This is a genomic window from Litorimonas sp., assembly GCA_029936425.1.
In the GTDB taxonomy this organism is placed as follows: Bacteria; Pseudomonadota; Alphaproteobacteria; order Caulobacterales; family Maricaulaceae; genus Litorimonas.
Window position 1 is genome coordinate 1 of sequence record JAPYSU010000017.1, and the last position, 57,409, is coordinate 57,409.

Genomic DNA, 57,409 nt, shown 5'->3' on the forward strand with positions numbered 1-57,409 from the left:
CAAGGCCGCTGCGATATAAACCGCCGCCGCGGGGTTTGTCCCTTGCGAAACATTACCAATTTCGGTCTCCGGCAAGGATACCGACCCCGCGGGCTGTCCACTTTATCTGGAAACCGTGAAAAAGGCTTGGCCCTCGATGGCAAGCGGGAAGGAACGCTTGGGCGATGCACAATTCAATTTTTCCTGTCATTCCGCACAAGGCCGATAGGCCGCAGATGCGGAAGGTCGAGAGGTTGCGAGCTAACTTACCGGAGGCATTCAGCCTCTCGACCTTCCGGGTTCGCTTCGCGCCCCGGAATGACAGGGATAAAGGGAAAGCTCCCACCCTGTCATACCGACGCGACCCTTGGGTCGCCCAGTAACGTGCCTTGTCGGTTCAACGCAGAACGTCTTTTGCGTATTCAGTGGCCAAGCTTAAGGAACGGCACCGGGCAGGCGTTGCCTGCGTCGGTGTGACAAAGTTGAAAAGTCTGCTCCCTATCTTGAGCGAGGGTTCCATCATAAACCTGAAACAAAAAACCCGACCATGAGGCCGGGTTTGGAAGTCTTGTTTTGCGCCCAAGCTGAGCCTGAGCCGCGTCCGGTTAGACCGCTAGATCATTTCGTCTTCTTTGAAGAGCTCTTCTTTATCGACCTTCTTGTCTTTGACTTCAGCCTTGTCGATAATCAGATCAACGACCTTCTCTTCGTAGATTGGGGCGCGAAGCTGCGCAATCGCATTCGGGTTTTTCTGATAAAATTCAACAACTTGCTGTTCTTGTCCCGGATATTGACGCGCTTCGGCGATCATGGCCTGCTGAAGCTCTTCATTGGTGATTTGAACTTCGGCTTTCTGGCCCATTTCAGCCAGCACCAGACCCAAGCGCACGCGGCGTTCGGCAATTTTGCGGTAATCTTTTTCAAGTTCCTTATCGGACTTCTTGGCGTCGTCTTCGTCCAGCTGCCCGGCTTCTTTTTCGGCCTTTACCTGGTTCCAGATGTTTTCAAACTCGGCTTCCACCATGTTTGGAGGAAGGTCGAAGCTGTGCTTTTTGTCGAGCTCGTCAAGAATGGCGCGCTTGAGCTTCATACGAGACTGCATGTCGAGTTCGGACTCATACTGCTTTTTGACGGCGTCCTTGAGTGCGTCCAGATCATCAAGACCAAAGTTCTTGGCAAAATCATCGTCAATCTCTGCATCTTTCGCGCCCTGGACTTCGTGGACTTTTGTCGCAAAGACAGCTTCTTTACCTGCCAAATCAGCGGCCTGATATTCTTTGGGGAACGTGACTTTTACGTCCAGCTCGTCGCCAGCCTTGGCGCCGATGAGCTGTTCTTCAAATCCGGGAATAAAGCTACCGGAGCCGATGACCAATTGGTGACCTTCCATGGCGCCGCCATCAAAAGCTTCGCCGTCAATTGTTCCGACGAAGTCGATCAGGACCGCATCGTCTTTTTTGGCTTTGGCCGTTTTGGCTTTTTTCTTGTAAGTCTTCTGACCTTTGCCCAGTTCGGCCAGACGCTCTTCCACGTCGGCATCGGTGGATTCATATTTCAGACGGGTAAATTTCAAAGTGGACGGATCAACCGGCTCGAAATCGGGAATCGATTCGACCGTCAGTTGATATTCCAGATCCGCATTACCTTTGGTAACATCTTCGCCATTGGCCCGAAGATCGATTTTTGGCTGACCGGCCGGGCGGATTTTGTTGTCATTGATCGCTTGCTGGGACGTCTCATTGACGGTCTCTTCGACGATGTCTTTCATGATGGACTGACCGAACATCTTTCTGATGTGAGAGGTCGGCACCTTGCCGGGACGGAAACCTTTGAGAGAGACTTGCGGCTGCATTTCCTTGATTTTGGCATCCAGCTTGGCGGAAAGGTCCTCTTTGGGAACTGTCACCGCATAGGTGTAGCTAAGGCCTTCGGTTTTTACTTCTTTGATTTGCATGACGGACATCCATCCTGTGTCAATGTCGGGTGCGGGTCCGCCGGCCATAAGGCACATAGCTTCGCCGCCCCGGGTCAGGGGTTAAAATTTCGCGCCTTATGTCACGGAGACTCGCATCTTGCAATGGCAGCTTATGCTTGAAACCAGCTTATTTTCAGCGTTAGAAGAAAGAGCATTCATAGGCTTTCTTAAACTCCGACCAGTAGAGACTGTATAAAGATGGAACCCAGCTGGCTGTTATATCTCGGCATTGCCGCAGGCCCCTTTGTACAGGAAGATGCGGCTGTTCTGGCCGCTGCCACACTTTCGGCCTCAAAACCCCAGCATTTTCCGGAAATTTTCTTTGTGATTCTAATTGGCCTAATCTTGTCTGACGTGTGGAAATACTGGATAGGGTGGGCCGCCCTGAAAAACCCCCATGCCAGAGCCTTTGCTGAAAAAAAACATGTCGCGAACTTGCAGGACAAGGTGCAACGTCATCTCTTTTTTACATTATTGGGCGCTCGCTTTTTACCTTTGGCTCGGGTTCCCGCTTATGTCGCCTGCGGGTATTTCAGTGTCTCCTATTTGAGATACTGTCTTTATATAGCATTTACAGCCACATTATATTCAATCGTTGTTTTCACGCTCTGCCATTATCTTGGCAAAGCCGTCGGGGACAAGCTAGAAGTCATAATGCCTTTAGCTGCCCTCACTCTGATTACAGTTTTCGGCACGGTTATATGGTGGCGACACCGTAAAGGTGATCGGGCAATTGACCCGCTGAAAGAATAAAGAAGGAGTGCTTGCCGGCCTAACTTTTCGACTCTTGATAAGACCGGGATTCTGTTGCCAACCAATCTGCAACATCTGAAAGCGCTTCTTGATTGGCGATAGAAATTGCCTCGACGATTGAGGAGACCGTTGCCGCCTTCGTTCTCTTTGTTTTAACGGTCTCGAATGTGCCTATAAAAGACCGATCCGACGCATCCGCAAATGTTGCTAGATATCGGACGACAGCTTTGGGCGCAGAATTCGGCCCCTGGTCAAACTGAGCTTCGAAATTCTTGATCGAGAGCTGAACGCGCGTGTCTGTTCGGGCACCTGATGACGGCAGAACCCCAATAATATCCGGCCTTGCAGACAAGACTTCAATAAAGGAGTTTTGCACCAGAATTGGGGTAATTTCAGACCATTTCGCCTGAGAGGCGGAGGCAAGACGCTGTCCATCTGGAGAAACGACAACATCCCGGTTTTGAAACACGATAGGGGCACTCGGCCTATCAATACGAATTACAACAGCATCGAGATCATTGGTGACAGATTCGGACATTGCCGGCAGACGATAAATTGTATCTGCAGGAGCAGGTTCCGGTAAAATCGAACAGGCGCTCATAAACACCGCCGCAGAAAGACCGATAATAGCCGAAGCAGAATATCTGAAAGAATTTATCATTGAGGAATATCCACTGTTTCACGCTCTGACCCAACAATGAATTGGGACGGGTTTTGCTCTAAACCATCGGCAACACGTCCAAGAGTTTCGACAAGACGGCGGATGGCATCGACTGTTTCTTCAAGGTCTGTCAGACCAGAATTTGACAGTCGGTTAATGGCATCTCGAGTATCCACAACCAACTCATTACTTTCAATAGCCAGGCTATCGTAGGAGGCCAGAGCGGTATCCAAATTATCAAGGCTTTGTTCTGTTCGGGCCAACAACTCTTTTACATCTTTATCGACTACACCTTTAAGAGAATTGGACGTGCCCGTTATACTCTCAGCCGTAACCGCGATTCTGTCTGCAGCCTGAGCAACGGAGGCAAACATGCCGTTTATCTGTTCCATATCGAGTTCTGAAGTATTCAAATCCGCTGTAATTCTTTGAATATTTTCGAGGATTTGGTGGAAGTCCTCAACCGCGTCTTCCGAAAGCACCACATTTACAGCATTCAGAGCTCGACCCGCGCTTTCAATCACAGATCCGCCTCCATCGAGGAAGGTATCCAGTTGACTCATCTGGCCTTCAATCCGCTTCGGACCTTTCCCTGGCAAATCTTTCAAAAGTGGAAATTCTTCTCCCCCCGAAAAAATTTGGATATAACTCAGGCCCGTCAATCCGAGAGGCTCAAGCCGGGCATAGCTTTTCGTATCAACTGGCGTATCCGCGATCACCTGAATTTCTGCAAGAACCGTATTGGTATCCTTCGGGTCAAGACGCAGGCCAAGTACCTCCCCGACCTTAAGTCCATTAAACCGGACTTCACTGCCCTGAGACAGCCCTCTGACAGGTCCGCTAAAACTGACCTCATATTCATCAAATTGTTGGTCAAATTGCGCATTTGAAAGCCACGCCATAAACGCCAAGGCAGCGATCATGGAAAGCAGAACAAAAAGTCCAATCAGAGCATAATGGGCTTTATTTTCCATATTCAGTCAGCCGCTTTCATTATTGATTTACCGCCTGCCGCCATCGCTGCGCGGGAACGGGGTCCGCCGAAATATTCCTTTACCCAAGGATGGTCGTATCGTTGAACCTCTTCAAGCTTATCGGCAATCGCAATATGTTTATCAACCAAAACTGCCACACGGTCACAGATCGCATAGAGACTGTCCAAATCGTGTGTGACCATCAGAACCGTCAAATTCATCGCATCCCGGAGGCCCAGAATTAGTTCATCAAAGGCGTGAGCGCCTATCGGGTCCAGTCCTGCGGTTGGCTCGTCCAGAAACAAAAGAGACGGATCCAGGGCAAGAGAACGGGCCAGACCCGCCCTTTTTCTCATCCCTCCGGACAGATCAGAGGGGTAAAGCTTGGCCGCTTCAGGCGGGAGACCAACCATATGTATTTTCATGTCAGCCAACTCGCACATAAACTCCTCTGAAAGGTCTGTATGCTCACGCATAGGCACGATAATATTCTGCCGGACGGATAATGAGGAGAAAAGCGCCCCTCCCTGAAATAGGACGCCTATCTCGTTATTAATGGCTCTGCGGTCTTCCAATGACAATTTTTTCCGGTCTTTCCCAAAATATCTGACAACTCCGCCGTCAGGGTCTTTCAGTCCCAACATAGTATTCATCAGAACAGACTTACCTGTACCTGACCCCCCCACAAGCCCGACAATCTCTCCCCGATTGATACGAAAGTCGAGATTCTCGTGGATGACGTTTGTTCCGAACTGCGTCAGTATTCCCCTCGCCTCCATGGGCGGAGCTTGCGTGTCAATTTGCGTCTTCATCAAACACCCAACTGATAAAACAGAATTGCAAACATAGCGTCCACGGCAATCACAGCAAAAATTGCCTGAACCACGCTAGTCGTGGTTCTGGCTCCGAGAGATTCAACGCTTCCCGTAACAGCCAGGCCCTGACGGCAGCCGATAATTGCAATGATAAGTCCAAAGATAGGCGTTTTGACAAGCCCAACTCCGAATTGCGTTAAATCTATGGCTTCACGAAACCTGCCCATAAACATGATGGGCGAAATATCCGTTCCGCCAGTCCAAGCCACCAACATACCGCCGAAAATACCGCTCATCATGGCGAGAAAGGTCAAAATAGGGGTGGCAACAATACAGGCAATTGCTCTGGGCACGACGAGGGTTTCATACGTATCCAGACCTATGACCGTCATGGCATCAATTTCCTGACGCATTTTCATGGCCCCAATTTGCGCCGTAAAAGCGGAATCTGATCGCCCCGCCAGCAATATAGCCGTGATAATAGGGGCGAGCTCCCGAAGCACAGAAAAACCGACTAAATCAACCATGAAGACGCTGGCCCCAAAAGACGCGAGCAAATTCGCGCCCATATAAGCGATAACAGCTCCGATAAAGAAACTCAGCACCATCACGATCGGCGCCGCATCCAGACCTATCTCTTCAATAAGAGCGACAACTGACTTCCAGCGAATTTTAGTCGGCGTTAAGATAAGACGCCCGGTCACAGAGAAAAAATGGCCGATAAAAGCCAATGTTTCCCAAACTTCTTTTCCAAACCGTTCCGTTGCGACGCCAAGCCTTATTAACGTGTCATACCATTGCCTCGTTTGATGCGGCGGGGCGCCGCGGATAGCTTCACAGGCTGCCTTCATCAGGGTCAACTGCCCTTTCGTGCCTTTCTCAATTTTCCAGCTCAGTCTTTTTTCATCCTGACCTTCCAGAAATCTTGCCAATAGATAGGCTCCGGACGTGTCGAGCTCAGTCATTTCCGAGAAGTCGTAACGAATATCTTTAAAATCTTTCGATGGCGACCGAACGGATAGGCTCTCATACAGCTTTTTGGCGTTTTCAAACGTCCAATCCCCACGTGCTTTCACAAGCAGTGTTTGGCCCTGCTCTGTAAGTGTGTATTGTTCGGTTTCAGACATCCGAAACAAGGTGCAAACAAGCGGCGCCCCCGTCAAGCAAAGGTTCAGTTTTGCGGCAATTATCTGTGAGAAAAGTATCGTGGCCTGTGAAAGGAGCGTTTACCATTTCACGCTCTAGCCTGACGAAGATACCAACGGTCTGGGTAGAGATATCTGAAAATAGTCAGATTGGGCGTGCGGAATGCCGCCCTTATGAACGCTATGGCGACACGGTGGAAAGCGTGATGCAGCAGATTGAGTCACTCCGAGGTGACATAGAATCTGGATTGAAAGTTGAAGAACTTCAATCACTTATTGCGCCTGGACCGGCGCGCAATGCGCTCGACTGCGCGCTATGGGACCTTACCTCCAAACAATACGGTCAATCTGTCAGCAACCTTTTGGGCCTTCCAAAGCCAAAACCGCGCACTACGGCTTATACGCTTTCTCTACAATCGCCGTCCGAGATGGCAGACGCCGCCCGTAAAGCCGAGGATTACCCCGTGCTAAAAGTCAAAGTGGATGGGCACTCCGCGGTAGATTGTGTTCGGGCGGTCCTGAACACTCGTCCTGACGCTTCCCTTATTATCGATGCGAATGAGGGTCTGAGTCGCAGCGGTGTGGACGCTCTGATCCAAGCCATCCCCAATGAGGCTATTTTAATGCTGGAGCAGCCAGTTTCTTCCAAGGTTGATGTGACCCGACCCTTCTCTTCTATTCCCGTCATTTGCGCAGATGAAAGCCTTCATAGCCAGCAGGAAATATCGATTTCAGACTTAGAAAAGCTCCGTGAACAGGGTTACCGAGCGATAAATGTAAAATTGGATAAATGCGGAGGTCTCACCGCCGCTTTGAATTTGATGAAACTGGCAAAACAGATGGATTTTCAGATTATGGCAGGATGCATGGTCGGTTCCTCTATCGCTATGGCGCCTATGCTGATACTGGAGAGTTTTGCCGATATTCTGGATTTGGACGGGCCGCTGCTCTTGGCGGAAGATTGCGTCAACGGCCTTCGCTATGAAGGTCCAAAGGTATTCCCGCCCCCTTCGGAACTTTGGGGTTAGACTTCAGGCTTAGGGTATTGTGAATGGAATTAATGAACAGTCTAACCAACAACATTCTGTTCGTCTGCTATAGCGTCAGACCGGACTCTGTCTCCAAATGCATCCGTCGCTTGTCGTAAGAAGTCGACGCTAGCCGAAAATTGCAAATATTCTGGGTTGTCATTCCCTTGTTCTTTAAAGCTCAACGCTTGAGCAAAGGTTTTCTGAGCCTCATTCGACGCGATCAGGGATTTCTCCAAACTCACCAGCTCCTTTCGTAAGGAAGTATCCCCCGGAGCCATCGCCAGATAAATCTCTGCAGCTTGCCGTGTCTGATCAACATAACCTCTGGCCATCGCCATATCGGCCTCCAAAGCCTCCAGGGATGCAACCGACTTTGCGTAATTTACATCTTCATTAAGAGGCTTATTCTCTAACCCCTTTAGGAGTGTTTGCGCTGCCGAGCGCATTTTACTGCGGGAGTCTTTTGCAACGAACCCACGATTGGTAAAAACGGAATATAGTTTAGCCGCCGCCCGTTCGACCACATTGACGTCTATTGAACGGGTTTCTTTTCCGGAATTGGCAGAGGCCATATCCGTCATATCAACAGTTGCACAGGCTGAAACCAACACACAGGTCGAAACCGCTAAAGCACGACAGGCTATATATTTATGCGAAGAAAAATCGCGCATATAGAGGTCCCAATATCCCCAGCACATTTGTGCTGATTTCTAATTTTATTGCCCTACGCTCAACAGTCTATCTGGAGGCTATTCGTCCATCTATGCCCAGAAAGTTGTTAAGAATTACATACGGCGCTAAGGACGCCGCTGCAATAAACAAATAACAGTCCTTCCAAGAATTAACCTATTAAGCCGCGGATATAGGCCATAATCGACGTAACCATCACAAAACCGACAAATATCGGCGCGACCCAGCGGCAAAGGAAAAATATAATATTTCCTAGCGTCTCGCCTTCCCCTTTTATTTGCTCATGTACAATACGTGAGTCCATTCTCCAGCCGACGAACAACACGATGAGGAAGCCTGCCAAAGGCAACATGACCTTACCCGTAAACCCATCAATCGCATCCAGGGCTGGGGTTGATCCCCCGTCTCCAACGCCAAAAACAGAGATCAAACCAATCAGGATCATCAACCCGCCAACTACCCAGGCCGCTTTAGATTTAGACATGTTGAATTTTTCACTCGCGTAAGCTGCAGATGGCTCTAGTAGCGAAACGGAGGAAGTAATTGCCGCGAAGAACGCCAGGAAGAAGAACGCAGCTCCCACAACTGGCCCAATGACTCCCATCGCTTCAAAAGCATTTGGAAGGGTTATGAAGAGGAGTGCCGGGCCCGCGCTTTCTGACAGACCAGACCCGAAGACGATCGGGAAAATCGCCAAACCAGCAATCAACGCAACCAGTGAGTCCATGATAGCGACTGTCGCAGCCGCTTTGGGTAGGGAAACGTCATTTGGTATGTAAGACCCGTAGGTGATCATAATCGCGCTGCCCACACTCACGGAGAAGAATGCCTGCCCAAGCGCAGCGTTCGCCACACTGCCGACATTGAAAACCTCAGAAAGCTCCGGGTTCTTTGTCATCATTTCATTCCAATCAGGGACATAAAGAAACTCAAGAGCAGCCGCCGTACCTCCATCGCTTAGATTGGTAACTAGCGCGAAAACAGCCAAACACGCCAAAAGTACGAAAAAGGCCGGCATCAGCATTTTAGCGGCCCACTCAATTCCTTCGTTAACGCCCCGGCTGACAAGCCAGATTGTGATCAAAGCAAATGCCAAAAACCACGGCAGAACAGCAATCGGATTACTTATAAAATCAATAAATCTCGCAGCTACGTCATCCGGGGACATTCCTGCAAAATCGTTCAATAAAAAGAAGAAGATGTACCTGAGAACCCAGCCCGCGATAACGCAGTAAAATGTCACAATAAAGAAGCCGGCCAACATGCCGACCCAGCCTGCACCACGCCAATTGCGACTACGGCCCGATCGTTGTGCAACGTCGTCAACCGACCCAACGGCATTGGCCACATTGCCAGAACGGCCGACCATATATTCGCTCATCAAAACCGGAATGCAGACAAAAAGAACGGCGAGCACATATATCAGAATGAATGCTCCCCCACCATTTGTCCCTGCTTCAGAAGAAAATCGCCAAAGGTTCCCAAGGCCGACTGAAGAGCCAACGGCCGCCATAATAAATGCAAAACGTGAAGACCACTGAGCCTTGCCCGGAGCCGCAATTGAAGCCATTTGAAATCCCTTCTGTGTTCCCTATTGATGTCGCTTCTTATGAGCGCATTCAAATATGATGCTGTGATTAAGGAAATCCGTCCTGTGGTCAAGCGAAGAGCGTGAAAGAAGAGGCTTAATTCACATTTTTAACACTAAAATCAGTCAGATAAACGTCGTTAAATCAAAGCCGGCTGCGGGGTAGCTCGCTATTACGGTGTAAATGCGCTGACAAAATCAAACCGAAGCCGGCCATTACGGCCATAACGACTGTGCCCCCATATGAGATCAGCGGAAGGGGTACGCCAACCACGGGAAGCAACCCCATTACCATACCGAGATTGATGAAAATATAGAGTGTAAATGTCGTAGTCAGTCCGAGTATCAACAACTTTGCGAAACTAGATTTACATTTCATAGCCAGATAAATGCAAAGACCAATGACGGCTATATAAAGCGCGATCGTCATAAGACTTCCGATCAGGCCGAACTCCTCCCCTATCACGGTAAAAACAAAATCCGTTCGGTTCTCTGGGACATAATCCCCTTGCCTTTGGGTGCCATGCATGAAGCCTTTTCCCGATATCCCGCCGCTCCCCAGCGCTATTTTGGACTGCGTGATGTGATAACTTGCCCCGCTTGGGTCCCGGGAGGGATCGAGGAAAGTCCAGATCCGGTCCCTCTGATATTCTTTCAATCCGAATTGAAAAAATAAAGGCAAGCCCACAGCCATTATCAAAGAAGCGAAACCAATAACGCGCCAACTTACCCCCGCTAAAAAAACGATAGCGACACCTGTCGCCCCAAGAAGAAGAGTCGTTCCTAAATCAGGTTGATGAAGAATGAGAACCATTGGAACCGCAATAAGAAGCAGCGCTCCGGTTAGGCCGGAAATATGTGAAACCCGCCAGCGGGAGAGATCATGGTAATAGCGCGCCAAAGCCATAACGATGGCAAGCTTCATGATTTCCGAAGGCTGAATCCTCATAATGCCCAAATCGAGCCAACGCTGGGATCCGTTTACACTGACGCCCATAAATTCCACACCAATCAAGAGGATAAGAGCCCCGAAATAAGCAGGATAAGAAAGGGTATACCAGACTTTGACATCTATGAGCGCTATGACCAAAAGGAGTAAACCCGCAAGTCCGATCCTTATGGCGTGCTGTGCAGCGCCTTGCGTCCAGACACCATCCGTGGCGGCAAAAATCATTGCCACTCCAATGGCTCCAATAATGGCAATCAGCACGGGTAGAAGCCAGTTCAGTTCATATAGCTTGGCCCTCAGGCTCAATTTAGATGAGTCGAGTGGGAGAAGACCGACCATTTAGAGCGCCGCAGCCTCTTTCTTAGGTTTCGGGCCCATTCCGTCACGGCGAAGAGCCTCAGAAAGCACATTCCGCGTTATGTCCGCGGCTCTCCCTGCACCGGAGCCGCCATGTTCAACAATGGTGGCAACAGCAAATCGGGGCTTTTCATAAGGCGCGAAACCCACAAAAATAGAATGATCTCGAAGCTCCCATGGAACGACATTATTCTTCCGAACGCCTGTAGCCCGTTCACTGGCGGAAATCCCCCTGACCTGACCCGTACCGGTTTTGCCGGCCATTTCAATTCCGCCTAATTGAAGACTGTCATATCTATAGGCCGTTCCGCCCGGTTCCTCACATACGGCGTGCATAGCGTCTCTGACGAAAGCCAGATTTGCGGGATCAATGTCGAGAGCCTTGAAAGGCGGTATGCCCTGCCCGATGATAAGCGAAGGCTCCACTGCGAGTTTTGCATTTGCCAATCGCGCCGCCATGACCGAGAGTTGTAAAGGTGTTGCCAGAACAAAGCCTTGCCCGATAGAGGCATTCAGCGTGTCGCCCATCCGCCAACCCGACCCCAAACGGGCCTGTTTCCAAGCGCCGTCCGGAACAATTCCGGAATTACTCCCGCTAATCCCGATGTCATACGTTTGGCCAAGGCCAAGGCGGCGCGCCATATCCGCAATACGGTCAATCCCAATAATTTGTGAAATTTCGTAAAAATAGGTGTCACAGGAATTTTTGAGACCGTCACGCATATTCATTGCGCCGTGCCCCTGCCGTTTCCAGCAATGGAAGTTACGGTTTCCAAGGCGCATTTTCCCGACGCAGAAAACCGGTCTTTTCGGATCGATAAGCCCGCTCTCTAATGCTGCTAACATCACCGCCATTTTGAATGTAGAAGCAGGCGGGTAACCTCCGCCGATAACCTTATTGAATTGCGGTCGTTTTGGATCGCTATTCATACGATCCATATCCGCCTGGGTGAGTCCGTTCACAAATAAATTGCCGTCAAAACTCGGCATGGATAGAAGGGTTCGCAGCTCTCCCGTCATGCAATCCATGACTGAAATGCCGCCGGAATCATCTTGAAACTGCTCTGCCGAAAACTTTTGAAGCTGGGCATCCAGGGTTAGGTAGACATCTTTGCCAGGCGTTGCCGCCTCTTTCGGATCCGGCCACTCCCTGACAATTCGCCCGACGGCGTTCACTTCTACCTTCAATTTGCCCGATGCGCCGCGCAACTGCTTTTCGACAGCAGCCTCAACCCCCGTCTTGCCAATTCGAAAAGTAGGTTGGCGCAAAAGTGGATCTTTGTCTTCGGCAACGTCTTTTTCTCCGGCGCGGCCGATATAGCCTAAAGTATGGGCAAAAATCCCTTCATTCGGGTAGGCCCGACCTTCAGCCACTTCGGGAACAATTCCTGGAAGGTCATGCATTCTCATATTCAGCGCCGCGAACGCTTTCCAATCAACATTGTCTTGGATGGTAATAGAAACAAATTTTGGATTGTTTTTGATGTCCTGATGAATACGTTTTAAATTCTTAGGGTCGAGGTCAATAACCTCGCCCACATGTTTTAAAACCTTGTCAATATCATCAGAGCGTTCCGGAATGAGCACCACTCTATAATTGGGTTCGTTGACCGCCAATGGTTCACTATAGCGATCCAATATGCGGCCGCGGCTTGGCAGGATGATATTGTAATTGAAACGGTTGTTTTCCGAGAGGGCAATATAGTTTTCTGCCTTGCGAACCTGCAAATCATAAAGCCTTGCCCCCAAGACGCCAAACATAGCCAGACCGCCTGCGCCTAGAAATAATGTGCGGCGGGTTAAGACAGCTTCGGACTCCGCTTGCTCAGCGGCGCTGTTTTTATGTGTAAGTTTGGATTTACGCGCCATTATAGCGCCTCTTCCCTTCGACTAAACCAGGACTGCATTCTATTTCGTAAAATCCAAAACAGGGGAAAGGCAAGCGTCGCCAGCAGCGCGGGCTGTAAAATGGCGCCCCAATATGGCCAATCCTTGAAAATAATCCGGCCACTTAACGTTAATACGAGGGCGGCTATTAACATTGCCCCAACCCAGAGCCGCAGCCCTTTGCCAAAAGTCAGAGGTTTCAGCCGTTCAAACGGGCGAAATAAAAATATGACAAGCAAATAAGTCAGGGCCCACTGACCGGGAACGCCCATATGTAGCCAGTCCTGAGCGAGACCGAGTAAAAAAATAGCAATGACTGAGCGGATTGGCGGAGCGCCATGCGGCCAAAGGGCGATAACCAGAAGCGGCAACCAGGACAGGGAAATGTTGAACTTCATAATGTTGACGTTCAAAGTCCCCAGAAGCGTCAGTAAAAGCGCCGCGAAAAGAGCCTGAAAAAACTGTCCCTGCCGAAGCCCCGATTGTGAGCCCAAAAATGTCATCAATTGGCTTCCTCTGGGGTCGACGTAGCCGAGGATTGTGATTGAGCCGTCTCAGATGGCTCGGCGTCTTCGATCCGGCGCCTCTCCGGAGCAAGAACCTCATCATTATCCAGTTCAACAGTCGGGCTTTCGACGGCAACCGGTGTTTCTATGGGTGAAAACAGAGCGACCCAAACCCAGTCCAGAGGCTTGTTAAGCCCGGACAGTTCCGCCTTTAGTTCGCCGTCAGAAGCTTCGACAACATTTCCGACAACGAGTCCTCGAGGCAAACGACCATCATCTCCTGACGTCAGGATTAGATCTCCAACCTGCCAATCCATGCCCACATCAATAAATAAGAGCTTTGGAAAATCCGTATTATCCCCAGCCAGAACAGCGACAGCCTGACTGCGTTCACTCATGACAGGGATGCGGCTGTTCAAATCATCCAATCGCAACACCCGGGAAGAATCTGATCCAACGAGAATGACATGACCCACGAGTCCTTCCGGCGCCATTACCGCTTGTCCAATTTCTACACCGTCTTTCTGTCCGACATTAAGCAGAAGGGCCCGCACAAAAGGGCCCTTCAAATCATTAACGGCTCGAGCAACAAGCTTACGAAGCGGAATTTCCGTACGATTTTTTGAACCCAATATCTGCTCATAGCGCTGCATTTTCGTTTCTATGACAGCATAGCCTGCGATTTTCTCTCTTAGTTCCTGTAATTCTATTCGAAGAGCTTTGTTTTCTTCAAACGCCCTCTGGCGATCAGCGAGGGAGTAAAAGAAATTTTCGGTCGCCCGAATAGGTTGAGAGACAAGTGATGTCAGGGGCGATACAATCTCATCAGATTGGGATTGAACAGCTTGGCGTAGACGCGCGTCCCGTCCCTGAGTGGCCATCAATGTAATAGAGATTATAATTCCGACAAGAAGCACCCAGTAGACAGCGGCGCTGTCATGGCTATCAAAATGAGAATAGGATGTGCGAGGCATTGCCCGCCTCCTTTCCTCTTATCCCATCGCCGGGATTTCGATGTACTAGACTCCGCTGGACAGTACGCTCTTCCATTTTTTCAAATTCTCAACGACTGTACCGGAGCCTCTAACCACACAGGAGAGCGGATCATCCGCTATCGAGACTGGTAACCCTGTCCGGGATCGCAATTCCGTATCCAGATTTCGTAGCAACGCCCCGCCGCCAGTTAGCATGATACCTTTGTCAACAATATCAGCCGCTAGCTCAGGAGGCGTAGATTCGAGTGCCATTTTAACAGCTTCTACAATCTGTTCTACAGGCTCAGCCAGGCTTTCCGCAATCATCGCTTCGGTCACGCGGATTTCCCGCGGAACGCCGTTCATCAAATCACGGCCCTTAATCTGGACAGTCATACCTTCATTGTCAGCCGGCATTGTAGCTGAACCAATTTCTTTTTTCACGCGCTCAGCAGACATTTCACCGAGTAGCAGGTTGGTTGTGCGGCGAACATATTGAATGATCGCATCATCCATTTTATCGCCGCCAACTCGCACAGAACGTGAGTAGACAATGCCGTCCAAAGACAGGACTGCAACTTCGGTCGTGCCGCCGCCAATATCCACGACCATGGACCCGGATGGCTCATGGATAGGAAGACCCGCACCAAGCGCTGCAGCCATTGGTTCTTCAATCAAGTACACACGTTTAGCGCCAGCCTGTTCGGCAGACTGGTGAATGGCACGACGTTCCACAGCGGTCGCGCCGGACGGTACGCAGATGACGACATGCGGACGACGACGGATCAAACCGCCCTTATTCACTTTACGAATAAAATGACCAATCATTTCCTCGGCCACTTCAAAATCGGCAATCACACCATCTTTCATTGGACGGATAGCTTCGATATGGCCCGGCGTCCGGCCCAGCATGTTTCGGGCCTCGTCGCCTACAGCGTGAACCACCTTGCGGCCATTTCGAATCGAAAAAGCAACCACAGACGGTTCGTTTAGAACAACATCGCGTCCCTTGGCATAAATCAGCGTGTTGGCTGTACCAAGATCGATAGCAATATCAGATGAAAATGCGCCGAGTAGTGACGAAAACATTTTAGGCCTTTGATTTTATGTGTTCCAAACTTTAAATTGTTGCTTTCAAATCTGTAGGCTCAGATTCAATTTACAGGCGATATATCAAGTCGGAATCATTCCCTTATCCGGCGTTAATGGGAAGTCGCGCAATTAATTGCAAGTGGAACCTCTCCAGATTGGGCGCAAACACTGAATTAATTTTAGTTAAAGATAGAAATCCATGCCTAATAAGTCGAAAGATAGCCTGCAGCCGTGAAAAGCTTGCGGTGCTCGGCGATAGCAAAACTATCTGTCATCCCTGCAATATGGTCACAAATTATCCGGGCTGTCTCAGGCGTATTTGAACCATTACATTGCCGCCTCAGCTCTGTTGGAAGGATGTCCGGGTCATTTATAAATAGCTCGAAGAGTTCTGAGACGACCCGACTAGCCTGTCCCATCATGCGGTTCACCTTGTAATGCCGATATAAATTTTCGTACAAAAATTTACGGAGCGGAGCCTCCTTGGCTCTAAAATCATCAGAAAAAGCGACAATAGGCCGATCCAGCTCTCGTATATCCTGAGCGCTTTGCGGATTGTGCTCGGCCAGCCTTGCCCTTGTTTCGGTAAGCACATCAGAAACCATATACCCAATCAGGTCTCTTACCGCCTCATGAATCATTCTGTCTTCTGAAATACCCGGATAGCGTTTTCGGACATCTGCGAAGGCTTCGCCCAGTAAAGGAACTTGCTCAACTTCCTCCACACTCAATAGGCCGGCGCGTAATCCATCATCAATATCATGATTATTATAAGCAATGTCATCTGCAAGCGCCGCGACTTGGGCTTCGGGGCCAGCAAAAGTTTCGAGCTCCAAACCCTGCCAATTGTCGAGCGCCTTTAAAGCCCAAGGGAGTTTATCTTCATCCCCGTCCTTGAGGATGAGCGGCCCGTTATGTTTGGCAATCCCTTCGAGCGTTTCCCAGGTCAGGTTCAGTCCATCAAATTCCGCATAGCGCCCTTCCAGATGTTCAACTATTCTAAGCGTCTGAGCATTGTGATCAAAACCGCCATAAGGCTCCATGGCTTTGGCCAAAGCATGCTCTCCGGAATGTCCGAAAGGCGGATGGCCCATATCATGCGCCAAAGACAAGCATTCTGCGAGATCCTCATCCAGCCCTAATACCCGCGCAATGGATCGGGCAATCTGGGAGACCTCGAGAGAGTGGGTCAGGCGCGTTCGGTAATAATCCCCCTCGTGAGCGACAAAAACCTGTGTTTTTCCTTTGAGCCGGCGAAAAGCGCTGGAGTGAATAATTCTATCCTTATCGCGCTGAAAAGGGCTTCGTTCTGAGTTTGAAGGCTGTGAAATCCGTCTTCCCCGCGCTTTGGCGGGATCAGAAGCAAAAACGGCTCGTGTCTGGCGATAGGGTGAAAAATTCAAAACGGGTTCGGCAGACACAAAAATCTCACTTGGTTAGTAGTCAGTGCTATGACTAGTCAGAACGGCAATTACCGCCTATATAGAAGCCATGACTGAAATTACCACACCAGTTTCTCAATCTGTCTCTATGTCCGCTTCGGCTGCGGCTCAAATCAAGACAATTATGGAAAAACAAGGCACCGATAGATATTTGCGCGTTGCCGTAGAAGGCGGCGGCTGCTCGGGTTTTCAGTATAAATTCGATTTTGCCGACGCCCCAGAAAAAGACGACCTCGTTTTGGAACGGGACGGCGCCAAGATCCTGATTGACGAGGTCAGTGTCGGGTTCTTGGAAGGATCAGAGATCGATTACGCAAGAGAACTCATTGGCTCAGCTTTCAAAATTCACAATCCGAATGCTGTCGCGGCTTGCGGTTGTGGGACGAGCTTTTCTATTTAGCCCGTCCCGGCCCCACATCACTTATTCAAATGACTAGAAACGCTTGGTGATTTCTGCGCCGTAAATTGTCGGCTCATTGATGAAGCCTGTCAGATTGTTGAAGTCGACCGCGCCTTCCAGCTCGGTGGCGTTGAAAATATTACGGGCAAAGGCCGCAATTTCAAACTCCCCCCCATTGTGAACGTAGCCGCCCCGCAAACCGACCTCAGTCAAAGAGTCGCTGGAGAACTCGACGCTCTCATAGAGGAAGAAATTGACTTTGCTTCGGTAAGCAACATCGCCATAGACAAAAATTTCACCGGAGTTTGAAATCGGAACACCATATCGCGCCGTTGCATTGGCAATATATTTTGGTGCTTGGGGCAAAGGATTGCCGTCAATCAACGCATTTCCTGTGGCTGGATTAATGTCGTCCAGAACCGTACAGCCTGCTCCGCAAGCCCCAACCTCCAGATCATCGTCCTGAATTTCCGTATCGTTCAGACTGAATCCCGCTGTGAGATCAAGACCCTCAACCGGGGAAAGAGACCCGTCAATTTCGACGCCGTAACCGACAACAGAATCAGCGTTAAGAAGCTGGTTGAAATTCCCGGATCCACCAACAGCCGTCAGTTGCTGATTATCGGTTTCAAAATAAAAGCCCGTGACATTGAACGTACCGCGCCCCCCAAAGAATTTTGTTTTCACACCTGTTTCCAGTGAATCGATCGTTTCCGTATCGGCGACTGTGACGACATCTCCGAAAACAAGGCGGCCTTGGACATTGGGCGCGCGGAAACCTCGGGCGTAACGGCCATAGACATTTACGTTTTCATTCACCTCATAATTAAGCGCAAGATCTCCTGACAGAACTGTGTCTGAGAGGTTACGCGTCAAGGGACCCAGAGGCGGCGCTCCAAACGGGCCTAAAGTACGGGACGCCTCAAAATCCTTATCTTCATAGGAAAGCCGAAGACCAGCCGTTAAAGTCAAATCCTGAGTGGCCTGCCATTCTGTCGACCCAAAAAGCGCAATCGCGGTTGTTTCCTGATCCTGAACGGCCCGGCCATTTTCGATGTCTCCGGCTAGCGTATCATAACTCAAATTTTCCAGCTCCAGATTTTCGTAGAAAACAAAGCCGCCAAGCGTCACATTGACGTTTTCGGTATGATCCCAATTGTAGCGAAGCTCCTGAGTATATTGGCCGTGACCGGTAATATTATCAGCGCTTGCAGCCGCAAATGGAATGAAGCCTGGTCCGGAAGGCGGTGCGAAAACGGCTCCAAATCCACCATCAACATCGCCGCGCGCTTCGATACTGATATTCTCATATGACGTCAGGGACGTAAGGACGCCTGGCCCCTTTTCGATATCAAGCTTCAAGCTGGCCCCAATATTGTCCACATTCAAATTTTGATTAGCATCTTGTGCCGCCGTAAAACGGTCAAACTCCGGGACAAAATCATTAGTACCGGGCTGAATAACATTGGCACGGAAAACCCGAGAGCCTCCGTCAAGTGAGCGCCCATGAATATTCAATAAAGCTGTTACATCAGCTGTCGGCGTGTAGAGAAACTGCAGGCGACCAGCAAACTCTTCATATTCTTCAAACCCTTCTTCTCTTGGGTTCGGCGCCACATTATCAATGTAATCATCGCGTCGCTGATAAAGACCGGAAAGACGGGCTGAAAGATTTTCCGACAGACCGCCGCTGATGGCCCCTTCCGCGTCAAATGTATCAAAACGACCATAAGCCAAACGGCCATAGCCTTCTGTCTCTTGCGTTGGCTTTGCACTCTCAAAAGCGATAACGCCTGCGGGCGTATTCCGGCCAAACAACGTACCCTGCGGCCCTCGCAATACTTCAAGACGATCCAAATCAAAGACAGGGAAACCTTTTAGAATAGGGTTTTCAAGAACAACGCCATCGTAAACCAGGCTGACAGGCTGGTTTGCGTTCAAATCGAAATCAGTATTTCCGAGACCGCGAATGTAGAAACGAGGAAAAGCACGTCCAAAAGAGGTTTCGGCGTAAAGGCTAGGGACGCGTGCATTCAAAAACAGAATATCTTCTCCGCCAGAGCTGAGAACATCGAGTTTTTCGTCCTGTAACACTTCTACCGAAAGAGGCACGTCTTGCAGACTTTGCTCACGTTTCTGGGCTGTCACAACGACTTCGTCCGACGTTTGAGCGAAAGCCGGTGTGAGCGCGGTCGTGCCGTAAAGGGCAGCAGCCCCAAGGGCGGCTTTGGCGGTTAATTTAAACAAGGGCGAATCTCCGTGAAATCCATATTGAAGGCAAAACTTGATGAGCCGCCTCACACACAATTTTTATTGAAACATCAAGTAGTTTAGACGTGATATCCCTTCACAATCAGTTGATTGCGAAGTTTCGTTGTAAAAATGTCACTTTATATGCTGGTGGATGGAAAATAAGTCGCCCTCAGCAGACGACCAAGTGATTAAACCAAACGACTTTGATCAAGAGCCGCTTTGACAAAGCCTTTAAATAAGGGGTGGGGGGCGAAAGGTCGGCTTTTTAGTTCAGGATGATATTGAACACCAACAAACCAAGGGTGATCCGGAATCTCCACGATTTCCGGAAGAACGCCATCCGGAGACATGCCGGAAAAGAGCAAACCAGCCTCTTCTAACTTGGATTTATAATCGACATTGACCTCATAGCGGTGCCGGTGACGTTCCTCAATTTCGGATTGGCCATATTCTTCCGCAACAAGCGAGCCTTTCGTCAATAAGGCGGGATAGGCGCCGAGTCTCATTGTGCCGCCAAGATCGGTCTGGCTGGTCCGCATCAGACGTTCATTTCCTTTTTTCCACTCCGTCATCAGCCCGACAACATTTGTACCGGTTTCGCCGAATTCCGAACTACTGGCATCCTCTAAGCCGGCCATATTTCGGGCGGCTTCCACTACGGCTAACTGCATGCCGAGGCAGATTCCGAAAAACGGAACTTTCTTGGTTCGCGCAAAAGTAACAGCTTTGATCTTTCCTTCCGAGCCGCGCCCGCCAAATCCGCCTGGCACCAGTACAGCGTGAGCATCTTTAAGCATATAGGGGTCATCCGACTTTTCGAATTCTTCGGCCTCGACCCAGTTGATATTGACCTTTACCCTATTCGCAATTCCGCCGTGAACTAGCGCCTCCGTAATGGATTTATAGGCATCCGGTAGGATTGTGTATTTACCGACGACTGCAATATTTACTTCCCCGGCATCAGGGTTTTCCAATGTTTTGGAAATGTCCCACCATCCGCTAAGGTCTGCATCAGGCGGATTGACCACGCCAAAATGGTTCAGCACTTCAACGTCCAGACCTTCGGCGTGATAAGCGAGCGGAACATCATAAATAGATGGCGCGTCCAAACCCTGAATGACAGCGCTTTCGCGAACGTTACAGAACCGGGCAATTTTTTTACGGTCCCCGGCTTGCACGGGACGGTCCGCGCGGCACAAAAGAATATCCGGTTGGATACCAATGGACCGAAGTTCTTTAACGCTATGCTGGGTGGGTTTGGTTTTCATCTCACCTGCGGCGCCGATATAGGGCAAGAGGGTAACATGGAGGAAACAGGTCTGGCCGCGCGGGAGTTCCTGATCAAGCTGTCGCAAGGCTTCGAAAAACGGTAAGCCTTCAATATCGCCGACTGTGCCGCCAACTTCGCATAACACAAAATCGACATCTCCTGCATCTGACAGGACAAACTCTTTTATTTCATTGGTGACATGAGGGATGACCTGAACCGTCGCGCCAAGATAGTCCCCGCGTCGTTCGGCGGCAATGATATTGGAATAAATGCGGCCTGTCGTGATGTTGTCAGACTGGGCAGCACTCACCCCGGTAAAGCGTTCATAGTGGCCCAAATCCAGATCGGTTTCCGCCCCATCATCCGTGACGTAAACCTCGCCGTGCTGGTAGGGGCTCATAGTGCCCGGATCGACGTTCAAATAAGGATCGAGCTTGCGCAAGCGAACTTTATAGCCCCTCGCCTGTAAAAGCGCTCCGAGAGCGGCTGATGCCAATCCCTTGCCGAGTGACGACACAACGCCGCCTGTAATGAATATATAACGTGGCATAGCCCGCTCTCTTTACTGTCCGCGGGCTGAATTAAGACGGATTATTCGTCCTCAGGCGTACCCTCGGGTTCTGAAGCTGAGGTTTCGTCCGATGTTTCAGTTTCTGTGGTTTCCGGCGTTAAGTCCGGTATTTGCACAGCAATTTCGGGCGTCTCAGTTTCTTCTTCCAACGGGGTTGTCGTATCGTTTGAATCGAGGGCTGGCGTCAAGGGGGCAACAGCATTTGTATCATCAAACTCTGAAGATTCTTGATTTTCCATGTTGAAAACAACTGAAAGCGCCAAACAGTTGATAATGAAAACTGCTCCTAGAATCGCTGTCATTCGGGCAATGGATGTTGTCGCCGAACGGCCGGACATCAATCCGCCGCCACCGCCGCCACCGCCGCCGCCAATCCCAAGCGCACCGCCTTCGGATCTTTGGATAAGAATAAGACCCGTCAGGATGACGCTGATAATCAACTGGATGATAAGGAGGACTGTGGACATGTATTTTTCTCTGCAACGTCTTATGGTGCGGGATGAATTTGCAGCGCGATTAGACCATTCAGGTCGGCATGACCAGAGGGAATTACAAGTCCGAAAGCTCAGAGACTTGCTTTAACATTCTTTTGCCGCCGCTATTCCTTTTAAATATCCGCGGCGGGCGACCCCTTTGCGATAGGACTTCTCGACTTCTTTATCATATTTGGCGGCTCCAGACGCCTGTCTTATCAGACTCCGAAACGGAATGAGCCCACCTACAGTGGAGGACACGGCGTTTAAAGCCGTCTGGCTCATAGAGCCGTCCGACTCCTCTGTGTTGTCAACATCCTTACCCAATAGCTGGGTCAGTTTATCAATTTCGACCATCAATTTGTCACAGGAACTATCTGCCGGCATGAGATAGGGATTTTCCATACTTTCCAAAAGATAAGGAATTTCTGATTTTCTGAGGTTAATATCACCCAAGGGGGTAAGAACCGCCTCCCCTAAATTAGGTGAGTCATCCAGACTGTCGATACCCTCGGGGGAGGCACCGGTTGTCACAACGCTTGCCGTTTGACTGGCTTGAGAGCTCATGCGGTTAAACGTTTCTTTCGGAGACGTTGAACAACCGGCCAATGCAAAGACCACAGCCAGGAATGAAAAATATAATTTCATATCCAAAATGTAGTCCGACCGAAATCTATTGTAAAATTGCCAATCGGACAGATTACCGTAATCTATGGTCTAAATTAGTCCCGCGAGTGGAGAACTGGGGTCAGCATACATTTTCTTGGGCATACGTCCCGCGAGATAGGCTTCGCGCCCGGCAATCACAGCATGTTTCATCGCCCGCGCCATTCGAATCGGGTCTTTGGCTTCAGCGATGGCTGTATTCATTAACACACCATCGCACCCAAGCTCCATCGCTGCCGTGGCGTCAGACGCCGTCCCGACCCCTGCATCGACAATTACGGGAACCTTTGTCTGTTCGACAATCAGGCGAATATTGACAGGATTCTGTATACCGAGACCGGATCCAATCGGCGCGCCAAGAGGCATAATAGCCGCGCAGCCCATATCTTCGAGCTTTTTGGCAAAAACGGGATCATCAGAGCAATACACCATCACCTCAAAGCCGTCTTTCAAGAGTAGTTCTGCGGCACGAAGGGTTTCTTCCATATCGGGATAAAGATGTTTCGGGTCAGACAAGACTTCCAGCTTCACAAGATCCCAACCACCGGCTTCACGGGCAAGCCGCAAAGTGCGGACCGCGTCTTCACCCGTAAAACAGCCCGCCGTATTTGGCAGGTAAGTCGTTTTTTCCGGACTGATAAAATCCGCCAGCATCGGGGCCTTTGGATCAGACAGATTCACCCGCCGCACAGCCACGGTCACAATATCTGCGCCGGAAGCTTCAAGCGCGTCGGCATTCTGGGCGTAATCTTTATATTTGCCTGTTCCGATAATCAGACGTGAATTGAATTCCCGTCCGGCAACAACAAGTTTGTCAGATGTGTCTTGCACGGCTGAGTCTGGCACTATCCGCCTCCGATAAAATGAATGATTTCAAGTCTGTCGCCTTCGGACAGCTTCACATCGCCAAATGTCGACTTGGGAACGACTTCCAAATTGCGTTCAACCGCGATTTTCTTATTCGGCAGGCCCAGATGCGCGATCAATCCAGTTATGGTCAAATCGTCGGGCAAAGTATGAATTTCACCGTTCAAAGTCAGCTTCACAAGGCCTCCTTACAGGCTTTAGCATTGCAGAGCGCGTTACCATGGCATAAAGGCTCTCTCAATGACGAAAGCCATCTATATCCTCAACGGACCAAACCTCAACAGGCTCGGCTCAAGAGAGCCTGAGATATATGGGTCTAAAACCTTGGCCGATATTGAATCCGAGTGCCGGTCGGCCACAGATCACGATATCGTTTTTAAACAGAGCAATATTGAGGGCGAAATCGTTGAGCATATTCAAGAGGCTGCAGATAAGGCCTCTGCCCTGCTGATTAACCCCGCCGCCTATACGCATACTTCTATAGCGATATATGACGCCTTAAAGCTGCTCGATATTCCAATCGTGGAAATCCACTTGTCGCAACCGGCAAAGCGTGAAAGTTTTCGGCAAAGATCCTATGTGGCAGAAGCCGCAACAGGAACAATTAGCGGTTTCGGTGCTAATTCTTATCAATTGGGGCTGCAAGCCGTTCTAAATTTGTTAAAGATGAAAAATTAGGCGACTCGCAGACACAAAACTTAACTCGACTAAAAGCCTGAACGAAAAGAGAGAGACGTAATGGCCACGCCCAAAAAAGAAAACGAAAAAAAAGATAACGCGAATGAAGGCAGTGATGTCGATTTGGTTCGCGAATTGGCGGATATTCTAAACGACACCGACCTCACCGAAATTGAAATGAAAAAGGGCGATTTGAAAATCCGCGTCGCCAAAGGCGGCGGACAAATGGTTCAAGCCTACGCCGCCCCGCAAGCTCCGACTCCCGTTCAGTCGGCGCCCGCCACATCTTCCGCGGCGGCTGAAAGCCAAGAAGACACCGCGTCTGGTCCGCATAAGGATTCGACGACCTCGCCTATGGTCGGCACGGCTTATACCCGTCCCTCCCCCGACGCGGATCCATTTGTAAAAGTGGGTGATAGCGTCGAAGAAGGCGACACAATTTTGCTCGTCGAAGCCATGAAAACCTTCAACCCGATTACAGCGCCCCGATCCGGTAAAGTTGAAAAGGTATATGTTGAAGACGCTCAGCCAGTCGAATTTGGCGAAGCCCTCTTTGTGATTGTTTAATCGATATGTCTCCTGCGACCGAAAAAGGGCCGGGAAAGCCGGATATGTTCAAGAAAATCCTGATCGCGAACCGGGGCGAAATCGCCTTGCGTATCCACCGTGCCTGTAAAGAAATGGGCATCAACACGGTGGCCGTCCATTCAGAAGCCGACCGCAATGCCATGCATGTTCGCCTCGCCGATGAGAGCGTTTGTATCGGCCCGAACAGCGCGACCGAAAGCTATCTTAATATTCCTGCCATCATTGCGGCGTGTGAAATCACTGGCGCCGACGCCGTCCATCCTGGCTATGGCTTTTTGTCTGAAAACGCGAAATTCGCTGATATCGTCGAAGCCCATGGCATGGCCTTTATTGGCCCCACGGCAGAACATATCCGCATAATGGGCGATAAGATCACGGCAAAGAAAACCGTTATGGACGCCGGAATCCCCTGCGTACCCGGTTCCGAGGGCAGCGTCGAAACATATGAAGATGCTCAAAAAGTCGCGAAAGATGTCGGCTTCCCACTGCTCGTAAAAGCCGCAGCTGGCGGCGGCGGGCGCGGTATGCGTCTGGCCGAGACCCCTGAGAAACTAAAAGAAGCTCTCTCTGCGGCGCAGCAGGAAGCCATCGCCGCTTTTGGCAATGGTGAAGTATATCTAGAGCGCTACCTCACAGGGCCGCGCCACATCGAAATTCAAGTTCTGGCCGACACCCATGGCAATGTTGTCCATCTGGGCGAACGGGACTGCTCTTTACAGCGCCGCAACCAGAAAGTTTTAGAGGAAGCGCCCTCTCCTACTCTAACGGCTAAAGAGCGCGAAGACATCGGCATGGTCGTTGCGAATGCGATTAAGAAAATCGGTTATCGCGGCGCGGGCACGATCGAGTTCCTCTATGAAAAAGGCGAGTTTTTCTTCATCGAGATGAACACCCGACTTCAGGTCGAGCATCCGGTGACAGAGGAAATTACCGGAATTGATCTGGTGCGCGAGCAAATTCGTATCGCCTCAGGCTTGCCGCTCAACTACTCGCAAAAAGATATCAAATTCCAGGGTCACGCGATTGAATGCCGTATCAATGCGGAAAACCCAAAAACATTTGCGCCGTCACCTGGAAAAGTTATTGAGTTTCATACCCCGGGCGGCATGAATACCCGCCTCGATTCAGCGCTCTACGCCGGATATTCCATCCCGCCCTATTATGACAGCCTGATCGGCAAACTCATCGTCTGGGGCAATACCCGCGAAGGCGCGATTCTGCGTTTGCGCCGGGCGTTGGGAGAGATGGTTATCACAGGGGTCGAGACAACAAAGCCTCTTCACGAAGCCTTGCTGGATGATCCTGACTTTCAGAAGGGTGATTATAACATTCACTGGCTGGAAAAATGGCTTAAAGAACAAGAGTAAAGTTCAGAGTATTTTCTTTCTGCGCTCCCGGAGCTGCAATCCCATCCGTTGGTGATTTAACCATGAAACGAAAGTATAGAATTCCTGTTTCTTACAACGTAAATTAAGGCTCTCTTACTATCACAATACTCAAAATCCGTTCCGCTATGGACTGTTTGGGAGTGATGATCGCCATGATCAGGTAAAAAAGTACAAGCCCTTGCGCCACAATCATCATAATCAAAGCCCCTATTGAAGGCGGCTCCAGGAACGGTTTGGCAGACCCATACCAAATTGCGCTATGCGCAATTTCCCAAGGTAAGAGTAAAATAATAGCACGCGAAAAAGCACGCTTAAATGATACAGGCCTGCCTTCGATAGTCAAAACTTGCAATCCAAAAACGCGTTTCCCGAATGAAGCCTTTTTGGAAGAAGATTCTGTCGCGGAAAAGTACAATAAAGCAGGTAGAGTAAGAGTAAAAAATGCAATCAGATGACCAATAATTGCAGATTGGTATAATGAAAAATGGAAGTAATTTTGAGCGGCTAAAACTATTAGGCCAAGACAGATAGCAAAAGCCAAAATCAGACTACAATCAAAAATATAGGCAAATATTCGCCGCCATAAGATATCAAGGTCTGTCATAAAACCCATTCCTTGGCGTAACCTCCACACTTTTCCGCACCATCGCAGGCCCAACGGCCCCCATCGCCAAAACCAATTTTCGACCCTTGCCCGCGCCGACCCGGCCTTCCCACGCGTCAGGGCCACCTTTTCGTAGATTCTCTCCGATCTCGCGATAGACTTTCAACGCCGCGGAAATTGCCCAGGCGCAGCGGAAGTCGAGCTCCTTTATGCCGACTTTCGCACTTTGATAATACTTTTCCGCAATGTCGAGTTGTTCGCAGACGGCTGCGTGGGCGGCGGGCCAGTTTTCGCGTTTTGCCAGTTCTGAGGCGTCTATCGGCGCGCCGTGTTTCAGGAGTAGATCCTGCGGGATGAACACCCGATCCGCTTTGGCATCGTCAATAACGTCCCGGGCGATATTGGTCAGTTGAAACGCCAGTCCCAGATCGCTGGCTCTGTCCAGAGTTGCGCTGTCCCTCACGCCCATAATGTTGGCCATCATGACGCCGACAACGCCCGCCACATGATAGGAATAATCGAGAATATCCTGAACCGTTTCATAGACGCGGTTTTCCGCATCCATTTCAAACCCTTGGAGCAAATCAAAGGGATGACGGTGATGAATATTATGGGCCTCCACCACGCGGGCCAGTCCGGCAAAAACAGGGTTCTCTGTCGGCTTCCCTGCAAGAACATTCGACGTGTATTCTCGGAGTTGGCTTAGGCGCTGTTTTTGTCCGACCTTATAGTTTTCAATCTGTCCGTGGCCCATTTCCTGGCCATCAATGACATCATCGCAATAGCGGCACCACGCATAAAGCATGGCGGCATCATCTCGCAAGGCAGGCGGCAGGACGCGGCTCGCCAAAGCAAAAGACTTGGAGCCTTTTTTTATAGAGGCGTGGCCGTGTTGTATGATGGAATCCATTAGGCGCTAGGAACCGCCAAAATAGTCGAATTTTCCAAGAGGCACGCCATTATGACGCAGAATATTGTAAGCTGTCGTGACATGGAAATGTACATTTGGAAGGGAGAAACCTGAGAGATAGGTAATCCCGGTAAAGTCGACGTCACGTGGACCCATTTTAAGAGAAAACTTCCGTCCTTCTTTTCCGTTGAGGTCGGCTTCACTCACTGCCTTGCAGTCTTTTTTCGCGCGCGTGATAAGCTCGTAGGCTTCTTCAAAAGTTTCCGGCGTCGTGTCGTAATTCGGGGCTTCTATCCCTGCGATACGATAAGGTGCGTTTTTCACCAGCTCGGCGGCGATCTGAACCTGTTTTTTCAAAGGGTACATGTCGGGCGCGAGACGGGCGTTCAGAAAAACCTGCGGATCAATCTCGCGGTCCTTTGCATTCGCCTCACCTTTTTTCAGAATATGCTCAAGATTGGAAAGTAAGCGCGGCAGCGCGTCGACAGCATTATACATAGAGAGTTGAGACATAAATTAACCTTTCAGCTTTTGAGAGAAATCTTCGGCTATGACGCCCGCCGTGGCTTTGGCAGAGCCGACAACGCCAGGAACGCCGGCTCCGGGATGTGTGCCGGCCCCAACGATATACATATTCTTGATATGGTCATCGCGGTTATGCGGACGAAACCAGGCCGATTGTGTCAGCACAGGCTCGACCGAAAACGCGCTTCCTAAATGGCTATTCATTTCATCGCGAAACCCAAAGGGTGTGAGCGTTTTCAAAACGGTCAAATCTTCTTTCAAATTCGGGATGGCGTGTTCTTCCAGATAGTCCAAAATCGTTTGTGTATATTTCGGGCCAATTTCGTCCCAATCGATATCAGCATGACCAAGGTGCGGCACAGGCGAGAGAACGTAGTAAGAAGAGCATCCTTCCGGCGCCATATCCGGGTCGGTAACACACGGGGCGTGTAGATAGAGCGAAAAATCATCGGGTAGATTTCCGCCCTTCCCGAAAATCTCGGCTATCAATTCCTTATAGCGCTGTCCCAGCAGAATGATGTGATGTTTCATGTCCGGATGCGTTGTCTTGAGACCAAAATAGATCACGAAGAGCGACATGGAATGGGACTTTTTCTTGAGCGCCTTACCGTAAGTTTTCCCGCGCGGCGTATTGCGCAGGAGTTGGCTGTAAGTATGCACCACATCCGCGTTTGACGCGACGAGGTCGGCGCTCATCGTCCATCCATCGGCGGCTGTTACGCCCGTCACGCGGTCGCCCGTGGACTGAATATCTGTAATTTCGGTTGAAAGACGGAGATCCCCGCCCAAGTCCTGAAAGAGTTTGACCATCCCCTGCACGAGCGCGCCCGTCCCGCCCTTGGCAAACCAGACGCCGCCTTTACGTTCCAGCGCGTGAATCAGCGCGTAGATAGAGGATGTTTTGAACGGATTACCGCCCACGAGGAGCGACTGAAAAGATAAGAGCTGGCGTACTTTATCGTCTTTGACGAATTTAGCGACCATATCATAGACAGATTTATCCGCGCGAAGCCTTACCAGTTGCGGGGCGGCAGCGATCATTTGTGAAAACTTCAGGAACGCGGTAGTGCCGAGCTTCTCATACCCTTCGCGGTAAAGCTCTTTCGAATAGGCGAGAAATTTGTGGTATCCTGCCACGTCGTCCGGGTTACGTTCGGCAATCTGCTTTTCCAGAAAGTCTGTATCGTTGTTGTAATCGAACACGTCGCCATCTTCCCATTGCAGACGGTAAAACGGATCAACTGGCAAAAGCGTGACGTAATCGTCCATATTTTTACCGGACAGATCGAATAGCTCTTTCAGACAATCCGGATCAGTGATGACGGTCGGCCCGCCATCGAATTTATAGCCGTCTTCCTCATAGACATAGGCACGCCCGCCCGGCTTGTCCCGATTATCGACGAGCGTAACCTGAAACCCCATGGCCTGCAGACGAATGGCTAAGGCAATTCCGCCGAAGCCAGCGCCAATAACGATCGCGGTCGGCATTTTGGCGTCTTGCGTTTTGGCAACCGCGTCAAAATCGGCCGGATTGGTCTGTACATTCATGCTTTATCTCGTTTCGCGCGTTCGCGTTTGATAAATGCTTTTTCCGAGAAATTATACAGCGCCTTTGTCACAGGCACAGGCGGCTTGCCGATGAGGAGGCGGGCTTTGTCGGCTGTGGTAAGCTGTCCGGCATAAAAGCGTTCGATGAGACCTTGTGGCAATCCGTAAAACCGTTGGAGGACTTTATAGCGTCGGTCGGGGTCACAGGCACGAAAGAGCATCCGGTTTAAGAGGCGAAGAAAACGCTCCTCTTTCCACTTGATATTCTGCATGATTGCATTTGCAGCTATCATATGGCCTTTTGCAATTTCGGGACTTTTGCCTTGAAAGCATGACAGATCCCACGCCAGCCAGTAGGCCGTTCTTAAAGCATCTGGAAAGCTATAGCCTGTAACAGCGTGAAAATGCCCTCCACAAATACCTATAGATAAAGCATTGTAGGCATCAATCTCGTTAGCCAAAGTAATCGGCAAAACCCCTTTCTCCTGCCGCAATACCTCATGATCTCCCCAGCCGTGCGCCTCGATATAATCATCCACCCGCACGGCCACACCGGCTTCTGACAACTCCGGCCCGTCTGTATAATAGGTATCCTCCACCAAAATCTGATGCTCTGTGAAAGGCAAGCAATAAACGAATCGATAGCCTCCGAGTTGCTCGACAGTCGCATCCATGATGACCGGATATTTCAAGCCATGCGGCTTTTTCGTCCGGATCGTCTTTCCAACAAATTTTTGATAGCCGAGGAAGACATTCTCGTTCGGCGCAAAGCCCCGCGCGTCGAGAACGCAGGCCGCGTCCAAAGTCTCCCCATTTTCCAGCGTAACGCTCTCGGCATCCAAAGACGCAACTTTCGTCTTCAACATAACCTGCATCCGTCCGCTCTCAATAAACGGCGCCACACAGGCGCGAAGCGTTTCACTGTTTCCTGTGCAATAGGGTATCTCAAGCGTCCGTTCACGCTTTGGGAATTTCACGTCGTATCGCGGCCATTGATAAGCAATAAATGGGTTTATCCAGTCTCGCAGGCTCTCCTCCACATCGGTCAAATTGAATGACCAGGTATGGTCCCCGGCGATTTTGTCCGATGCCTCGACAATCACGACAGTCAAATCCGGATTGACATCCAGACAACGCCACGCCGTCAGCAGACCCGAAAGCCCTGCTCCGACAATGATCATATCCGGCGTTTTTTCCATAGATCTGTCTTAAAACAGAATCGCTTCACTACAACCATTGAACTCTCAATCTTTTCATTTGATTGTAAATTGGCCTAATAAAACCTGTTATCGTCATTCAATATGTCAATTCATTAACCTATTGAAAAGGGTAGATAAATATTTCTACCTCAAGATGTGTCTGACCAATTTAATCCCCAGAAATAAAGGTTTTATCAGCTATAGACGTAAATTCTTACAGTGAATCACTCCCCAAGGGAAAAGAGCTATGTCATACAGACAATGTCCTATCGCAAGATAGGCGGGCGGGCGGCGAGGTTGCCCCACATCGGCCAAGCTGTCCGCCTCCATTTCAAAAAAAAAACTAGTTGCGAATTGTCCTTTTGGACAATCACAAAAGCGTGTAGGCCTGCTGCTTAATCGAAAAGTGAATATTTACTTTTCGTCTTGGTAATTGATTTTCGGTTGATAGTTTTCATCGTGTTTCGCGAGTACTTCACTCGCCATAAAGATTCCGTCCGTCGCCACCTGGCCTGTGACAACAACGCCTTGCCCCTCCCGAAACAAATCCGGCAAAACGCCATCATGTAAAACGGTAATCGGCGCAGGCATGTCGCGTTCAAAATCGGCAACCGCAAATTCTGTCAGCAATCCGCCTTTACGCTCGACAGACCCCTCGACAACTTTGCCGCCCATCCGGAATGTTTCAGACCCCGGAACAAACCCTTCCGCCACGACGTCACTCGGATTGTAAAAAAACTGTGTGTTCTCTCCCAATGCTGAGGCGATCAGAGCGACACCCCCGACAACCAAAATGCCGAATCCGGCAATCGCCGCCAATCGACGGTTACGATGCGGAGGCTTTACGCGTTTTGGTTTTAGAGTTTCTGACATGGGCGCGCTTTTACCACAGGGCCTGTCCTGCGCAATGCGGCGTGACATGACGCGTCAATTTGGCCATAAGCCGCGAGATGACGTCCTTCCCTGATAAAACAGATATGGAGCCTTTCGAGGTGAAGCTGAAGTCCATCTCGCTCCGGCGGGGGGAGCGGGTTTTGTTTGAAAACTTGTCGCTAGACCTAAAGGCCGGAGACCTTCTCTATGTTTTAGGGGAAAACGGGATTGGCAAAACGAGTTTGCTTCTAGCAATGGCGGGACTTTTGAAACCCCATAGGGGCAAGGTCAATTGTCCGGACGCTACAACACCGGCTCTGTCTTCCTCTCTTATGATCCGACCGGATGGAGCCAGCCGCGGACTGACCGTGCTTGAGGATTTAAAATTCATGTCGAACCTATCGGCGACATCTAACGACCCCAACGCTTTGCTGAAAAAAGTGGGCCTCTCTGATTTGTCGCAAAACCGGACAGAAACGCTCTCCCTTGGTCAGAGGAAAAGATTAAGCCTCGCAAAGCTTTTGCTCGGTCAACGCCCGCTCTGGTTATTGGATGAGCCATTTTCGGCTTTGGACTCAGAAGGCCGAGCCCTGTTTGCTCAAGAGATTGCTCGGCACCTAGGCCGCGGCGGCATCGCCGTAATCGCCACACATCAGCCAACGGAAATTCCTGACCGCTCGGCAAAAACCTTACTGTTGAAGGTGGCCGGATGAGTGCCTTTTTAGCCATATTGCAAAGAGACCTTCGCTTGGCATTTCGAACTGGCGGCAGCTGGGTTCTCGGAACCGTCTTCATGGCTGTTTTTGTAACGCTTTGCGCCATAGCTTTAGGCGGACAGATGACGGAATTACGCAGGCTTGCCCCAGCCCTGCTCTGGCTCGCCATAGTCTTTTCCATGCTGCTTTCTTTTGCGACAGTGTTTCAAGCGGATTTCCGTCAGGGTACACTGACACAAATATATCTGAGCGGCATCTCGACCCTCACTCTGGCGCTCTCGAAATGGGCGGCCTTTCTCTGCCTTGGCTTCCTGCCATTATTTCTGATTACGCCCATTATGGGGGTCGTTTTGGGCCTGAGCAGTGAAGTGATACTCGCAATTCTGTTGGCTCTAGGTCTGGCCGCCCCCGCTCTCGCCGCTTATGTGACCTTAGCCGGAGCAATATTTTGCGCTCGATCCGGCGCAGGGTTTTTGGTTGTTCTTTTGGTCACGCCGTTTCTCGTGCCATTATTGATATTTGGTCTGGAGGCCAGCCAAGGTTTTGGGATGGCGGGCTGGACTGCGGTTGAATTACGCATCCTTGCCGGTTTAACTCTCATTTCTATTGCAGTAGGAATTCCAGCGTCAGCTGCCGCGCTTCGCGTGAATTTGGAGCCTTCATGATTTCCTATCTCGCCAATCCTGCCCGCTTTGCGAAGGTTTCAAAATGGCTTACACCGCTTTGCGGCGGGCTTGCCGCTTTGTGTCTGGTCATTGGGACTTATATCGGTCTGATTAGCTCTCCGGCGGCCGACCTTCACGGCGAAGGCGTTCGTATGCTTTACGTCCATGTACCGGCGGCGTGGTGCGCCCTCGCCGCTTATACAGGCCTAGCCGTTTGCAGTCTTATAAGCTTTGTCTGGCGCCACCCTCTGGCAGATAGCGCTGCGCGCAATCTGGCCGTTCCGGGTCTTGTTTTTGCTCTGCTCTGCTTGGCCACCGGCAGTCTCTGGGGCCGACCGGCGTGGGGAACCTGGTGGCAATGGGACGCACGCATGACGTCTGTCCTGGTGCTTGCCTTCATCTATGCTGGCTACCTCCTGCTCTGGGGCGTGATAGAAGATAAGCGCAAAGCCGCGCGCCTTGCCTCTATTGTCGCGATGGTAGGGTTTATCAATATTCCGATTATCAAATTCTCCGTTGATTGGTGGAACACCTTGCATCAACCCGCCTCCGTGTCCCAACCCGGCGCCCCCGGTATGCCCGCAGAGTTCCTTCTTCCGCTTTTCATCATGATGACCGGATATACCGCGCTTCTGGCTTGGTGCGCACTGCGCGGCATTGAAGCCGACCTGGTGAAACTTAAAAACCGCCGCGCACCTAAGGCAGCGCCCGCCACAATCGAATTGAGTGAGGGCTGAGATGGATTACGGCGCAATAACGCCCTTTATAATCGGGGCTTACGGCGTGAGCCTCTTGGGCATAGCCGGACTTGTAGTATGGACTCTGCGAAAGCCAAAACTGTGAGCGGGGTAAAAGGCGAGACGCCCTATGAACGGGTGAAGGATTTGATGGAGCGTTTACGCGCCGAGTGTCCGTGGGATCGTGAACAGTCATTCGAGTCAATTGCGCCCTACACAATCGAAGAGGCGTACGAAGTCGCCGATGCGATTGAACAAAATGACATGGGGGCGCTACGCGAAGAATTGGGCGACCTTCTTCTCCAGGTCGTTTTCCACTCAAAGCTGGCCGATGAAACGGGCGCTTTTAATCTGGACGATGTTACCGATGATCTCGTCAAAAAAATGGTGCGCCGTCACCCGCATGTTTTTGGCGAGGAGAATGTAGAGTCGGTTCCCGGCAATTGGGAGAAGCTCAAAGAGGCCGAACGGACCGCCAAAGGTCACACAAGCCGACTTGACGGCGTCGCCCTTAGTCTTCCTGCTTTAATGCGAGCCCAAAAGCTTCAAAAACGCGCGGCCAAGACAGGATTTGACTGGCCTGATCTGAGCGGCGTCTGGGACAAGATTGAAGAAGAAATTTCCGAAGTGAAAGAGGCCGTGGACGCCAAGAACCATACGGAAATGGAAGAAGAAATTGGCGACCTTCTCTTTTCGGTTGTCAACCTCTCCCGCAAGCTCGGAGTGGATTCAGAAGTTGCCCTGAGACGGGCCAACGCGAAATTCTCCCATCGTTTCAGAGGGGTCGAAAGCCGCGCTGGCGCATCTATACAAGACCTGGACCTGGAAACGCTCGAATCCTACTGGCAGGACGCGAAATCGGACGACACCAAATAATCTGATCTAGTTGTTGATAAGGGCCGGATAGTTTGATCTGAATTTCCCGGCATCGGATTCCGACAGGCGAACCCGCATATCGACATTTCCAGATTTCCGCATATCTTCCAAGAGCACATTACCGTGAGAATGGAGCCACGCCCGCGCCGAAAAATTTGCCGGGTCAATCGTTACCGTCAGGGTCTGATCATCCACGCTCAGAGCGGCTTCGACACCGTGGAGCAGGTCTGAAAGACCTTCCCCGCTCAAACAGCTCACCAGATAGGCATTCATCATGTCTTCAAAATCTAACGTCGCCGCCGCCCGCTCGTTCAGAGCTGCGCGTTCGTCGCCCATTACAAGATCTGCTTTATTCCAGACTTCGATAATTTCCTGACCGTGTTCGGGGCCAGCATCGATTTGGTCCAAAACCTCCAGAACTTCGTCACGCCGCCGCTCCGTTAGAGGGTCAGATATATCCCGGACATGCAAAAGCACGTCGGCATCTTTTACCTCTTCCAAAGTCGCGCGGAAAGCGGTTATCAAATCTGTCGGCAGGTCCGAAATGAATCCAACGGTATCCGACAAAATTGCCGATTGCCCGGATGGTAAAGGCAGCACGCGGTGCGTCGTATCCAGCGTGGCAAAGAGCATATCCTTGGCCATGACGCCGCCTGTTGTCAGCGCGTTGAACAATGTGGACTTTCCGGCATTGGTATAGCCAACCAGAGCGACGACACGCTCCGGAGCCCGCTCACGTTTTTTACGTTGCAGCCCGCGCGTGCGGCGAACATTTTCAAGATCACGGCGGAGCTTGGTAATCTTGTCGTTCAATATGCGACGGTCACTCTCAATTTGCGTTTCGCCCGGCCCGGCCAAGAAGCCCTGTCCGCCGCGCTGGCGTTCCAAATGGGTCCAGGTACGAACAAGGCGGGAGCGTTCATAGCCCAGGCGCGCAAGCTCAACTTGCAGCCGCCCTTCTTTGGTGGCGGCGCGGAGACCAAAAATTTCAAGAATTAACCCAGTCCGGTCTATGACCTTGCACTTCCAGTCTCTTTCCAGATTACGTTGCTGTATTGGGGAAAGAGCCGCGTTCACGATTGTCAGAGTCGCTTCGCTGGCCTGAATCAGAGCTGCAATCTCCTCAATCTGGCCTTTTCCGAAAAAATTTGAGGCCCGAAGTTCTCTCACCGGAATAATGCGGGAGTCGACACATTCCGCGTCTAACGCTTCGGTCAGGCCGACGGCCTCTTCAAGATCATAATCCGCGTCCCCGGCGCGCTCATTGGCAAACCGCGGATGCAGAACGAGCGCTTTCTCGCGAGGAATTTCCCGCTCAAGCATTCTGAGCTTTCAAAAAGGAAGTGATAATACGGGGTATCAGACTAATCTTCGTCTTCGTCATCAACGACTTCGGGATCGAAAAGTTGAACCGGGCCCGAGGGCATAATTGTTGAGATCGCATGTTTATAAACCAATTGTACTTGTCCGTCACGGCGTAGCAAAACGCAGAAACTGTCGAACCAGGTGACAACGCCTTGCAGTTTAACACCATTCACGAGAAAAATCGTGAGAGTCGTCTTGGACTTACGCACGGAGTTAAGAAAAGTGTCCTGAAGATTTTGTTTGCGATCGGATGACATTGAATTTGTCCCTTATTCTTGTTCTTTGGAAGTTGATTGCGCACAACTCACAAGGGCGCTTTATCGGCATTCACACCGCTGACGCAAGTTTTTTCTCCGTGACAGTTTTGTAAACTCTATTGCCGCCAAAATGAAGGCGACATCAGAACGAGGACGGCTAAGACTTCAACACGGCCGATTAACATCAGTGCAGAGGACACTAGCATTTGCAATTGAGTCAGCTCCGGCCATCTTAAGCCGGTGTCTGGTAAGGTTGATGGCAAGAGAGGTCCTATATTGGAAAGTGTCGCTCCGCTGACGCTGGTGGCATCCGTGAAATTAAGACCTACGGCTCCCAAGCAGATAATTCCTAACCCGAAAACAAGAGTATAACCAAAGAAGTAGAGCCAGATTGAGAGAAAGGCCCGGTCTGGTACCTGTCGGTGCTTGAACTGAACAGGTAAAACTCGCGAAGGGTGAGAGGACCGGCTGATATCCGTTCCGAGATGTTTAAACAGCAAAATAATGCGGATAATTTTAAGCCCTCCGGCCGTAGATAAGGCCGAGCCGCCGATTAACGCCAGAGAGATCAAAACCACGCTCGGAACCTGCTCTAAACTGATGGGATCATATACAAATCCGGCTGAGCTTATAAAGAAAACAGCTTCAACGAAGAGCGGAAATAGATTCTGAAGGCCTGCATAAAACAAGCCAAACAATGTTAATCCCAGTCCCAACGCGATGAGAGTTCTATGTTCAATATTTGTGATTAAACGCCGGAAATTTACCCAATTGCGCAATCGTATCGCATCCCAAACGACTGCCACATTCATAGCGCCGAAGCCGCACGCCAGCATCAGCACAAAAGTTGAAAAGCGGGGGACATAAAGAAATAAGTCCTCCGATCGGGGCGTCATTCCGCCCGTCGAAACGCCGCTTAGAGACAAACATAAGGCATCAAAAACATTTGTTCCGCCTAAAGCCATCAGAACAAAACAAATGGAAGCGATCAAAAGGTATACCCCGGTAATCACGCGGCCAATTCCCACTAATCGAGTAAAAAGCTCGCCTTTTTTGAGGGTAAACAAAGCCGAGCGGTGAATACCTGTCCCGGTCAGATTGAGCGCAGCCAGAATGACGACAGCGAAGGTCGCGACGAAGATACCGCCAAAAAACTGAAGCAGCGATTGCCAGAGAACTAAAGTGGAGGGCAGAGTTTCGACTACATATCCATTCGCGCCGGTCGTCGTCAGAGCGCTAACAGCCGTAAAATAGCCTCTCAACAGTCCCAATTCGGGAAAAGTTATCCAGTAAGGTATTGCGGCCGTCAGAGGAACAAGACCCCAAAACAGCAATAGAAAAACCAAAGCGTCGCTATTGGTTTCGCGGGAAGGCGTTTTGGTGGTTGTCAGAACGAAAAGCGATCCGAGCACGACCAGACAAATTGCCGTCACGCCCATAACGGTCACCATTTCCAGGTCGACCATTAAAAGGGCGGCAAAAGCGGTTAAGGCCATCAATGCCGCGATCATTATGACCGAGCATCCTAGCCAATAAATAATCCGTGTAATAGCCATAGGTTAGAAACTAGACTTCTGTCCCGAAGTGCTGTCCGCGTTAAAACTGGTCATGGCAATACCATTTAAAAATAGTCCGTACTAACGCGGAACATGGCTTCAATGGCTTTCATGGCAGATCGTTCTGCCAGAAGGATGACCTTATCACCCTGGCGAACAAGCAAGTCGGGTTTGGGGAACAGAACTTCGCCCTCATGAATGACAGCGCCGATGGTTATATCGTCTGGTAATTCGGCTTCGCGCAGAGTTTTTCCGGCAAGAGGAGAGGTTTCAAGGACTTCACCTTCCATGACCTCAGCCCCGCCCTGCTCAAGTGAGTAGACGTCCAGAATGCGGCCACGGCGAACATGACGAAGAATGGAAGAAATGGTACTTGCCCGCGGGTCAATCACCATATCAATGCCCAGCTCGGTCTGCATTTCCTGCATGGAAACCTCATTGATCAAACTGATCGTATGATCAGCCCCAAGCTTTTTCGCCAAGACAGCGGAGAGAATATTGATTTTATCATCATTGGTAAGGCAAACGACCATTTCAGAGTTGGAAACGCCGGCTTCCTCCTGAATATTCGCGTCCATCGCATCGCCATTGAGAATTACGGTGCGTGATAATTCATCGGCTGCTTTTTCTGCGCGATCCTTGTTGAATTCTATCATCCTCACCCGCATTCCGGTAACGGACTCCAGCTGTCTCGCGACAAAAGTGCCGACATGCCCAGCCCCGATAATTACAACATGTCTTGCTTTGGTTTCATGATTACCCACGACTTCCAGCAATCTGGCGGCGTGTTCGGATTTCGTAATGAAATAGGCATCATCGCCGACATTCAGCGGATCATCTGACGTCGGTGCAAAGACTAATCCATCACGCTTTATCCCGACAATTGCGGCGTGTAGACCTTCAAACAAATCCGGAATTTGCCGAATGGGGGTATCAATGATGGGACAGTCCTCTTTGATTTTAACGCCGAGCAGGAGAACTTGACCATTCCCGAACGGGACAACGTTGAACGCACCGGGCGTATTCAGACGCCTCAATATCGCTTTTCCAATCTCAATTTCCGGAGAAATAATGATATCAATCGGCATGTTTTCGCGGCTGTAGAGATCATTCCACTGGCTATCGAGATAGCTTTGCGCCCTCACTCGGGCGATTTTAGTCGGAACATCAAACAGCGAATGCGCCACCTGGCAGGAGATCATATTGACTTCGTCCGCATGGGTGACCGCAATAATCATATCCGTATTACGAATTCCCGCCCGCACAAGAACATCCGGATGCGCGCCATTTCCAATAACGCCGCGAACGTCCAAGTCTGTTGTGATCTGCCGAATGAGTTCCGGCGATAGATCAATCACCGTAACCGTATTGTTTTCAGCTGCCAGACGAGATGCAAGGCCGTAACCAACCCGCCCTGCGCCGCAAATAATGACCCGCATGAGTCCTCACAAAATGATAGGGGCCAAGACCCCGGCAATTATCAAGAGGCGTCTTCGCGCCCGTTCGCGCCCAAACCTAGCGACTTTAGCTTTCGGTGCAAGGCAGAACGCTCCATACCGACAAAACTTGCCGTGCGTGAAATGTTTCCGTCGAAACGATCAATTTGGGCTTGAAGATATTCGCGTTCAAAATGTTCTCGGGCATCCCGCAGTGGCATTGAAATCATTTTTTCGGATTCGGCGGCGCCTCCGGAAGATCGGACCACAGAGACTTCAGGCGGAAGCGTCGCCAAGGTAATCGGCTGGCCTGGCTCTCCTGTCGCCAGAATCAATAATCGCTCTACATTATTTCGGAGCTGGCGAACATTGCCCGGCCAGTCATGAGCCTGCAAGGCCGCCATAGCATCGGCGCCAATTTCTCGCGCCGGGAGACCGGTGGACGCGGCAAGTTGCGAGATAAAATGCTCCACCAATAAGGGAATATCTTCACGCCGCTCGCTCAGAGACGGCGCTTCCAGAGGCATAACATTCAAACGATGGAATAAGTCTTCGCGGAAATTTCCGGATTCGACATCCGTCAGTAAATCTTGCGAACTGGAGGTAATCACGCGGACATCAACCTGAACGTCCTGGCTTCCCCCCAATCTGTGAAAGCGCTGCTCTACCAAAAGTCGCAGCAATTTGCCTTGCGTTTCGGCCGGCATATCCGCGACCTCATCCAGATAGAGCGTGCCGTTATGCGCGGCTTCCAACAAGCCGGTTTTAACCACGGTGCCGTCTTCATTCTCAACCCCGAAGAGCTCTTCCTCGACTCTCTCAGGCACCATAGAAGCAGCGTTGACGGCCTTAAAGGGCCCTTCTGCACGCTTTGACTGAGAATGCAGGAGTCTGGCAATGAGTTCTTTTCCGGATCCGGAAGGCCCGGAGATCAGAACTCGTGAATTTGTCGCGGCGATACGTTCAATTTTGGAGCGTAATTGCTGCACAAGGGTCGATGTTCCTACCAATTTCGTATCGGTTTGGGCGCGCCCTTTCAGATCCTCATTTTCCTGTCTGAGCCGAGCATTTTCCAATGCTCTGGAAACCGTCACGATCAGTTTTTCCGACTTAAAAGGTTTGACGATATAATCATAAGCCCCTTTGCGGATCGCAGAGACAGCCGTCTCCACCGTGCCGTGTCCGCTGATAATAATAACCGGAAGGTTGGGATAGGAGGCTTTCAGTTTATCCAGAAGCTCAATCCCGTCCATGCCGCTTCCCTTTAGCCAGACATCCAGTACGACCAGAGAAGGCTGGCGTTTTTTGACAGCATCCAGCGCCGCTTCGCTTGTGCCCGTCTGGCGGGTCACGTGACCTTCATCATCCAATATACCGGCAATCATTTCCCGGATATCGCTCTCATCTTCGACGATCAAAATATCATTTTTCATGCTCAGTCCTTTAAGGGTTTACCTTTTTTCGGCGTGTCATCATCTTCGTTGGTCTCAGTTTTTGAGGTCAGCGGTGCATCAAGCCCGAGTTCAGGCGAAAGGGACGATTTCTTCTTGGCAAACCGGATTTCAACGCAGGCTCCACCCCCGCCCATAGGGGGTTCAGCGAGCGTTAGACTTCCGCCGTGGTCTTCGGCAATCCGCTTCACGATAGCGAGCCCCAGCCCCGTTCCGCTTTCGCGGGTTGTCACATAAGGCTCTAGCAAACGGATTCTATCTGTCACAGGCCACCCCGGACCGTTATCAAGAATTCTTATGAGGACGCATTCTTCTTCCACGACGAGCTCTGTCACAATTCGTCCCTCGACGGCTTCTTCCCCGGATTGATCATAAGCTCTTAAAACCGCTTCTCCGGCGTTTTTATAAATATTGGTCAAAGCCTGAGTAATAAGCCGCTCATCCCCCCAAATCCGGGAGGGCTTGCGCGATGATTTTTTCTGAACGAATTTGATATCAGGAAATGCCACGCCCTGTTCGAAGAGCACCTCATTCAACAATGAAGGTAATTCAACATTGGCGAATTCAGGCGCGGGCATGCGAGCAAAGGCAGAAAATTCGTTGACCATTTGCTCCAGACTGCCGACCTGACGGATAATTGTCTGGGTGCAGTTTGCAAACGTCTGAGGGTCACTGGTGATTTCCTTACTGTATTTGCGCTCAAGTCGTTCCGCAGACAGCTGGATCGGCGTTAAGGGATTCTTGATTTCATGAGCAATCCGCCGGGCTACTTCGCGCCAGGCAGAATGCCTCTGGGCCGAAACGAGCCGCGTCATATCATCAAAGGTCAACACCCAACCCGTATCTTTCCGCGCGCCCTGATAGGCCGAGACCCTAAGGTCAAAGTTTCTCACCTGTCCGTCAATTTCAAAACTGACCTGATCTTCTGCCGAGGCCTGGATACTCTCTCGCCCTTTTTTAAAAGCGGGGGCAAATGGTGACAAAACCTGATCAATCGGACGGCCCAGCAAGCTTTTTTCGTCCAGCCCCAATAATTGTTCAGCGGATTTGTTGATGAGAGTTATCCGACCGGTTTGCGCCAAACCGATAACGCCGGCGCGGACGCCGGATAGGACGGCTTCGGAAAACTGTCTCCTTTGTTCTGAAATATCATGCTCCTTGACGAGAGCATCCCGTTGAGAGTCCAGCTGCTGGGTCATTCGGTTAAAGGCACTGCCCAGGTCTGAAATTTCGCCCCAATCCTCGCCCACATTGACTCGCGCACTCATATCTCCGGCTCGAACCAATTCCGCCGCTGTAATCAATCTACCCAAAGGTTCGATGATACGGTTTCCGAGAACCAGACCCAACCAGATAGCCGCCATCAGAATGAGCAGTGCAGTTTCCATCAGGGTCAGGACAAAAATATTCCGCATCTTTGCCTGTTTCTGGTTAAAGCTGGTCAAAGACTGAGTCGCCCCTTCGATACCGGAAATACTGGACAAGACCTGACTGTCCGAGCGCAAGACACGGCCGACATAAAGATAAACATTTGTAAATTCCGGAAGCGGAGACAGCGCGATGAGATAATCCAGATCATCTCTTTTCTGATAGGCAATCCTGCCTTGGCTCGTGCTTTGGAACACACTATCGGCCGGCACTCGAAAATCAGGGGCAAAAGGTGATTCTACGCGGGCAAGAACATCACCCTGATCACTGAGCATATAGACGGCATCGAGATCTCTGACGCGCGCCTGAATTTGAAGTTCTGCCGTCAGAGATATTCTTTGTTCAACCATAGTTGGATCGGCATCAATAGTCGCAGATAGAATATTGATATCTTTGCCTAAATCAGACAATTCCTGATCGACGTAGTCATCAAGAATGGACCGGGCCTGCTCCATATTCTTTCGGACATCAGCTCCAAAAATATCATTGATATTCTGGCTGATAAACGACAATGAAAAGACACCGACGATGATGGCGGGAACAAGGGCGGCGAGGCTGAAAATAAAAACGAAGCGTCGGTGCAAGAGCGGCGCAGTTCGCCGCCGTGCCTTCGTGAAAAGTGTCCCCCAAACCCGGTATCCCAGATATATTGCGAGGAAGACGATGAGGATCAAATTCGCCCGCAAGACGTCAAACGATCGATCAATTTGTTCCGATTGATCAGAGAATGAAAACAGCGCTCCTAAAATTGTCACGAACATGGCCGTCATGAAAAAGACGCCGAACAGCGCCGAGCGGGCTATTTTCGGAGCTCTCTTTATAAAGGGCTGTTCAGGGTATCTCGAGGGTTTTTGCGCGCGAGTCTTTTTGGATACGTCAGACGAGGTCTCAGGGCTGACCACACCAACGGATCCGGTCTGTTCTGGCGATTGGGCCTGAATGGGTTTAATAACAGTCACGCTATCCGAATGCTACGCGCCAATAACGGCGCAACTGTCACTCTTTTATCGCAGTGTTGCACAAAATCAACACTAGAAAATCTATCCTTTTTGTCAGACCTTTTTGACTCAAACTAAGAGATATCCAAAGACTTTAATCGCGTCCTTAATGTGTTTCTGTGTATGCCTAAACGCTCTGCGGCTCTGGCACGATTTCCGCCTGTAAGTCTTAAAGCTTCAACGATAAGGGGCCGTTCCACCCAGGAAAGAGCCGTTTGATAAATTGTCTCTTCAAGATCGGCATTTTCGTCATTCAGCAAAATTCGACAAGATTCTTCCAGTTTTTTATCAAGCTTTTCCTGCGTGTCGCCCTCAGCATTGCGCGGACGTATATCCTTTGAAAATTCCTGCAAAACCATATCGGCCGTAATGATGTCGTCCGAATAGAGAACAGAAAGCCGTCTTACGAGGTTTTCCAGTTCACGCACATTCCCGGCCCAATTATGACGATGCAAGATGTCCAGGGCGTCGGATTCAAATCGGCGGGGCTGGCCCGGGGACGCCTGTGACAAGAAACTCTCCGCCAGTTCATACGTGTCTTTATCACGGCCCGACAGGGGCGGTATGCGGATTTCGGCCACATTGATACGAAACAGCAAATCATCCCGGAAGGCTCCGCTTTCGGCCATTTTTCGAAGGTCTTTGCGCGTGCCGGATAAGACGCGAGGACGTTTGGACGCCGGGATCAGTTCCGCTTCTGTCATCAGGGAAAGCAATCCCTCCTGTTGCGTCAGGCTGAGCTCAGCAATTTCATCCAGATAAATGTCCCCGCCATTGACCTTTTGCAGTGTGAGGGACGTGTTTGAAAAATCACTCGTACGTAAAAACGGACGATCCGCCCTCGGGCCGCCGTCATGGAGGAGTTGGGCCACCAGATCTTTACCTGTCCCTACCGCGCCCTGAATAAGAACGGGCAAGTCACTTGAGGAAAAGCGTGACACCGCCCGATAGACGGGCTGCATGGCCGGACTACGGCCAATCATGGGCAGGCGCTTGGTTTTCGGATTGATCCGCCCCCGGCGCGGATTAACGGATTGCCCGGCCCGCGACACCGCATTGGTGACATCTTCCAGATCAAACGGCTTCGGAACATATTCGAAGACTTTTTGCTGTCCGGCTTTCAACGCCGTGTTCACTGTGTTGTTCGCGCTTATAACGACGATTGGCATTTTGGGCCGCGCCTGGGAAATTTCCGGCAGCGTGTCAAAGACTTCTCGCCCGCCCATCATCACATCCGTCACGATAATGTCGCCCTGCCCGGCCTCTGCCCATTTCAATAGGGTTTGGGCGTTATCGGTCGCTTTTACATTATGTCCCGCACGCGTCAGAGCTTTGGAGAGAACAAGCCGGACGCTATCATCATCATCGGCCAATAAAACTTCATATTTCATTGTCTGAACTTTCTGTATTTACACGTGGGGCGGGAAGAAGGAGAGAAAAAACGGTATGACCGGGATGAGACCTGACTTCGACAACTCCGCCATGGGCCGCAGCAACTTTGGAAACAAGCGCCAAGCCTAGCCCCTGCCCGTCCTGTTTTGTCGACACAAAAGGCTGGAAAACCTGATCCACCAAATCCGCAGGAATCCCGGGGCCGTTATCAATCACCTGAATCTCTATGGGCAGGCTCTGCGCTTTTTCTTCGCCCTCACCTGTCGCGGAAACACCGCTTCTGAATTTTGTCTGAAGCGTGATTTCCGTTCCGGCTTCCGATGCGTTTTTAATCAGGTTCAGAACGGCTTGCATCAACGTATCCGGATCCCCGGCCGCATGAGGAAGGGACGGATCATAATGCTCGGTAAAAACCAGCTCTTTATCTGCGGACTGGATAATTTTGCGGGCGCGCCTGAGGACTTCGTGAATGTTTACCTGTTCTTCAATCTCAGGGTCACTATCGCCGAGTGTTTCCATCCGGTCGGCTAAGCGTCGAATTCGGTCAATTTCTGAAGCAATAAGATCAATCAGAGACTGGCCTTCTTCACTGGCCACATCTTCGCGCAGGAGCTGCGCCGCCCCCTTAATTCCCGCCAAAGGGTTTTTAAGTTCATGCGCAATCAGCCGCCCCATGCCGGACACGACGTGACCGCCCATGGCGTTGTTACGGGGCTGGGCTTTGGCAAACCGTATCCCGATACCGATATGTTCCTGAGTAGGAAACGCGGTTAAATGAGAAAGATGAACTTCGGAATCTTTTCGGTGATTGAATTTGATTTCGCAATCCCGGACAGTGACCGCACTTCCCTCCTCAAAGGATTGAAGAATGCGGCCCTTGGGAAGATCCTGAATATTCAAGACAACCCAGATATCTTCTTTTCCAAGACGTTTAATCGAGAGGCCCGTCCAGCTTTGCGCGGCGTCATTGGCCCAGACAACTTTTTGCGTCGCGGGATCAATCAGAAAACAGGGATAAGGGGCGTCTTCGCCCACCATCGCTCCAAGAGACAGCTTGCTCATGCCGCCTGCTCCTCATCGCTCTCAAACGCTTGAGCTAGAATGGATAGAACTTTGTGTGTGTCTTTTGTCGACAGAGCCAGACGCCGCTGAGCTTCCGGAACCTTACCCGGCGCATGCTCGAGGTACGCAGAAACATGTTTGCGCGCGACCCGAAGCCCTTTGTCTTCTCCATAAAACTCCAAGACATTCTTATAATGATCGGTCGCAATATCCGACTTTTCAGATAGGGAAAGAACCGGCGCTGAAATATCATCAACGGCCTTCATGACATCTGAAATGAGCCAGGGTCGCCCTGTCAGCGCGCGACCAATCATGACGCCGTCAGCGCCGGACTGCTCTATCGCGCGGCGCGCCGTGGCGCCGTCATGGATGTCTCCATTGACAATGACAGGAACTGAAACAGCCTCTTTGACGGCTTTGACAGCCGCCCAGTCGGCCTGGCCTTCATAAAACTGGCACCGGGTTCGGCCGTGAACGACAATCATTTGGACGCCTGCGGCTTCGGCCCGGCTGGCCAGTTCGGCCGCATTCAAACTCTGTTCGTCCCAACCCAGTCGCATTTTCAAAGTCACAGGCAAAGAGGTTGCCGCCAGCGTTTTTTCGATCATCGCCAGCGCGTGGTCTAAATCCCGCATCAGAGCAGAGCCCGATTGTCCGCCGACGACTTTACGCGCCGGACAGCCCATATTGATATCTATGATATGCGCGCCCGCTTCTTCGCATAATTTTGCGCCCACCCCCATCCAGTCCGGGTCGTGACCGACCAGTTGAATGGCAAGCGGGTGTATGTCCGACGAGCCAGCGGCGCGGGCGAGGCTTTCCGGATCTCCGCTGGCCAGACGGTCACCCGCCACCATTTCCGAAACCACCAGGCCGGGTCTGAATTTCGCAAGAACTTTCCGAAAGGGTAAATCCGTCACACCGGACATGGGCGCAACTAAAACGCGGGAGCGTAGTTCGAACTTGCCGATATGAAGTGAATTTGCCATTACCCTCTCTTATAGCTGCCAAATTGACCGCACAATAATTCACCACACGTTTTGAGGGACTATGCCCCGTACCGCCTTAATTTTAGTCGCTGCCGGCAAGGGCGAACGCGCTGGAGGTGATAAACCGAAGCAATATCGACATGTCTCAGGCAGACCCCTTATTGAGCATACCCTCTCAAATCTACAAAAAGCCTGTAATTTCGACATCTATTGCGTTGTCGTCAGCCAAAATGACCCCTTTATACAATCTGTTCTTTCAGATATCGGGACTGATGCCAAAATCGTCATTGGCGGCGCCAATCGCACAGAATCTGTGCGCAACGGGTTAGCTGCGCTGGAAGATTCCAATATTGATCACGTCTTCATTCATGACGCCGCCCGCCCCTTTATCTCTTCTAAAATCATTTCTGACTTGTCCGAAGCGCTACTAACCAGCCATGCCGCCGCGCCGGCCCTCCCCATACCCGATGCGCTAAAAACGCTTTCCGGCGAAGCCGTTGACCGGGAAGGCCTGCGCCGCGTTCAAACGCCCCAGGCTTTTCACTATCAGGAAGTCTGGCGCGCTTTTAAAGCTCTACCAAAAAACGAAAGTCGGGCCGATGATATTGCTGTCGCTCAGGAAGCTGGTCTCGCAATCACCCTTACTCAGGGAGATGAGCGTAATTTTAAACTGACCTATCCGGAAGATTTCGCTAAAGCCGAGCAGATGCTGCAATCAGAAACCTACATCGCAACCGGATCCGGATTTGACGTTCATCAGTTTGAAGAGGGCGGCACATTGTGGCTTTGCGGGCTGCCGATAGACTGCGGATATAGTTTAAGAGGCCATTCGGACGCCGATGCCGGGCTTCACGCTTTGACGGATGCCTTGCTCGGCGCGATTGCTTTTGGGGATATTGGCGATCATTTCCCGCCGTCTGACCCAAAATGGAAAGACGCAGCTTCGGATAAATTTCTGCTTTTTGCCTTGGAAAAACTCGCCGAACGCGGCGGAAAATTACAACATGTCGACGTCACCCTGATTTGCGAGAAACCCAAGATCAAACCGCACCGTGAAAAAATGCGCGAGCGAATTGCCGCGCTTTGCGAGCTTCCTTTAAACCGCGTGAGCGTCAAAGCGACGACAACGGAAAAACTAGGTTTCACTGGTAGAGGTGAAGGTCTGGCGGCGCAAGCGACCGCGACTGTAAGGCTCCCCTCATGAGCGCCGTGACGCTGAAAGATATTTTTTCTCTGGCCCAACACGTTATCTCTCAGGCTACCGAGAAAAATCTCCGGATTGGAACAGCGGAGAGCTGTACAGGCGGGCTGATTGGCGCCGCCATTACGTCCATTGCCGGTTCCTCTGCGCCTTTTAAAGGCGGGATTATTGCCTATGATAACTCAATAAAGATAAGCCATCTCGGCGTTAGCGAAGACGTTTTGGCAGATCACGGCGCCGTTAGCGAAGCAGTTGCCAAAGCTATGGCGGAAGGCGCTCTTAGCGCGCTCGAGATTGATTTAGCCGTTTCTGTCACAGGTATTGCCGGACCAGGCGGAGGCACAGACGAAAAGCCCGTAGGGACAGTCTGGATAGGTCTCGCACTTAAAGGGCAAGACGCGACGGCAACCCTTCACAATTTTGGAGACATTGGACGTAATAAAGTCAGAGATATAACGTGTTACGAAGCGCTAAAGGCTTTGAAGAACGCTTTAAGCAACGCCTAGACGGCTCTTTTCTTTCTTTAAATTCAAATTCGGATCGGCTTTGACAGGGTCGCAGACTTTCGCCGCTCTCTCCTCAAACACTTTCATGATGTGTCTACTGGCTTTCTCAAACTTGTCCTTAATAAGAAGGTTAAGCGGGAAGGCTTTCAAAGTCACATCCACGTAAAAGTCCACCAAGGTTGTTCCGTCTGACAGCTCATGAAAGACCCAGCGATTTTCAAGATTTTTAACGGGCCCACCCTTCTCCGCTTTGGTGACTCGAATAACTTTTTTCTCGCGGTCAACATGGACGAGTGACTTAAAATTTTGCCGAATGGATTTATAGGCCGCAACAGCTTCGGCTTCGAAATCTGTTTCGCTCAGCTGTTTGGTTATCCGCAAGCTGGAAATCAATTCAATAAAGTTTGGATATTCTTCGACATTGGCGACCATCTCTAACAGCTCGCCCGCTCCGTGTGGAATGCGTTTGGTAAAACTGGCGGACGGCATTAGGCGTGCTGGGCCTGTCTAGCGGCCTGAAGTTTGGTGAAATCACTATCCGCATGATAGCTGGAACGCGTGAGCGGACTGGCAGAGACCACAAGAAATCCTTTTGCTTTAGCAATCGTCTCGTAAGCCTTGAATTCTTCCGGCGTAACAAACCGCTTCACAGCCGCATGTTTGCGGGTCGGTTGCAAATACTGGCCGATTGTCAGGAAGTCGATTCCCGCAGAGCGCATATCGTCCATGACCTGCATGACTTCTTCTTTGGTCTCTCCCAATCCGACCATCAGGCCTGATTTTGTAAATTGGGAGGGATCGCGTTCCTTGACGCGCTCCAAAAGACGAAGGGAGTGGAAATAACGCGCGCCGGGACGAATAGACAAATAAAGACGCGGCACGGTTTCAAGGTTATGATTGAAGACATCCGGGCGGGCATCAATGACCGTTTCTACCGCTCCTTTTTTCCGAAGAAAATCAGGCGTCAGAATTTCGATCGTGGTTTTGGGCGATTGGGACCGAATGGCATTTATGACGTCGACAAAGTGCTGGGCTCCGCCATCTGACAGATCATCCCGGTCCACAGACGTAATCACGACATGTTTAAGGCCCATTTCATCAACCGCCTCGGCAATTTTTTTGGGCTCATAAGCATCAACGTCCTGCGGCAGGCCCGTGGCCACATTGCAAAAAGCGCAAGCCCGCGTGCAAACCTCTCCCAGAATCATAAAGGTCGCATGCGACTTTTCCCAGCACTCGCCAATATTCGGACAGCCCGCTTCTTCGCACACAGTTACGAGGCCTTTGTCCTTCACGATTTTGCGGGTTTCGGCATATCCCTTGGAGGTCGGGGCTTTCACCCGAATCCATGACGGCTTGCGAAGCACCTCGGTGTCCGGCCGGTTGGCCTTTTCCGGATGCCGCAATGCGGGCTTGGGGCGAATATTCTGCGCAGTATCAATAAGCGTAGCCATGAGCGTTAAATGGGGGTTTTGACCGTCAGGAGCAAGCTCAATTTCAGGCTTTCACTGCAAGGCAGAGCCCGCAAATCTGCAAACACGCAAAGTTGGCGTGTTTTTTGCTTATATTAACAGGATTACGCTACAAATATTGGCATTAATGAGGAAATAGAACCCTGTTCAAGGCAAATACTATCGCTAAACCTGAGTTTTCGCTGTTTCAGCGCCTGATGACGCCTGTGCGAATTCGGGACGGGCACGACAACTTTTTCACGCCTTTACGCATTCTTATGGCGCTTTTAGTTGTCATAGATCATGCAATGATTGTCGGTTTGCGAGACATGTCTGGTGGAATTCACGGTTTTTTTCATTACGACTTAAGTTATCTGGCGGTAAATTTATTTTTTATCACCTCCGGTTTTCTTGTTACGAAAAGTATGACCTATCGTAGGGATTTGGCAGAATATAGTTCTGCGCGTGTCCTTAGAATTTACCCGGCTCTGATTATACATTTAGCCTTTATTCTGCTCCTCATCGGGCCTCTCGCCACAACGCTTCCCACTTGGGATTACCTCACGCATCCGGATGTGTGGAAACAGCCCTTGCTTGTGTTAAGTTTTTTCAACTCGGATATGGTTCTCCCCGGCGCTTTCCTAACCAATCATGAGCAATTAGCCGGAGCGCCTCTCTGGACTTTGCGTTATGAACTTATGGCCTATCTGGGGACGGCCCTAATTTTTTCATTGGGTCTAATGCGACGCAAATGGATGATTTTGGCGCAATTTATTATCCCCAGCCTGGCGTGGATTGTGACCAAGGAGACAGGGTTATATGAGCATCTTCCCGCCACAGCGCAGAGTGTGTTGCGGTTCGGAATCGCATACGGATTGGGTGCCACCCTATTTGCCTATCGAAAACGACTGAACTTCCACCTCCCAGGTTTACTCTGCATGGCCTTGTTGGCAGTATTATGCAGCCAGATAAGCGCGATGGAAATAGCCATGAACTTGATGCTGGCTTACGGCCTCATGCTTGTCGCTTTCTTGAAAGCCCCGCGTTTCAACCGCTTGCAAGACCTCTCTGATGTTTCCTACGGCATATATATTTACCATTGGGGCTTGCTGCAGCTCGCCTTTTATTGGTGGCCGCAACTAAGCCCAATAGCGCTTTTCGTTCTTATCGCGCCTCTCTCATATGCAATTGCATACGCGTCGTGGCATATTGTCGAAAAACCTGCCCTCAAGGCAAAAAAGCAATTTGCAAAACATTTGAGATTCGGCCGAAAGCCCCCATCCCTTGAGGGCGGCAAAATCTTACTGGACTAAACCTTAATAGTGGATTGTCCGGTCATAGGCGTCGAGAACCGCCTCGTGCATCATCTCTGACAGGGTCGGATGCGGGAACACAGTTTCCATCAACTCGTGCTCTGTCGTTTCCAGCTTTTGCGCGATCGTATAGCCTTGAATAAGCTCAGTCACTTCGGCGCCGATCATATGCGCGCCGAGCAGCTCCCCCGTCTTGGCGTCAAAGATGGTTTTGACCAAACCTTCCGGCTCTCCCAAAGCAATCGCTTTGCCGTTGCCAATGAAAGGGAAACGCCCGACCTTTACCTCATAGCCCGCCTCTTTCGCTTGCGCTTCGGTGTGTCCCACAGACGCAATTTGTGGGTGGCAATAAGTACATCCGGGAATAGCATTCGCATCAAGAGGGTGCGGATTTTCACCTGCGATTTTTTCGATACAGATAATGCCTTCATGCGACGCTTTATGCGCAAGCCAGGGCGGTGTGGTTACATCGCCAATCGCATAGAGACCCTTCACGCCCGTAAAGGAATATTCATCGACCTCGATATGCGTTTTCTCAATTTTAACGCCCAGATTTTCGAGGCCCATATCTTCGGTATTGCCGACAATGCCGATAGCCAGAACGACGCGATCAAACTCGACCTCTTCGGATGTATCGCCTTTGGTCAAAGTCGCTGTAACGCCATTTTTGCTTGTCTTTACAGAGGCTTGCGTTTCAGTCTTGATTGTTACGCCGCGCTTTTCAAACGCCTTACGGGCCATTTTGGAGATCTCTTCATCTTCCGCCGGTAGGATGCGATCCACCATTTCAACGACCGTCACGTCGGCGCCAAAGGCGTCAAAAAAGGAGGCGAATTCCATGCCAATCGCGCCCGAGCCCACAACGAGAAGCTTTTTCGGAATGCTGTCCGGTACCATCGCTTCGCGGGCTGTCCAGATATATTTTCCGTCCGGCTCTAACCCCGCTTGCGGGATATGACGGGCGCGAGCCCCGGTTCCCAGGATGACGTGTTTGGCCGTATAATCTGTTCCGTCCACCACAACCGTTGGCGCGTCCTTACCTTCTTTAAGTTTAGCAAAACCGTTGATCACGGTGATTTTGTTTTTCTTCATGAGATGCTTGATGCCGCCGGAAAGCTGCCCGGCGATTTTGCGGGAGCGTTTGACGATTTTTTCAAGGTCAAAGCTCGGCTCGGCGGAAAGGCCATACTCATCCGCGTGCTGCATATTGTGATAAACTTCGGCGGAACGCAGAAGCGCTTTCGTCGGAATACAGCCCCAATTCAGACAAACGCCTCCCAAATCTTCCTTTTCAACAATCGCAGTTTTAAATCCGAGTTGAGCCGCCCGAATGGCGGTCACATAGCCCCCGGGTCCGGATCCGATTACGATAACGTCAAAAGCTGTTTCAGCCATAGGTTTGGGCCTTATTGCGGGAATTAATTCTCGCAAATCTATGACAGATTTCAGGGCGAATTAGAACCCATAATTCGGAATATCTAATTTGTCGGAATGTTAGAGTTTGCCTGATTCTGGGAGGGAGCCGTCATAGCCTCTATCACCTGCAAACGAAGCACATCAGCGAGCGCCTGCGTCTCGACATTTTCCAGAATGGCAAAAGCCGCGTCGCGCTTTCCAAGGCGGGCAAGACCCACCGCAATATTGCTCCGCGCGGTATCGCGCAGCTCAGGCTGGCTTATTTCGGTAATAACAGCTTTGGACCGTTCAAAATCCATTTGGCGGATCGTATAGTCAATCAGGCTCAGATAAGCGCGGTCTCGAAGCTCCACGATACCAATATCTTTTGTCTCCGCGAGCGCTGTTTCATAAACCGCTTCGATTTCCTCGCCAGACTTCATCTCAGGCGATGTAGCCGTTTTCTGCGTAGCGGTATCAGGGTCCTCTACTGCCTGAATATCATCGCTCGGCTCTGTTTCCTGCCCCTCAGAGGTTTCTCGCTCTTTTTTCAAAATATCCCGGACAGCGCCGTCCACGTCAGACGTGTCCATTTCGTCCACATCGATGGGGGCCTGCTCTGATGCATCTACATCAGAATTATCATCGTCGCTTTTCTTTTTCAGATAGCGGTCCAGCCATTTTTTTTCAGATTTATTCTTATCTTCTGATTTTGAAGTCTCTGATTTTGGCGGCTGGGCCTGATCTCCATCGGACAAAGTTTCTTTGATTTTCGCTTCGAGCGAGTCAGAGGCGCTCGTCATTTTTTCTATCGTATCGGAGGCCGACTCGCTGACATCATCCGCAACAGATTTGGTGGCTTCCTTTGTATTCGAAACGGCTTGCTGGAAGTCGGCTTTCACGCCAGCCGTGGCAATTTCTCCGCCCGTCCCAAAATAAACGACTGCTCCAGCGAGGCCCGCAAGGAGGGTTCCAGTAAGTAATGATTTCCAAAGCATAATCCGCTCCGCGAACTTAAGTTTTCATTAAGTATAACGCGGGGCGGCTGAAGGGCAATGCTCCTCCCCTCTAGGGAGAAACTTTGCTCAGTTATTACAACATCATTGTAATCGGTTGCTCGACATAGCGTTTAAAGTGCTGGAGCCATTTCGCGCCCAACGCCCCGTCCACAACACGGTGGTCACAGGTGAGCGTTACGCTCATGACAGTTGCCACTTTAATCTCCCCGTCCTTGACAACAGGGCGCGGCCCGCCTGCCCCAACCGAGAGGATCATGCCGTGCGGCTCGTTAATGATGGAGCCGAAAGACTTAATCCCCATCATGCCAAGGTTGGAAATAGAGAACGTCCCGCCCTGATACTCATTTGGTTTGAGTTTCATCTCGCGGGCGCGGCCAGCCAGATCCACCATTTCAGTCGAGATTGTTGACAGGCCTTTATTTTCGGCTTCGCGTACAATCGGGGTGATCAATCCGCCATCAATGGCGACCGCCACCGCAACATCGGCGTGTTTGTGATAAGCGATTCCGTCCGGCGTATAGCTCGCATTGGCTTCCGGCACGAATTTCAGAGACAAGGCGCAGGCGCGGATAAGCATATCATTGACGCTCACCTTCACGTCTTCAGGGGCCTGCGCGTTTAACTCTTTGCGCAGCTTTAGCAATTCATCGATTTCGCAATCAATCTGCAGCGGGAAGTCCGGCACATTATTATTCGACTCTGATAGGCGCCTTGCAATGGTTTTCGTCATCCCGCTCAAAGGCTCAAGATCGTAGGTTCCGGCCTCGATCCCCATTTTGGACAGATACTCCGCGCCACCGCTGCGAACCGCGCCGACTTCTTTGGACTCATCTTTCGCGTCCTTGGGCGCTTCGGATTTTTTCTCTGCCTCTTTCGGCGCTTCGTAATTTTCGATATCGACCTTGATGATGCGGCCTTTGGGGCCGGAGCCCTCGACTGATGCCAAGTCAATCCCGGCCTCTTTCGCGAGACGTTTCGCCAAAGGAGACGCTCTCAACCGATCGCCGTCTTTATCCGATCCCGTTTTCGGGGCAGGCCCGTCGTCAGGCTTTTTATCGTAACGCGTGGACGGCGCATCGTCCGCTTTACCGGTTTCTTCTTTGGGTTTGTCGGGAACCGACTCGCTTTTAGGTTCAGCCTTTTGGTCTTTCTTATCACCCGGTTTGGACACATCCGCCCCTGTCGGCTCATATCCGTCCAGAGCGCTTTCATCCTCATCCTCTTCGAGCAGAAGCGCGATAGGCGAATTGACTTTCACGCCATCCGTTCCGGCTTCCACAAGGATTTTCGCGAGCGTCCCTTCTTCGACGGCTTCAACTTCCATTGTTGCCTTGTCGGTTTCGATTTCCGCCAAAAGGTCTCCGGACGATACCGTATCGCCTTCTTTCATCAACCATTTAGACAAAGTCCCCTCTTCCATTGTGGGGGACAAAGCGGGCATGAGAATTTCAACAGGCATGTCAGAAGACCTAGCGTTAAATAATTATTGGTTCACAAAGACTTTGGAGGCGATTTCCCACTCTCCATTGACTTTGACAAGAGTGAGCACATCATAGAAACGGTCCGCAGACCGGAAATGCACCGTGGCAATCCGGCCATCAGTGACAGCCATGCTGATAATATCGCTGTCCCGTTCGCCTACCGGATTGGGATTGCTGGCCCAGTTTTCGATAACTTCGTTCATATCGGGCCAGACGCGGATATAGTCATCGCCATTCTCATCTGTCGCAAGACCGAACATAGAGGCGTTATCTGCAAAAGCCCTATCAAGTCGGCTGATCGAGGCGTCGCCTTGCCCGTCGAAATAATCATAAACAGCCGTTTTGATTTTGCGCTCGTCAGATTTTGTGACAGGCGCATAGGCAGTGGTCACGCCGGAATAATCGCGGTCATTATTCCCGGCTTCAACAACACTGATGCAGCCGGTCATGGCGAAACTCGCCGCAATCATAACCCCCGTCGTCAATAATGTTTTCATGTCGTTCTCTCCTTTTGTTTCGACACACTTAAATGATGGCACTCATTTAATCTTTATAACAAACCTTTTCCCACTAAGGGGGACAAAGTGAATATGAAAGTTCCAATTGGCATGATTTTATTTCTTTCTTATCGCGAACAGCGATTCAACATCTGATTTTGCGAATAAAATTCTTGGCGCTTCCTGCGAAATAACGCTGATACTTTCACCATCTACGTAAATTATATAATGCATCAACTCAGATGGATCTAACTCTGGCGTTCTGGTGAGCCATTCATTTTTGTAGCTTTTTAGTATTTCTGAACTATCTGAAACGAATACCCCATTAAGCCCATCAATGAACTGTTTGAAGTTATTAGTTTCTTGGTCAAGTCCTTGATCTAAAATCGTCTTTGTGAACAAAAAGGGATTAAAAAATATGCAAGTCATAGCTGGGTGGTCAGCTTTTCCTGGATGAATCATACGGCCTTCTATTTCCAGAGATAAACCAATAGTAACAGAATGATCCAACTGTACGGATACAAAATCTATGACATAGACCTCAGCTAATGCCGTTTTTGCCTCTTTAAATTTTACAATCTTCCCCACAACTAATCTCTATAACAAACCTTCTTCGCCGCTTTCACGACATCCTCGGTTCCTGGCAAGCTTAGCGCTTCGAGGTTTGCGGCATATGGCAGCGGCACATCCGCCTGATGCACACGTGCCGGAGGCGCGTCGAGGTAATCGAAAGCTTCATTCACGACGACCGCGGCGATTTCCGCGCCGACGCCGTGTTGTCCCCAGCCTTCTTCGGCGCAGACCAGACGGTTGGTTTTCTTGACGCTCTCAATCACGGTCGCCGTATCCAGAGGACGGAGCGTTCGCAGGTCAATGACCTCGGCGTCGATACCTTCCTCAGCCAGTTTCTCGGCGGCTTCGAGGCAGCGCCCGACCATGCGGGAGTGAGAAACGAGCGTGACGTCCGCGCCTTCGCGGCGGATTTTCGCTTTGCCAATCGGGATAAGGAAATCATCCATATCCGGCACGTCGAATGTCTCGCCATACATGAGTTCGTGTTCCAGAAAGACGACCGGGTTCGGGTCGCGAATAGCCGCTTTCAAGAGGCCTTTGGCGTCCGCGGAGTCATAAGGCGCAATGACTTTCAGCCCTGGCACATGCGCGTACCAGCTGGAATAATCCTGGGAATGCTGCGCGCCGACGCGGGACGCCGCGCCGTTCGGGCCGCGGAAAACAATCGGGCAACGCATCTGTCCGCCCGACATATAAAGCGTTTTTGCTGCAGAATTGATAATATGATCAATGGCTTGCATGGCAAAGTTAAATGTCATGAATTCGACAATCGGCTTGAGACCGCCCATCGCCGCGCCGACACCGATACCGGCAAAACCATATTCTGTAATCGGTGTATCAACCACGCGCCGCGCCGAAAACTCTTCCAGCAATTCCCGCGTGACTTTATAAGCGCCCTGATATTCCGCGACTTCCTCGCCCATGACGAAGACCTTTTCGTCGCGGCGCATTTCTTCGGCCATGGCGTCACGAAGCGCGTCACGCACGGTCGTTTCGACCATCTTAATATTGGAGGGAACATCCGGGTCTTTTTGAATAATTTCGGCCAGTTTGGGTTTTCCCGGCTTTTCTTCGGGCGCGGCTTCTTCGCCTTCGCGCTCAACGTCCTTGGAAGAGGATTTATCTTCCGTCTTCTCTTTCTTGTCAGCCTTCTCTTTGTCTTCGTCTTTATCGCCGTCATCTTTTGAGGCGGACGGGTCAGACAGATCCTCTTCGCTGTCGCCCTCTTCCAAGAGCTGCAAAATCACTTCGCCGACTTTCACGCCGTCTGTTCCGGCGGCAATGACGATTTTACCGACAGTGCCTTCATCAATCGACTCGACTTCCATCGTCGCTTTGTCGGTTTCGATCTCGGCCAGAATATCGCCCGATGTGACGCTATCGCCTTCTTTGACGAGCCATTTTGACAGCGTGC

The 57,409-nt window shown here is 50.7% G+C and carries 56 protein-coding genes (1 of these 56 cut by a window edge); 14 read left to right on the forward strand and 42 right to left on the reverse strand.

Translation table 11 applies throughout. The features are described from left to right. Positions 1–592: 592 nt before the first annotated feature. Entirely contained in the window at positions 593–1,933 is a 1,341-nt protein-coding gene (gene tig / locus ACN0IC_RS12220) for a trigger factor (protein ID WP_416879063.1), read from the reverse strand. 219 nt (positions 1,934–2,152) lie between these two features. Between tig and ACN0IC_RS12225 the strand changes: the two genes are divergently transcribed. Then, on the forward strand, positions 2,153–2,707 hold the full coding sequence (locus tag ACN0IC_RS12225) for a DedA family protein (protein WP_416879064.1): 555 nt from the start codon (positions 2,153–2,155) through the stop codon (positions 2,705–2,707). Between the two features lie 19 nt (positions 2,708–2,726). Here the strand turns inward: ACN0IC_RS12225 and ACN0IC_RS12230 are convergent, their stop codons facing one another. From ACN0IC_RS12230 to ACN0IC_RS12245, 4 genes are read right to left on the reverse strand one after another with little or no spacing between them, the layout of a single operon-like run. Beyond that, positions 2,727–3,368: an ABC-type transport auxiliary lipoprotein family protein gene (locus ACN0IC_RS12230; protein WP_416879065.1), complete on the reverse strand. Its 642-nt coding sequence runs from the start codon at positions 3,366–3,368 to the stop codon at positions 2,727–2,729. Further along, the gene (locus tag ACN0IC_RS12235) at positions 3,365–4,342 is read right to left on the reverse strand and encodes an MlaD family protein (RefSeq protein ID WP_416879066.1); all 978 of its coding nucleotides are present in this window, start codon (positions 4,340–4,342) and stop codon (positions 3,365–3,367) included. The genes ACN0IC_RS12230 and ACN0IC_RS12235 overlap by 4 nt, the downstream gene beginning before the upstream one ends. A gap of 2 nt (positions 4,343–4,344) precedes the next feature. Beyond that, entirely contained in the window at positions 4,345–5,154 is an 810-nt protein-coding gene (locus ACN0IC_RS12240) for an ABC transporter ATP-binding protein (RefSeq protein ID WP_416879067.1), read from the reverse strand. Then, entirely contained in the window at positions 5,154–6,284 is a 1,131-nt protein-coding gene (locus ACN0IC_RS12245) for an MlaE family ABC transporter permease (RefSeq protein ID WP_416879068.1), read from the reverse strand. The genes ACN0IC_RS12240 and ACN0IC_RS12245 overlap by 1 nt, the downstream gene beginning before the upstream one ends. A 65-nt stretch (positions 6,285–6,349) precedes the next feature. Between ACN0IC_RS12245 and ACN0IC_RS12250 the strand changes: the two genes are divergently transcribed. Next, positions 6,350–7,330 (forward strand): dipeptide epimerase, encoded by a 981-nt coding sequence (locus tag ACN0IC_RS12250; RefSeq protein WP_416879069.1) that lies wholly within the window; start codon positions 6,350–6,352, stop codon positions 7,328–7,330. Positions 7,331–7,371: 41 nt separating this feature from the next. Here ACN0IC_RS12250 and ACN0IC_RS12255 read toward each other — a convergent pair whose 3' ends face one another. From ACN0IC_RS12255 to ACN0IC_RS12290, 8 genes are all read right to left on the reverse strand, one after another. Continuing rightward, positions 7,372–8,004, reverse strand: a complete 633-nt coding sequence (locus tag ACN0IC_RS12255) for a hypothetical protein (RefSeq protein WP_416879070.1) — start codon at positions 8,002–8,004, stop codon at positions 7,372–7,374. 170 nt (positions 8,005–8,174) lie between these two features. After that, positions 8,175–9,593 (reverse strand): sodium-dependent transporter, encoded by a 1,419-nt coding sequence (locus tag ACN0IC_RS12260; protein ID WP_416879071.1) that lies wholly within the window; start codon positions 9,591–9,593, stop codon positions 8,175–8,177. A gap of 163 nt (positions 9,594–9,756) precedes the next feature. Then, the gene (gene rodA / locus ACN0IC_RS12265; RefSeq protein WP_416879072.1) at positions 9,757–10,899 is read right to left on the reverse strand and encodes a rod shape-determining protein RodA; all 1,143 of its coding nucleotides are present in this window, start codon (positions 10,897–10,899) and stop codon (positions 9,757–9,759) included. Then, positions 10,900–12,786, reverse strand: coding sequence for a penicillin-binding protein 2 (gene mrdA / locus ACN0IC_RS12270; protein ID WP_416879073.1), 1,887 nt, complete (start codon positions 12,784–12,786; stop codon positions 10,900–10,902). It lies immediately after the preceding gene. Next, positions 12,786–13,307 (reverse strand): hypothetical protein, encoded by a 522-nt coding sequence (locus ACN0IC_RS12275; protein WP_416879074.1) that lies wholly within the window; start codon positions 13,305–13,307, stop codon positions 12,786–12,788. Before ACN0IC_RS12275 ends, mrdA begins: the two co-directional genes overlap by 1 nt. After that, on the reverse strand, positions 13,307–14,284 hold the full coding sequence (gene mreC, locus ACN0IC_RS12280; protein ID WP_416879075.1) for a rod shape-determining protein MreC: 978 nt from the start codon (positions 14,282–14,284) through the stop codon (positions 13,307–13,309). Before mreC ends, ACN0IC_RS12275 begins: the two co-directional genes overlap by 1 nt. Before the next feature lie 45 nt (positions 14,285–14,329). Then, a complete protein-coding gene (locus tag ACN0IC_RS12285) occupies positions 14,330–15,373 on the reverse strand; it encodes a rod shape-determining protein (protein ID WP_416879076.1) in 1,044 nt (347 codons plus the stop codon). Positions 15,374–15,579: 206 nt separating this feature from the next. Beyond that, positions 15,580–16,797 carry a deoxyguanosinetriphosphate triphosphohydrolase gene (locus tag ACN0IC_RS12290; protein WP_416879077.1) on the reverse strand — a complete coding sequence of 406 codons (1,218 nt, stop codon included), beginning with the start codon at positions 16,795–16,797 and terminating at the stop codon, positions 15,580–15,582. A 70-nt stretch (positions 16,798–16,867) separates the two neighbouring features. Here ACN0IC_RS12290 and erpA point away from each other — a divergent pair, with 70 nt between their 5' ends. Next, on the forward strand, positions 16,868–17,218 hold the full coding sequence (gene erpA / locus ACN0IC_RS12295; RefSeq protein ID WP_416879078.1) for an iron-sulfur cluster insertion protein ErpA: 351 nt from the start codon (positions 16,868–16,870) through the stop codon (positions 17,216–17,218). 33 nt (positions 17,219–17,251) lie between these two features. Here erpA and ACN0IC_RS12300 read toward each other — a convergent pair whose 3' ends face one another. The 6 genes from ACN0IC_RS12300 to thiS form a co-directional block, all read right to left on the reverse strand. Further along, the gene (locus tag ACN0IC_RS12300) at positions 17,252–19,465 is read right to left on the reverse strand and encodes a TonB-dependent receptor (RefSeq protein ID WP_416879079.1); all 2,214 of its coding nucleotides are present in this window, start codon (positions 19,463–19,465) and stop codon (positions 17,252–17,254) included. A 194-nt stretch (positions 19,466–19,659) separates the two neighbouring features. Then, positions 19,660–21,291 carry a CTP synthase gene (locus ACN0IC_RS12305; RefSeq protein WP_416879080.1) on the reverse strand — a complete coding sequence of 544 codons (1,632 nt, stop codon included), beginning with the start codon at positions 21,289–21,291 and terminating at the stop codon, positions 19,660–19,662. 41 nt (positions 21,292–21,332) lie between these two features. Next, a complete protein-coding gene (gene secG / locus ACN0IC_RS12310; protein WP_416879081.1) occupies positions 21,333–21,779 on the reverse strand; it encodes a preprotein translocase subunit SecG in 447 nt (148 codons plus the stop codon). A gap of 111 nt (positions 21,780–21,890) precedes the next feature. Beyond that, positions 21,891–22,439: a hypothetical protein gene (locus ACN0IC_RS12315; RefSeq protein WP_416879082.1), complete on the reverse strand. Its 549-nt coding sequence runs from the start codon at positions 22,437–22,439 to the stop codon at positions 21,891–21,893. Positions 22,440–22,502: 63 nt separating this feature from the next. Further along, positions 22,503–23,300 carry a thiazole synthase gene (locus ACN0IC_RS12320; RefSeq protein ID WP_416879115.1) on the reverse strand — a complete coding sequence of 266 codons (798 nt, stop codon included), beginning with the start codon at positions 23,298–23,300 and terminating at the stop codon, positions 22,503–22,505. Then, entirely contained in the window at positions 23,297–23,497 is a 201-nt protein-coding gene (gene thiS, locus ACN0IC_RS12325) for a sulfur carrier protein ThiS (RefSeq protein ID WP_416879083.1), read from the reverse strand. The genes ACN0IC_RS12320 and thiS overlap by 4 nt, the downstream gene beginning before the upstream one ends. Positions 23,498–23,558: 61 nt before the next feature. Here thiS and aroQ point away from each other — a divergent pair, with 61 nt between their 5' ends. From aroQ to accC, 3 genes are read left to right on the forward strand one after another with little or no spacing between them, the layout of a single operon-like run. Next, positions 23,559–23,996 carry a type II 3-dehydroquinate dehydratase gene (gene aroQ / locus ACN0IC_RS12330; protein ID WP_416879084.1) on the forward strand — a complete coding sequence of 146 codons (438 nt, stop codon included), beginning with the start codon at positions 23,559–23,561 and terminating at the stop codon, positions 23,994–23,996. A gap of 60 nt (positions 23,997–24,056) precedes the next feature. Then, positions 24,057–24,563, forward strand: a complete 507-nt coding sequence (accB, locus tag ACN0IC_RS12335; protein WP_416879085.1) for an acetyl-CoA carboxylase biotin carboxyl carrier protein — start codon at positions 24,057–24,059, stop codon at positions 24,561–24,563. Between the two features lie 44 nt (positions 24,564–24,607). Further along, on the forward strand, positions 24,608–25,951 hold the full coding sequence (accC, locus tag ACN0IC_RS12340; RefSeq protein ID WP_416879116.1) for an acetyl-CoA carboxylase biotin carboxylase subunit: 1,344 nt from the start codon (positions 24,608–24,610) through the stop codon (positions 25,949–25,951). A gap of 103 nt (positions 25,952–26,054) precedes the next feature. Here the strand turns inward: accC and ACN0IC_RS12345 are convergent, their stop codons facing one another. From ACN0IC_RS12345 to ACN0IC_RS12370, 6 genes are all read right to left on the reverse strand, one after another. Further along, positions 26,055–26,576, reverse strand: coding sequence for an RDD family protein (locus ACN0IC_RS12345; protein ID WP_416879086.1), 522 nt, complete (start codon positions 26,574–26,576; stop codon positions 26,055–26,057). Continuing rightward, on the reverse strand, positions 26,563–27,486 hold the full coding sequence (locus ACN0IC_RS12350) for a phytoene/squalene synthase family protein (RefSeq protein ID WP_416879087.1): 924 nt from the start codon (positions 27,484–27,486) through the stop codon (positions 26,563–26,565). Before ACN0IC_RS12350 ends, ACN0IC_RS12345 begins: the two co-directional genes overlap by 14 nt. A gap of 6 nt (positions 27,487–27,492) precedes the next feature. After that, on the reverse strand, positions 27,493–27,999 hold the full coding sequence (locus ACN0IC_RS12355; protein ID WP_416879088.1) for a DUF1993 domain-containing protein: 507 nt from the start codon (positions 27,997–27,999) through the stop codon (positions 27,493–27,495). A gap of 3 nt (positions 28,000–28,002) precedes the next feature. Continuing rightward, positions 28,003–29,499, reverse strand: a complete 1,497-nt coding sequence (locus ACN0IC_RS12360; protein WP_416879117.1) for a phytoene desaturase — start codon at positions 29,497–29,499, stop codon at positions 28,003–28,005. Between the two features lie 56 nt (positions 29,500–29,555). Continuing rightward, the gene (crtY, locus tag ACN0IC_RS12365) at positions 29,556–30,758 is read right to left on the reverse strand and encodes a lycopene beta-cyclase CrtY (protein WP_416879089.1); all 1,203 of its coding nucleotides are present in this window, start codon (positions 30,756–30,758) and stop codon (positions 29,556–29,558) included. 414 nt (positions 30,759–31,172) lie between these two features. Further along, positions 31,173–31,631, reverse strand: coding sequence for a cytochrome c maturation protein CcmE (locus ACN0IC_RS12370; RefSeq protein WP_416879090.1), 459 nt, complete (start codon positions 31,629–31,631; stop codon positions 31,173–31,175). A 77-nt stretch (positions 31,632–31,708) separates the two neighbouring features. On the opposite strand from ACN0IC_RS12370, the gene ccmA reads away from it, so the two are divergent. The 5 genes from ccmA to mazG are packed head-to-tail and all read left to right on the forward strand — an operon-like array spanning position 31,709 to position 34,625. Continuing rightward, on the forward strand, positions 31,709–32,344 hold the full coding sequence (gene ccmA / locus ACN0IC_RS12375; RefSeq protein ID WP_416879091.1) for a heme ABC exporter ATP-binding protein CcmA: 636 nt from the start codon (positions 31,709–31,711) through the stop codon (positions 32,342–32,344). After that, a complete protein-coding gene (locus tag ACN0IC_RS12380) occupies positions 32,341–33,012 on the forward strand; it encodes a heme exporter protein CcmB (protein WP_416879092.1) in 672 nt (223 codons plus the stop codon). Before ccmA ends, ACN0IC_RS12380 begins: the two co-directional genes overlap by 4 nt. Then, positions 33,009–33,749, forward strand: coding sequence for a heme ABC transporter permease CcmC (ccmC, locus tag ACN0IC_RS12385; RefSeq protein ID WP_416879093.1), 741 nt, complete (start codon positions 33,009–33,011; stop codon positions 33,747–33,749). Before ACN0IC_RS12380 ends, ccmC begins: the two co-directional genes overlap by 4 nt. 1 nt (position 33,750) lies before the next feature. Beyond that, on the forward strand, positions 33,751–33,855 hold the full coding sequence (locus ACN0IC_RS12390) for a heme exporter protein CcmD (protein ID WP_416879094.1): 105 nt from the start codon (positions 33,751–33,753) through the stop codon (positions 33,853–33,855). Continuing rightward, the gene (gene mazG / locus ACN0IC_RS12395) at positions 33,828–34,625 is read left to right on the forward strand and encodes a nucleoside triphosphate pyrophosphohydrolase (protein WP_416879095.1); all 798 of its coding nucleotides are present in this window, start codon (positions 33,828–33,830) and stop codon (positions 34,623–34,625) included. The genes ACN0IC_RS12390 and mazG overlap by 28 nt, the downstream gene beginning before the upstream one ends. Before the next feature lie 6 nt (positions 34,626–34,631). Here mazG and hflX read toward each other — a convergent pair whose 3' ends face one another. The 9 genes from hflX to dusB form a co-directional block, all read right to left on the reverse strand. Beyond that, complete coding sequence (hflX, locus tag ACN0IC_RS12400; RefSeq protein WP_416879096.1) at positions 34,632–35,948, reverse strand: GTPase HflX; 1,317 nt, start codon at positions 35,946–35,948, stop codon at positions 34,632–34,634. Positions 35,949–35,989: 41 nt separating this feature from the next. Beyond that, entirely contained in the window at positions 35,990–36,247 is a 258-nt protein-coding gene (gene hfq / locus ACN0IC_RS12405) for an RNA chaperone Hfq (RefSeq protein WP_415810833.1), read from the reverse strand. A 116-nt stretch (positions 36,248–36,363) separates the two neighbouring features. After that, complete coding sequence (locus ACN0IC_RS12410) at positions 36,364–37,758, reverse strand: TrkH family potassium uptake protein (protein WP_416879097.1); 1,395 nt, start codon at positions 37,756–37,758, stop codon at positions 36,364–36,366. A 110-nt stretch (positions 37,759–37,868) separates the two neighbouring features. Continuing rightward, entirely contained in the window at positions 37,869–39,242 is a 1,374-nt protein-coding gene (gene trkA, locus ACN0IC_RS12415; RefSeq protein WP_416879098.1) for a Trk system potassium transporter TrkA, read from the reverse strand. 41 nt (positions 39,243–39,283) lie between these two features. Beyond that, positions 39,284–40,672 carry a sigma-54-dependent transcriptional regulator gene (locus ACN0IC_RS12420; RefSeq protein WP_416879099.1) on the reverse strand — a complete coding sequence of 463 codons (1,389 nt, stop codon included), beginning with the start codon at positions 40,670–40,672 and terminating at the stop codon, positions 39,284–39,286. 2 nt (positions 40,673–40,674) lie between these two features. After that, a complete protein-coding gene (locus tag ACN0IC_RS12425; RefSeq protein ID WP_416879100.1) occupies positions 40,675–43,077 on the reverse strand; it encodes an ATP-binding protein in 2,403 nt (800 codons plus the stop codon). A 113-nt stretch (positions 43,078–43,190) separates the two neighbouring features. Then, positions 43,191–44,507 carry a sigma 54-interacting transcriptional regulator gene (locus ACN0IC_RS12430; protein ID WP_416879101.1) on the reverse strand — a complete coding sequence of 439 codons (1,317 nt, stop codon included), beginning with the start codon at positions 44,505–44,507 and terminating at the stop codon, positions 43,191–43,193. Then, positions 44,497–45,570 (reverse strand): two-component system sensor histidine kinase NtrB, encoded by a 1,074-nt coding sequence (locus ACN0IC_RS12435; RefSeq protein ID WP_416879102.1) that lies wholly within the window; start codon positions 45,568–45,570, stop codon positions 44,497–44,499. The genes ACN0IC_RS12430 and ACN0IC_RS12435 overlap by 11 nt, the downstream gene beginning before the upstream one ends. Continuing rightward, positions 45,567–46,559 carry a tRNA dihydrouridine synthase DusB gene (gene dusB, locus ACN0IC_RS12440; protein WP_416879103.1) on the reverse strand — a complete coding sequence of 331 codons (993 nt, stop codon included), beginning with the start codon at positions 46,557–46,559 and terminating at the stop codon, positions 45,567–45,569. Before dusB ends, ACN0IC_RS12435 begins: the two co-directional genes overlap by 4 nt. A 61-nt stretch (positions 46,560–46,620) precedes the next feature. Between dusB and ACN0IC_RS12445 the strand changes: the two genes are divergently transcribed. Both ACN0IC_RS12445 and ACN0IC_RS12450 read left to right on the forward strand, forming a co-directional pair. After that, a complete protein-coding gene (locus tag ACN0IC_RS12445) occupies positions 46,621–47,763 on the forward strand; it encodes a bifunctional 2-C-methyl-D-erythritol 4-phosphate cytidylyltransferase/2-C-methyl-D-erythritol 2,4-cyclodiphosphate synthase (protein ID WP_416879104.1) in 1,143 nt (380 codons plus the stop codon). Next, a complete protein-coding gene (locus ACN0IC_RS12450; protein ID WP_416879105.1) occupies positions 47,760–48,266 on the forward strand; it encodes a CinA family protein in 507 nt (168 codons plus the stop codon). Before ACN0IC_RS12445 ends, ACN0IC_RS12450 begins: the two co-directional genes overlap by 4 nt. Here the strand turns inward: ACN0IC_RS12450 and ACN0IC_RS12455 are convergent. Both ACN0IC_RS12455 and lipA read right to left on the reverse strand, forming a co-directional pair. After that, positions 48,252–48,755, reverse strand: a complete 504-nt coding sequence (locus ACN0IC_RS12455) for a type II toxin-antitoxin system RatA family toxin (RefSeq protein WP_416879106.1) — start codon at positions 48,753–48,755, stop codon at positions 48,252–48,254. The two genes, ACN0IC_RS12450 and ACN0IC_RS12455, sit on opposite strands and share 15 nt — an antisense overlap. Further along, positions 48,755–49,720 carry a lipoyl synthase gene (gene lipA, locus ACN0IC_RS12460; RefSeq protein WP_416879107.1) on the reverse strand — a complete coding sequence of 322 codons (966 nt, stop codon included), beginning with the start codon at positions 49,718–49,720 and terminating at the stop codon, positions 48,755–48,757. The genes ACN0IC_RS12455 and lipA overlap by 1 nt, the downstream gene beginning before the upstream one ends. Positions 49,721–49,935: 215 nt before the next feature. Between lipA and ACN0IC_RS12465 the strand changes: the two genes are divergently transcribed. Further along, positions 49,936–51,030, forward strand: a complete 1,095-nt coding sequence (locus ACN0IC_RS12465; RefSeq protein ID WP_416879108.1) for an acyltransferase family protein — start codon at positions 49,936–49,938, stop codon at positions 51,028–51,030. 3 nt (positions 51,031–51,033) lie between these two features. On the opposite strand, the gene lpdA is transcribed toward ACN0IC_RS12465, so the two are convergent. From lpdA to ACN0IC_RS12495, 6 genes are all read right to left on the reverse strand, one after another. Further along, complete coding sequence (lpdA, locus tag ACN0IC_RS12470) at positions 51,034–52,425, reverse strand: dihydrolipoyl dehydrogenase (RefSeq protein WP_416879109.1); 1,392 nt, start codon at positions 52,423–52,425, stop codon at positions 51,034–51,036. 83 nt (positions 52,426–52,508) lie between these two features. After that, positions 52,509–53,423, reverse strand: a complete 915-nt coding sequence (locus ACN0IC_RS12475) for a hypothetical protein (RefSeq protein WP_416879110.1) — start codon at positions 53,421–53,423, stop codon at positions 52,509–52,511. A 94-nt stretch (positions 53,424–53,517) separates the two neighbouring features. Continuing rightward, complete coding sequence (locus tag ACN0IC_RS12480) at positions 53,518–54,903, reverse strand: pyruvate dehydrogenase complex dihydrolipoamide acetyltransferase (protein ID WP_416879111.1); 1,386 nt, start codon at positions 54,901–54,903, stop codon at positions 53,518–53,520. 24 nt (positions 54,904–54,927) lie between these two features. After that, on the reverse strand, positions 54,928–55,422 hold the full coding sequence (locus ACN0IC_RS12485; protein WP_416879112.1) for a nuclear transport factor 2 family protein: 495 nt from the start codon (positions 55,420–55,422) through the stop codon (positions 54,928–54,930). A gap of 117 nt (positions 55,423–55,539) precedes the next feature. Beyond that, entirely contained in the window at positions 55,540–56,010 is a 471-nt protein-coding gene (locus ACN0IC_RS12490) for a hypothetical protein (RefSeq protein ID WP_416879113.1), read from the reverse strand. A 2-nt stretch (positions 56,011–56,012) separates the two neighbouring features. Further along, positions 56,013–57,409, reverse strand: partial view of a pyruvate dehydrogenase complex E1 component subunit beta gene (locus ACN0IC_RS12495; RefSeq protein ID WP_416879114.1) — the 3' portion only. Its footprint extends 49 nt past the window's final position; only the last 1,397 of its 1,446 coding nucleotides appear in the window; its start codon lies beyond the right edge, outside the window; the stop codon is at positions 56,013–56,015.

Bases quoted from the DNA above. Each gene is read 5' to 3' on its own strand.
- tig (WP_416879063.1), bottom strand. From the start codon at position 1,933: ATGCAAATCAAAGAAGTAAAAACCGAAGGCCTTAGCTACACCTATGCG.
- ACN0IC_RS12225 (WP_416879064.1), top strand. From the start codon at position 2,153: ATGGAACCCAGCTGGCTGTTATATCTCGGCATTGCCGCAGGCCCCTTT.
- ACN0IC_RS12230 (WP_416879065.1), bottom strand. From the start codon at position 3,368: ATGATAAATTCTTTCAGATATTCTGCTTCGGCTATTATCGGTCTTTCT.
- ACN0IC_RS12235 (WP_416879066.1), bottom strand. From the start codon at position 4,342: ATGGAAAATAAAGCCCATTATGCTCTGATTGGACTTTTTGTTCTGCTT.
- ACN0IC_RS12240 (WP_416879067.1), bottom strand. From the start codon at position 5,154: ATGAAGACGCAAATTGACACGCAAGCTCCGCCCATGGAGGCGAGGGGA.
- ACN0IC_RS12245 (WP_416879068.1), bottom strand. From the start codon at position 6,284: ATGTCTGAAACCGAACAATACACACTTACAGAGCAGGGCCAAACACTG.
- ACN0IC_RS12255 (WP_416879070.1), bottom strand. From the start codon at position 8,004: ATGCGCGATTTTTCTTCGCATAAATATATAGCCTGTCGTGCTTTAGCG.
- ACN0IC_RS12260 (WP_416879071.1), bottom strand. From the start codon at position 9,593: ATGGCTTCAATTGCGGCTCCGGGCAAGGCTCAGTGGTCTTCACGTTTT.
- rodA (WP_416879072.1), bottom strand. From the start codon at position 10,899: ATGGTCGGTCTTCTCCCACTCGACTCATCTAAATTGAGCCTGAGGGCC.
- mrdA (WP_416879073.1), bottom strand. From the start codon at position 12,786: ATGGCGCGTAAATCCAAACTTACACATAAAAACAGCGCCGCTGAGCAA.
- ACN0IC_RS12275 (WP_416879074.1), bottom strand. From the start codon at position 13,307: ATGACATTTTTGGGCTCACAATCGGGGCTTCGGCAGGGACAGTTTTTT.
- mreC (WP_416879075.1), bottom strand. From the start codon at position 14,284: ATGCCTCGCACATCCTATTCTCATTTTGATAGCCATGACAGCGCCGCT.
- ACN0IC_RS12285 (WP_416879076.1), bottom strand. From the start codon at position 15,373: ATGTTTTCGTCACTACTCGGCGCATTTTCATCTGATATTGCTATCGAT.
- erpA (WP_416879078.1), top strand. From the start codon at position 16,868: ATGACTGAAATTACCACACCAGTTTCTCAATCTGTCTCTATGTCCGCT.
- ACN0IC_RS12305 (WP_416879080.1), bottom strand. From the start codon at position 21,291: ATGCCACGTTATATATTCATTACAGGCGGCGTTGTGTCGTCACTCGGC.
- secG (WP_416879081.1), bottom strand. From the start codon at position 21,779: ATGTCCACAGTCCTCCTTATCATCCAGTTGATTATCAGCGTCATCCTG.
- aroQ (WP_416879084.1), top strand. From the start codon at position 23,559: ATGACGAAAGCCATCTATATCCTCAACGGACCAAACCTCAACAGGCTC.
- accB (WP_416879085.1), top strand. From the start codon at position 24,057: ATGGCCACGCCCAAAAAAGAAAACGAAAAAAAAGATAACGCGAATGAA.
- accC (WP_416879116.1), top strand. From the start codon at position 24,608: ATGTTCAAGAAAATCCTGATCGCGAACCGGGGCGAAATCGCCTTGCGT.
- ACN0IC_RS12345 (WP_416879086.1), bottom strand. From the start codon at position 26,576: ATGACAGACCTTGATATCTTATGGCGGCGAATATTTGCCTATATTTTT.
- ACN0IC_RS12350 (WP_416879087.1), bottom strand. From the start codon at position 27,486: ATGGATTCCATCATACAACACGGCCACGCCTCTATAAAAAAAGGCTCC.
- ACN0IC_RS12355 (WP_416879088.1), bottom strand. From the start codon at position 27,999: ATGTCTCAACTCTCTATGTATAATGCTGTCGACGCGCTGCCGCGCTTA.
- ACN0IC_RS12360 (WP_416879117.1), bottom strand. From the start codon at position 29,499: ATGCCGACCGCGATCGTTATTGGCGCTGGCTTCGGCGGAATTGCCTTA.
- crtY (WP_416879089.1), bottom strand. From the start codon at position 30,758: ATGGAAAAAACGCCGGATATGATCATTGTCGGAGCAGGGCTTTCGGGT.
- ACN0IC_RS12370 (WP_416879090.1), bottom strand. From the start codon at position 31,631: ATGTCAGAAACTCTAAAACCAAAACGCGTAAAGCCTCCGCATCGTAAC.
- ccmA (WP_416879091.1), top strand. From the start codon at position 31,709: ATGACGTCCTTCCCTGATAAAACAGATATGGAGCCTTTCGAGGTGAAG.
- ACN0IC_RS12380 (WP_416879092.1), top strand. From the start codon at position 32,341: ATGAGTGCCTTTTTAGCCATATTGCAAAGAGACCTTCGCTTGGCATTT.
- ccmC (WP_416879093.1), top strand. From the start codon at position 33,009: ATGATTTCCTATCTCGCCAATCCTGCCCGCTTTGCGAAGGTTTCAAAA.
- ACN0IC_RS12390 (WP_416879094.1), top strand. From the start codon at position 33,751: ATGGATTACGGCGCAATAACGCCCTTTATAATCGGGGCTTACGGCGTG.
- mazG (WP_416879095.1), top strand. From the start codon at position 33,828: ATGGACTCTGCGAAAGCCAAAACTGTGAGCGGGGTAAAAGGCGAGACG.
- hflX (WP_416879096.1), bottom strand. From the start codon at position 35,948: ATGCTTGAGCGGGAAATTCCTCGCGAGAAAGCGCTCGTTCTGCATCCG.
- hfq (WP_415810833.1), bottom strand. From the start codon at position 36,247: ATGTCATCCGATCGCAAACAAAATCTTCAGGACACTTTTCTTAACTCC.
- ACN0IC_RS12410 (WP_416879097.1), bottom strand. From the start codon at position 37,758: ATGATCGCGGCATTGATGGCCTTAACCGCTTTTGCCGCCCTTTTAATG.
- trkA (WP_416879098.1), bottom strand. From the start codon at position 39,242: ATGCGGGTCATTATTTGCGGCGCAGGGCGGGTTGGTTACGGCCTTGCA.
- ACN0IC_RS12420 (WP_416879099.1), bottom strand. From the start codon at position 40,672: ATGAAAAATGATATTTTGATCGTCGAAGATGAGAGCGATATCCGGGAA.
- ACN0IC_RS12430 (WP_416879101.1), bottom strand. From the start codon at position 44,507: ATGAAATATGAAGTTTTATTGGCCGATGATGATGATAGCGTCCGGCTT.
- ACN0IC_RS12435 (WP_416879102.1), bottom strand. From the start codon at position 45,570: ATGAGCAAGCTGTCTCTTGGAGCGATGGTGGGCGAAGACGCCCCTTAT.
- dusB (WP_416879103.1), bottom strand. From the start codon at position 46,559: ATGGCAAATTCACTTCATATCGGCAAGTTCGAACTACGCTCCCGCGTT.
- ACN0IC_RS12445 (WP_416879104.1), top strand. From the start codon at position 46,621: ATGCCCCGTACCGCCTTAATTTTAGTCGCTGCCGGCAAGGGCGAACGC.
- ACN0IC_RS12450 (WP_416879105.1), top strand. From the start codon at position 47,760: ATGAGCGCCGTGACGCTGAAAGATATTTTTTCTCTGGCCCAACACGTT.
- ACN0IC_RS12455 (WP_416879106.1), bottom strand. From the start codon at position 48,755: ATGCCGTCCGCCAGTTTTACCAAACGCATTCCACACGGAGCGGGCGAG.
- lipA (WP_416879107.1), bottom strand. From the start codon at position 49,720: ATGGCTACGCTTATTGATACTGCGCAGAATATTCGCCCCAAGCCCGCA.
- ACN0IC_RS12465 (WP_416879108.1), top strand. From the start codon at position 49,936: ATGACGCCTGTGCGAATTCGGGACGGGCACGACAACTTTTTCACGCCT.
- lpdA (WP_416879109.1), bottom strand. From the start codon at position 52,425: ATGGCTGAAACAGCTTTTGACGTTATCGTAATCGGATCCGGACCCGGG.
- ACN0IC_RS12475 (WP_416879110.1), bottom strand. From the start codon at position 53,423: ATGCTTTGGAAATCATTACTTACTGGAACCCTCCTTGCGGGCCTCGCT.
- ACN0IC_RS12480 (WP_416879111.1), bottom strand. From the start codon at position 54,903: ATGCCTGTTGAAATTCTCATGCCCGCTTTGTCCCCCACAATGGAAGAG.
- ACN0IC_RS12485 (WP_416879112.1), bottom strand. From the start codon at position 55,422: ATGAAAACATTATTGACGACGGGGGTTATGATTGCGGCGAGTTTCGCC.